At 67.9% G+C, this 55,990-nt stretch carries 53 protein-coding genes, 1 pseudogene and 1 riboswitch (1 of these 55 cut by a window edge); of the genes and pseudogenes, 32 read left to right on the top strand and 22 right to left on the bottom strand.

All coding sequences use genetic code 11. The features are described 5' to 3' along the window. Positions 1 to 951, bottom strand: partial view of a serine/threonine-protein kinase gene (locus ACFWFP_RS32935; protein ID WP_379301669.1) — the 5' portion only. Its footprint begins 183 nt before the window's first position; the window shows 951 of its 1,134 coding nt (coding positions 1–951); it begins with the start codon at positions 949 to 951; the stop codon falls past the left edge of the window. A gap of 199 nt (positions 952 to 1,150) precedes the next feature. On the opposite strand from ACFWFP_RS32935, the gene ACFWFP_RS32930 reads away from it, so the two are divergent. The 4 genes and pseudogenes from ACFWFP_RS32930 (at position 1,151) to ACFWFP_RS32915 (ending at position 5,043) form a co-directional block, all read left to right on the top strand. Then, complete coding sequence (locus ACFWFP_RS32930) at positions 1,151 to 1,891, top strand: hypothetical protein (protein ID WP_379301667.1); 741 nt, start codon at positions 1,151 to 1,153, stop codon at positions 1,889 to 1,891. A gap of 13 nt (positions 1,892 to 1,904) precedes the next feature. Beyond that, a complete protein-coding gene (locus tag ACFWFP_RS32925) occupies positions 1,905 to 3,476 on the top strand; it encodes a DNA polymerase Y family protein (RefSeq protein ID WP_379301665.1) in 1,572 nt (523 codons plus the stop codon). Between the two features lie 94 nt (positions 3,477 to 3,570). Then, positions 3,571 to 4,092: pseudogene (locus ACFWFP_RS32920) on the top strand (sucrase ferredoxin); the annotation flags it as partial. A 510-nt stretch (positions 4,093 to 4,602) separates the two neighbouring features. Then, complete coding sequence (locus ACFWFP_RS32915) at positions 4,603 to 5,043, top strand: GNAT family N-acetyltransferase (protein ID WP_379301663.1); 441 nt, start codon at positions 4,603 to 4,605, stop codon at positions 5,041 to 5,043. A 57-nt stretch (positions 5,044 to 5,100) separates the two neighbouring features. Here ACFWFP_RS32915 and ACFWFP_RS32910 read toward each other — a convergent pair whose 3' ends face one another. Further along, entirely contained in the window at positions 5,101 to 6,057 is a 957-nt protein-coding gene (locus ACFWFP_RS32910; protein ID WP_379301661.1) for an SDR family NAD(P)-dependent oxidoreductase, read from the bottom strand. 132 nt (positions 6,058 to 6,189) lie between these two features. Between ACFWFP_RS32910 and ACFWFP_RS32905 the strand changes: the two genes are divergently transcribed. The 4 genes from ACFWFP_RS32905 (at position 6,190) to ACFWFP_RS32890 (ending at position 11,854) form a co-directional block, all read left to right on the top strand. Beyond that, the gene (locus ACFWFP_RS32905; protein ID WP_379301659.1) at positions 6,190 to 6,645 is read left to right on the top strand and encodes a hypothetical protein; all 456 of its coding nucleotides are present in this window, start codon (positions 6,190 to 6,192) and stop codon (positions 6,643 to 6,645) included. A 58-nt stretch (positions 6,646 to 6,703) separates the two neighbouring features. Next, on the top strand, positions 6,704 to 10,351 hold the full coding sequence (locus tag ACFWFP_RS32900) for an error-prone DNA polymerase (protein ID WP_379301657.1): 3,648 nt from the start codon (positions 6,704 to 6,706) through the stop codon (positions 10,349 to 10,351). 221 nt (positions 10,352 to 10,572) lie between these two features. Beyond that, a complete protein-coding gene (locus tag ACFWFP_RS32895) occupies positions 10,573 to 11,670 on the top strand; it encodes a DUF4349 domain-containing protein (protein WP_379301655.1) in 1,098 nt (365 codons plus the stop codon). Further along, positions 11,630 to 11,854 carry a DUF167 domain-containing protein gene (locus ACFWFP_RS32890; protein WP_379301653.1) on the top strand — a complete coding sequence of 75 codons (225 nt, stop codon included), beginning with the start codon at positions 11,630 to 11,632 and terminating at the stop codon, positions 11,852 to 11,854. Before ACFWFP_RS32895 ends, ACFWFP_RS32890 begins: the two co-directional genes overlap by 41 nt. Before the next feature lies 1 nt (position 11,855). Here the strand turns inward: ACFWFP_RS32890 and ACFWFP_RS32885 are convergent, their stop codons facing one another. Further along, on the bottom strand, positions 11,856 to 12,338 hold the full coding sequence (locus ACFWFP_RS32885) for a tRNA (cytidine(34)-2'-O)-methyltransferase (RefSeq protein WP_379301651.1): 483 nt from the start codon (positions 12,336 to 12,338) through the stop codon (positions 11,856 to 11,858). Positions 12,339 to 12,384: 46 nt separating this feature from the next. On the opposite strand from ACFWFP_RS32885, the gene ACFWFP_RS32880 reads away from it, so the two are divergent. Next, a complete protein-coding gene (locus ACFWFP_RS32880; protein ID WP_379301649.1) occupies positions 12,385 to 12,711 on the top strand; it encodes a DUF3017 domain-containing protein in 327 nt (108 codons plus the stop codon). A gap of 8 nt (positions 12,712 to 12,719) precedes the next feature. On the opposite strand, the gene ACFWFP_RS32875 is transcribed toward ACFWFP_RS32880, so the two are convergent. Beyond that, positions 12,720 to 13,667, bottom strand: a complete 948-nt coding sequence (locus ACFWFP_RS32875) for an oxygenase MpaB family protein (RefSeq protein ID WP_379301647.1) — start codon at positions 13,665 to 13,667, stop codon at positions 12,720 to 12,722. A gap of 137 nt (positions 13,668 to 13,804) precedes the next feature. Here ACFWFP_RS32875 and ACFWFP_RS32870 point away from each other — a divergent pair, with 137 nt between their 5' ends. After that, positions 13,805 to 14,440 carry a TetR/AcrR family transcriptional regulator gene (locus tag ACFWFP_RS32870; RefSeq protein WP_379301645.1) on the top strand — a complete coding sequence of 212 codons (636 nt, stop codon included), beginning with the start codon at positions 13,805 to 13,807 and terminating at the stop codon, positions 14,438 to 14,440. Between the two features lie 4 nt (positions 14,441 to 14,444). Here the strand turns inward: ACFWFP_RS32870 and ACFWFP_RS32865 are convergent, their stop codons facing one another. From ACFWFP_RS32865 to ACFWFP_RS32855, 3 genes are all read right to left on the bottom strand, one after another. Then, positions 14,445 to 15,590, bottom strand: a complete 1,146-nt coding sequence (locus tag ACFWFP_RS32865) for a homoserine O-acetyltransferase (RefSeq protein WP_379301643.1) — start codon at positions 15,588 to 15,590, stop codon at positions 14,445 to 14,447. Further along, complete coding sequence (locus ACFWFP_RS32860) at positions 15,587 to 16,903, bottom strand: bifunctional o-acetylhomoserine/o-acetylserine sulfhydrylase (protein WP_379301641.1); 1,317 nt, start codon at positions 16,901 to 16,903, stop codon at positions 15,587 to 15,589. The genes ACFWFP_RS32865 and ACFWFP_RS32860 overlap by 4 nt, the downstream gene beginning before the upstream one ends. Positions 16,904 to 16,983: 80 nt before the next feature. Continuing rightward, positions 16,984 to 17,094, bottom strand: a riboswitch (SAM riboswitch). A 64-nt stretch (positions 17,095 to 17,158) separates the two neighbouring features. Next, positions 17,159 to 17,881: a TetR family transcriptional regulator gene (locus ACFWFP_RS32855; RefSeq protein WP_379301639.1), complete on the bottom strand. Its 723-nt coding sequence runs from the start codon at positions 17,879 to 17,881 to the stop codon at positions 17,159 to 17,161. A 135-nt stretch (positions 17,882 to 18,016) separates the two neighbouring features. Here ACFWFP_RS32855 and ACFWFP_RS32850 point away from each other — a divergent pair, with 135 nt between their 5' ends. From ACFWFP_RS32850 to ACFWFP_RS32835, 4 genes are all read left to right on the top strand, one after another. Continuing rightward, a complete protein-coding gene (locus ACFWFP_RS32850; protein ID WP_379301637.1) occupies positions 18,017 to 19,510 on the top strand; it encodes an MFS transporter in 1,494 nt (497 codons plus the stop codon). Positions 19,511 to 19,810: 300 nt separating this feature from the next. Beyond that, the gene (locus tag ACFWFP_RS32845; RefSeq protein WP_067447965.1) at positions 19,811 to 21,028 is read left to right on the top strand and encodes an NADP-dependent isocitrate dehydrogenase; all 1,218 of its coding nucleotides are present in this window, start codon (positions 19,811 to 19,813) and stop codon (positions 21,026 to 21,028) included. A 290-nt stretch (positions 21,029 to 21,318) separates the two neighbouring features. Beyond that, entirely contained in the window at positions 21,319 to 22,467 is a 1,149-nt protein-coding gene (locus ACFWFP_RS32840; protein ID WP_379301687.1) for an MFS transporter, read from the top strand. Positions 22,468 to 22,507: 40 nt separating this feature from the next. Next, positions 22,508 to 23,377, top strand: a complete 870-nt coding sequence (locus tag ACFWFP_RS32835; RefSeq protein WP_379301635.1) for a hypothetical protein — start codon at positions 22,508 to 22,510, stop codon at positions 23,375 to 23,377. 3 nt (positions 23,378 to 23,380) lie between these two features. On the opposite strand, the gene glpK (ACFWFP_RS32830) is transcribed toward ACFWFP_RS32835, so the two are convergent. Together glpK (ACFWFP_RS32830) and ACFWFP_RS32825 are read right to left on the bottom strand one after the other, a co-directional pair. Then, the gene (glpK, locus tag ACFWFP_RS32830) at positions 23,381 to 24,877 is read right to left on the bottom strand and encodes a glycerol kinase GlpK (RefSeq protein WP_379301633.1); all 1,497 of its coding nucleotides are present in this window, start codon (positions 24,875 to 24,877) and stop codon (positions 23,381 to 23,383) included. Between the two features lie 76 nt (positions 24,878 to 24,953). Then, complete coding sequence (locus tag ACFWFP_RS32825) at positions 24,954 to 25,706, bottom strand: IclR family transcriptional regulator (protein WP_379301631.1); 753 nt, start codon at positions 25,704 to 25,706, stop codon at positions 24,954 to 24,956. Positions 25,707 to 25,839: 133 nt separating this feature from the next. Between ACFWFP_RS32825 and glpK (ACFWFP_RS32820) the strand changes: the two genes are divergently transcribed. From glpK (ACFWFP_RS32820) to ACFWFP_RS32810, 3 genes are all read left to right on the top strand, one after another. Then, complete coding sequence (glpK, locus tag ACFWFP_RS32820) at positions 25,840 to 27,342, top strand: glycerol kinase GlpK (RefSeq protein WP_379301629.1); 1,503 nt, start codon at positions 25,840 to 25,842, stop codon at positions 27,340 to 27,342. Positions 27,343 to 27,374: 32 nt separating this feature from the next. Next, positions 27,375 to 29,054, top strand: coding sequence for a glycerol-3-phosphate dehydrogenase (gene glpD / locus ACFWFP_RS32815; RefSeq protein WP_379301627.1), 1,680 nt, complete (start codon positions 27,375 to 27,377; stop codon positions 29,052 to 29,054). A 138-nt stretch (positions 29,055 to 29,192) separates the two neighbouring features. After that, entirely contained in the window at positions 29,193 to 29,942 is a 750-nt protein-coding gene (locus ACFWFP_RS32810) for an SDR family oxidoreductase (protein ID WP_379301625.1), read from the top strand. A gap of 45 nt (positions 29,943 to 29,987) precedes the next feature. On the opposite strand, the gene ACFWFP_RS32805 is transcribed toward ACFWFP_RS32810, so the two are convergent. Beyond that, complete coding sequence (locus ACFWFP_RS32805; protein WP_379301623.1) at positions 29,988 to 31,613, bottom strand: purine-cytosine permease family protein; 1,626 nt, start codon at positions 31,611 to 31,613, stop codon at positions 29,988 to 29,990. A 194-nt stretch (positions 31,614 to 31,807) separates the two neighbouring features. On the opposite strand from ACFWFP_RS32805, the gene ACFWFP_RS32800 reads away from it, so the two are divergent. Beyond that, a complete protein-coding gene (locus ACFWFP_RS32800) occupies positions 31,808 to 33,040 on the top strand; it encodes an acyl-CoA dehydrogenase family protein (RefSeq protein WP_379301685.1) in 1,233 nt (410 codons plus the stop codon). A gap of 43 nt (positions 33,041 to 33,083) precedes the next feature. On the opposite strand, the gene ACFWFP_RS32795 is transcribed toward ACFWFP_RS32800, so the two are convergent. After that, positions 33,084 to 33,938, bottom strand: coding sequence for an alpha/beta fold hydrolase (locus ACFWFP_RS32795; protein WP_379301621.1), 855 nt, complete (start codon positions 33,936 to 33,938; stop codon positions 33,084 to 33,086). Positions 33,939 to 34,005: 67 nt separating this feature from the next. On the opposite strand from ACFWFP_RS32795, the gene ACFWFP_RS32790 reads away from it, so the two are divergent. The 4 genes from ACFWFP_RS32790 (at position 34,006) to ACFWFP_RS32775 (ending at position 36,291) form a co-directional block, all read left to right on the top strand. After that, positions 34,006 to 34,785, top strand: coding sequence for an exodeoxyribonuclease III (locus ACFWFP_RS32790; protein WP_379301619.1), 780 nt, complete (start codon positions 34,006 to 34,008; stop codon positions 34,783 to 34,785). Next, complete coding sequence (locus ACFWFP_RS32785) at positions 34,782 to 35,276, top strand: ribonuclease domain-containing protein (RefSeq protein WP_379301617.1); 495 nt, start codon at positions 34,782 to 34,784, stop codon at positions 35,274 to 35,276. Before ACFWFP_RS32790 ends, ACFWFP_RS32785 begins: the two co-directional genes overlap by 4 nt. Beyond that, the gene (locus ACFWFP_RS32780; protein ID WP_379301615.1) at positions 35,276 to 35,755 is read left to right on the top strand and encodes a barstar family protein; all 480 of its coding nucleotides are present in this window, start codon (positions 35,276 to 35,278) and stop codon (positions 35,753 to 35,755) included. The genes ACFWFP_RS32785 and ACFWFP_RS32780 overlap by 1 nt, the downstream gene beginning before the upstream one ends. Positions 35,756 to 35,910: 155 nt before the next feature. Further along, positions 35,911 to 36,291 carry a hypothetical protein gene (locus ACFWFP_RS32775; protein ID WP_379301613.1) on the top strand — a complete coding sequence of 127 codons (381 nt, stop codon included), beginning with the start codon at positions 35,911 to 35,913 and terminating at the stop codon, positions 36,289 to 36,291. Between the two features lie 8 nt (positions 36,292 to 36,299). Here ACFWFP_RS32775 and ACFWFP_RS32770 read toward each other — a convergent pair whose 3' ends face one another. Then, positions 36,300 to 36,932, bottom strand: coding sequence for a TetR/AcrR family transcriptional regulator (locus ACFWFP_RS32770; RefSeq protein WP_379301611.1), 633 nt, complete (start codon positions 36,930 to 36,932; stop codon positions 36,300 to 36,302). A 103-nt stretch (positions 36,933 to 37,035) separates the two neighbouring features. Between ACFWFP_RS32770 and ACFWFP_RS32765 the strand changes: the two genes are divergently transcribed. From ACFWFP_RS32765 to yhjD, 3 genes are read left to right on the top strand one after another with little or no spacing between them, the layout of a single operon-like run. Continuing rightward, positions 37,036 to 37,980 carry an oxygenase MpaB family protein gene (locus ACFWFP_RS32765; RefSeq protein WP_379301609.1) on the top strand — a complete coding sequence of 315 codons (945 nt, stop codon included), beginning with the start codon at positions 37,036 to 37,038 and terminating at the stop codon, positions 37,978 to 37,980. 21 nt (positions 37,981 to 38,001) lie between these two features. Continuing rightward, positions 38,002 to 39,033 (top strand): tryptophan--tRNA ligase, encoded by a 1,032-nt coding sequence (gene trpS, locus ACFWFP_RS32760; RefSeq protein ID WP_378635465.1) that lies wholly within the window; start codon positions 38,002 to 38,004, stop codon positions 39,031 to 39,033. 41 nt (positions 39,034 to 39,074) lie between these two features. Further along, positions 39,075 to 40,097: an inner membrane protein YhjD gene (yhjD, locus tag ACFWFP_RS32755; RefSeq protein WP_379301607.1), complete on the top strand. Its 1,023-nt coding sequence runs from the start codon at positions 39,075 to 39,077 to the stop codon at positions 40,095 to 40,097. A 16-nt stretch (positions 40,098 to 40,113) separates the two neighbouring features. Here yhjD and ACFWFP_RS32750 read toward each other — a convergent pair whose 3' ends face one another. Further along, a complete protein-coding gene (locus ACFWFP_RS32750; protein ID WP_379301605.1) occupies positions 40,114 to 41,421 on the bottom strand; it encodes a D-alanyl-D-alanine carboxypeptidase family protein in 1,308 nt (435 codons plus the stop codon). A gap of 140 nt (positions 41,422 to 41,561) precedes the next feature. Between ACFWFP_RS32750 and ACFWFP_RS32745 the strand changes: the two genes are divergently transcribed. Further along, on the top strand, positions 41,562 to 43,073 hold the full coding sequence (locus ACFWFP_RS32745; RefSeq protein WP_379301603.1) for an MFS transporter: 1,512 nt from the start codon (positions 41,562 to 41,564) through the stop codon (positions 43,071 to 43,073). After that, positions 43,063 to 43,647 carry a TetR family transcriptional regulator gene (locus ACFWFP_RS32740; protein WP_379301601.1) on the top strand — a complete coding sequence of 195 codons (585 nt, stop codon included), beginning with the start codon at positions 43,063 to 43,065 and terminating at the stop codon, positions 43,645 to 43,647. The genes ACFWFP_RS32745 and ACFWFP_RS32740 overlap by 11 nt, the downstream gene beginning before the upstream one ends. On the opposite strand, the gene ACFWFP_RS32735 is transcribed toward ACFWFP_RS32740, so the two are convergent. Together ACFWFP_RS32735 and ACFWFP_RS32730 are read right to left on the bottom strand one after the other, a co-directional pair. Beyond that, positions 43,648 to 44,331, bottom strand: coding sequence for an ester cyclase (locus ACFWFP_RS32735; RefSeq protein ID WP_379301599.1), 684 nt, complete (start codon positions 44,329 to 44,331; stop codon positions 43,648 to 43,650). 153 nt (positions 44,332 to 44,484) lie between these two features. Then, a complete protein-coding gene (locus tag ACFWFP_RS32730; protein ID WP_379301597.1) occupies positions 44,485 to 45,381 on the bottom strand; it encodes a phenylalanine 4-monooxygenase in 897 nt (298 codons plus the stop codon). A gap of 246 nt (positions 45,382 to 45,627) precedes the next feature. Here ACFWFP_RS32730 and ACFWFP_RS32725 point away from each other — a divergent pair, with 246 nt between their 5' ends. Together ACFWFP_RS32725 and ACFWFP_RS32720 are read left to right on the top strand one after the other, a co-directional pair. Beyond that, positions 45,628 to 45,810: a type II toxin-antitoxin system VapB family antitoxin gene (locus ACFWFP_RS32725; protein ID WP_379301595.1), complete on the top strand. Its 183-nt coding sequence runs from the start codon at positions 45,628 to 45,630 to the stop codon at positions 45,808 to 45,810. 114 nt (positions 45,811 to 45,924) lie between these two features. Then, the gene (locus ACFWFP_RS32720; protein ID WP_379301593.1) at positions 45,925 to 46,596 is read left to right on the top strand and encodes a RadC family protein; all 672 of its coding nucleotides are present in this window, start codon (positions 45,925 to 45,927) and stop codon (positions 46,594 to 46,596) included. Between the two features lie 15 nt (positions 46,597 to 46,611). Here ACFWFP_RS32720 and ACFWFP_RS32715 read toward each other — a convergent pair whose 3' ends face one another. Together ACFWFP_RS32715 and ACFWFP_RS32710 are read right to left on the bottom strand one after the other, a co-directional pair. Continuing rightward, positions 46,612 to 47,328, bottom strand: coding sequence for a TetR/AcrR family transcriptional regulator (locus ACFWFP_RS32715; protein WP_379301591.1), 717 nt, complete (start codon positions 47,326 to 47,328; stop codon positions 46,612 to 46,614). A 28-nt stretch (positions 47,329 to 47,356) separates the two neighbouring features. Next, positions 47,357 to 48,586 carry a cytochrome P450 gene (locus ACFWFP_RS32710; RefSeq protein ID WP_379301589.1) on the bottom strand — a complete coding sequence of 410 codons (1,230 nt, stop codon included), beginning with the start codon at positions 48,584 to 48,586 and terminating at the stop codon, positions 47,357 to 47,359. Between the two features lie 193 nt (positions 48,587 to 48,779). Between ACFWFP_RS32710 and ACFWFP_RS32705 the strand changes: the two genes are divergently transcribed. After that, complete coding sequence (locus ACFWFP_RS32705) at positions 48,780 to 49,670, top strand: fructosamine kinase family protein (RefSeq protein WP_379301587.1); 891 nt, start codon at positions 48,780 to 48,782, stop codon at positions 49,668 to 49,670. 68 nt (positions 49,671 to 49,738) lie between these two features. Here ACFWFP_RS32705 and ACFWFP_RS32700 read toward each other — a convergent pair whose 3' ends face one another. From ACFWFP_RS32700 to sdhC, 5 genes are all read right to left on the bottom strand, one after another. Further along, a complete protein-coding gene (locus ACFWFP_RS32700) occupies positions 49,739 to 50,248 on the bottom strand; it encodes a hypothetical protein (protein WP_379301585.1) in 510 nt (169 codons plus the stop codon). 139 nt (positions 50,249 to 50,387) lie between these two features. After that, positions 50,388 to 51,158, bottom strand: a complete 771-nt coding sequence (locus tag ACFWFP_RS32695; protein WP_379301583.1) for a succinate dehydrogenase iron-sulfur subunit — start codon at positions 51,156 to 51,158, stop codon at positions 50,388 to 50,390. Continuing rightward, a complete protein-coding gene (gene sdhA, locus ACFWFP_RS32690; RefSeq protein WP_378635801.1) occupies positions 51,158 to 52,909 on the bottom strand; it encodes a succinate dehydrogenase flavoprotein subunit in 1,752 nt (583 codons plus the stop codon). The genes ACFWFP_RS32695 and sdhA overlap by 1 nt, the downstream gene beginning before the upstream one ends. A 34-nt stretch (positions 52,910 to 52,943) precedes the next feature. Continuing rightward, complete coding sequence (locus tag ACFWFP_RS32685; RefSeq protein WP_379301581.1) at positions 52,944 to 53,378, bottom strand: succinate dehydrogenase hydrophobic membrane anchor subunit; 435 nt, start codon at positions 53,376 to 53,378, stop codon at positions 52,944 to 52,946. A gap of 1 nt (position 53,379) precedes the next feature. Beyond that, entirely contained in the window at positions 53,380 to 53,784 is a 405-nt protein-coding gene (gene sdhC / locus ACFWFP_RS32680; RefSeq protein ID WP_266296386.1) for a succinate dehydrogenase, cytochrome b556 subunit, read from the bottom strand. Between the two features lie 290 nt (positions 53,785 to 54,074). Here sdhC and ACFWFP_RS32675 point away from each other — a divergent pair, with 290 nt between their 5' ends. Together ACFWFP_RS32675 and ACFWFP_RS32670 are read left to right on the top strand one after the other, a co-directional pair. Beyond that, positions 54,075 to 54,476 (top strand): cytidine deaminase, encoded by a 402-nt coding sequence (locus ACFWFP_RS32675; protein WP_379301579.1) that lies wholly within the window; start codon positions 54,075 to 54,077, stop codon positions 54,474 to 54,476. A gap of 27 nt (positions 54,477 to 54,503) precedes the next feature. Continuing rightward, the gene (locus ACFWFP_RS32670; protein WP_379301577.1) at positions 54,504 to 55,790 is read left to right on the top strand and encodes a thymidine phosphorylase; all 1,287 of its coding nucleotides are present in this window, start codon (positions 54,504 to 54,506) and stop codon (positions 55,788 to 55,790) included. Positions 55,791 to 55,990 lie beyond the last annotated feature (200 nt).

The following is a 55,990-nucleotide window of genomic DNA, read 5'->3' as shown; positions in this document are numbered from 1 at the left end:
ACGCAGGCCGCTGGCGGAGTTACGGGTGGACCAGGCCGGGATGGTGCCGTCTTCGGTGCGCAGCGGCACACCGAGGATGTAGGCGCCGGTGCCGGGCCCGAAGGCGGCGGTGAGGATTTCGTCGCGGGCCTCGGCCATGGTGGGGCGGCGCTGCGGTGCGGGCTCCAGCATGTGCAGCAGCGGCTGGGTGAGGATGCCGCTGCGGGTGGGCGGGATGATCCGGCCCATCGCGGCCGCGGCGACGACATCGTGCTCGTCGGAGTCGAAACCGAACGGCGGCTGGCCTTCGAGTGCGGTGTAGAGGGTGGCGCCGAGGGAGAACACGTCGCTGGCCTCGGTGGGCCGGGCGCCGCGCGCGACCTCGGGCGGGAGGTAGGCGGGGGTGCCGGTGATCACACCGTCGGGTTCGTCACCCTGGGTGTCGCCCGCGCCGCGCGAGATGCCGAAGTCGCTGAGTTTGGCCAGGCCCACGCTGTTGCCGCGGTCGGCGACGAGGATGTTGCCCGGCTTGATATCGCGGTGCACGATGCCCGCGGCGTGGGCGGCGGCGAGCGCGTCGGCCACCTGCGCGCCGATCTGGGCGACCTCGACCGCGGGCAGCGTGTCGACCAGCGCGAGCGCCTTGGCCACGCTGCGCGAGGGTAAGTACTCCATGACGAGCCAGGGCTCGCCCGCCTCGATCACCACGTCGTGCACGGCGACGGCGTGGATGTGCGACAGCTTGGCGGCCACCCGGCCCTCGTGCACGATGCTGCTGCGGATTCGCTCGGCCTCGGCCGCGCTCAGTCCCGCGGTGGACAGCACCTGCTTGATCGCGACTTCCCGGTTCAGCAACCGATCGGTCGCGAGCCAGACCGCACCCATGCCACCCCCGCCCAGCTTGGACTGCAGGCGGTAGCGACCCGCGACCAGGTAGTCGGGGCCGATATGGGGACGAGCACGTTCGGTCACGGGTGCGAGGGTAGCCGAATATGGCGCTGACTGGCCGGGATCTCCGGGGCGCTGCGCGGTGGACACGGGGAGGGGGTGGGTGTCACGCTGGTCGCTATCGAACGTATATTCGAATACGATCGATAGCTGAAACGGTGCTGCTGTTTCGGCGCGGGGCGGTCCTCCGCTCGCGGGTCCATCGTGGAAGTAGGTGGTGTTGATGGGTTCGGAAGCGTTGCCGCCCGATGTGGGCATGCTCGACGAGCTGCGCAGGCGCATGGCCGCAGTACCGGGGCGTGGCGAGTCCGCGACCGGGCATATACCGCGTGAGCAGCAATTACGCCGCGATCTGTTGCCGGTTCCGCCGCCGCTGGCCGACCTGCTGCCCGACGGCGGACTGCCCAAGGGCGCGGTGGTCGCCTACACCGGCGCGCACTCCCTGCTGACCGGACTGCTCGCCGCGGTCACCGGAAACGGTGGTCACGCGGCGGTGGTCGGCCTGCCCCGGCTCGGTTTGCTGGCCGCCGCGGAGATGGGCGCCCAGCTGTCCCGCCTCGCGGTGATCGCCGACCCCGGCCCTGATCCCGCCGAGGTGGCCGCGGTCCTGCTCGACGGCCTCGATCTGGTGGTCCTGGGCCTGGGCGGCCTCGCCGTCCCACCCGCCCGCTGCCGCGTCCTCGCCGCCCGCGCCCGCAACCGTGGCGCCACCCTGGTGGTCGCGGGCGAATGGGCCAACCCCACCCTGCGTCTGGACTCCCGCGTCACCGGCTACCGCGGCCTCGGCCCCGGTCGCGGCCGCCTGCGCTCGGTCTGCCTCGACGTGCGGGTCAGCGCCAAGGCGGGCCAGACCCGTCACGGCCGCATGGACCTGTGCGCCCGGGTCGGTCGCACCGAATGGCTGACTCGCGAAAACGTCAGCGGCGCAACCGAAGTCACCCCGCTACGCGAGGCAGTCTCATGACCGCGGGCCCGTCGTGACGCGTGCTGACCGGGTGCTGGCGGTGTGGTGCCTGGACTGGCCCGCGGTGGCGGCGGCCGCGGTGGAGGGAGTGTCGGCGGAGCGGCCGATCGCGGTGCTGCGGGGGAATTCGGTGGTGGCGTGTTCGGCGATCGCGCGGGCCGAGGGGGTGCGGCGGGGGATGCGGCGGCGGGATGCGCAGGGGTGCTGTCCGGGACTTGTTGTCGTGCAGGATGATCCGGATCGGGACGCGCGATTGTTCGAGCCGGTGGTCGGCGCTGTCGATGAGACGGTGCCGGGCGTCGAGGTGTTGCGGCCCGGGCTCATCGTGCTCGGGGCACGCGGTGCCGCACGGTATTTCGGCTCCGAGGAGGCCGCGGTGGTGCGGTTGATCGACGCGGTCGCCGTGGCGGGAGCCGAGGCGCAGATCGGGATCGCCGATGCCGTGTCGACGGCGGTGATCGCGGCCCGGCGCGGGGCGATCGTGGCGCCGGGAGAGGGCGCGCGGTACCTCGCGCCGCTCCCGGTCTCGGAGCTCGCGGCGGAGCCGAGCCTGGCCGCACCGCAGCGCGCGGAGCTGGTCGACCTGCTGCGTCGCCTGGGATTACGCCGCATCGGTGACTTCGCGCGCCTGTCGCCCGCCGACGTGGCCTCCCGGTTCGGCGCCGACGCCGTGCTCGCCCATCGCACCGCCCGCGCCCTGCCGCAACGCCCACCGTCGGCGCGCCGCCCCGCTCCGGAGCTGACCGTCGAGCTGGCCTGTGACCCGCCCATCGACCGGGTCGACGCGGCCGCGTTCGCGGGCAGGCAGCTGTCCACCCGGCTGCACGCGGTGCTGTCGGCGGCAGGCGTGGCGTGCACCCGGCTCGCCGTGACCGCGCGCACCGAGACGGGCGAGGAGCTCACCCGGATCTGGCGCTGCGCCCGCCCACTCACCCCCGCCGACACCGCCGACCGCGTCCGCTGGCAACTCGACGGCTGGCTCACCCACCGGGCCCGCCCCACCGGCCCGATCGTCGCGCTCACGCTGGAACCGGTCGAGGTGGTCGCCGCCGGCGCCCTGCAACTCGGTCTGTGGGGTGGTGAGGGCGAGGAAACCGAGCGGGCCCGCCGCGCCCTGGTCCGTGTGCAGGGACTGCTCGGTGGCGAAGCGGTCCGCATCGGTGTGCTCAGCGGCGGGCGCGGGCCCGCCGAACGCATCACCATGATCGCCCTCGGCGACGAGCTGACCCCCGCCGCCGACCCCACCCAGCCCTGGCCCGGTCGTCTCCCCGAACCCGCCCCCACCCTGCTCCTGCTGCACCGCCCGGTCGTGCACCTGACCGCCGCCGACGGCGCCCCCGTCCTGGTCACCGACCGTGGCCTGTTCACCGCCGTGCCCACCCGCCTGCGCTGGGGCAGCAAGCAGTGGGCGCTGCTGGGCTGGGCGGGCCCTTGGCCGGTCACCGAACGCTGGTGGTCCACCGCCGAACCCACCGCCCTGGCCGTGCGCGTTCAAGTCCAGCTCGACGCCGACCCCACCGAGATCCGCGCCGTCCTGCTCGTCTACGACGCGACGCGATGGCACGCCGAGGGCGTCTACGAGTAGCCCACCGCCCCGGTTCTAGAGTGAAACGACGCTTGTCCGGGACAGCCCCGGAAGGCTCGGTCGCGGGAGGAGCGCTGTGAACCCGTTCGAGGGCATGTTGTGTACGGCGGCCGCTGTCGACCTTCCGCTGCTCGGTACCGCGGGGCACTTCACCGGGTGGCTGTGTATCGAGCATCCCGGTGCGTGGGGCGGTGATGTGATCGGTGATGAGGTGCTGGGTCCGGAGATCACCGCCGAACTGGCGGCGCGTACGTCAGCGGCGCGGGTCCGGCCGACGCTGATCCGCCGTCCCGGCCGCAACGAGTTCACCGGTACCCGCACTGTGCTGCTGGTCAGTTCGCGGCCGGAGGGCTCCTGGTGCGAGCGGCTCGAGATCACCGACTTGCGCCAGCTCTTCGACATCGACCTGCACCTCGTCGACGGACCGGCGCCGGGAATCGGTGTGCGCGTGGATGATCCGGTGGTCCTGGTCTGTGCCCACGGCAAACGCGACCAGTGCTGTGCCCTGCTGGGCCGCCCGATCGCCGCCGCCCTCGCCGCCGACTACCCGGGCCGGGTCTGGGAGGCCTCGCACACCGGTGGTCACCGCTTCGCCCCCGCGGTCGTGCTGCTTCCCTCCGGCCTCACCTACGGCCGCGTCGACGCCACGGCCGCCAAGGCGATGCTCGAAGCGGCCGACATCGGCGAGGTCTCCCTGACCGGCCTCCGCGGCCGCAGCTGCTACCCCCCGATTTCCCAGCTCGCCGAAGTGGCTGTGCGCGAGCGGGTCCCGGCCGATGCCACCGCCCTCACCGTTGCGCCCGACCCGGTCCCCACCCACGACCCGACCGTGGCGGGCGCCGCCATCGTCACCCACCGCGACGGCCGCCGCTGGCGCGTCACCGCCCGCACCGTCCCCGCCGCCCCGCGCCAAGCCAGCTGCGGCGCCGCCCCCAAACCGGCCACCTACTTGGAACCCGCTGCGATAGAACAACTTCCCGCGCTGTCCCGCACACAGCCCGAACGACCCACGGATCGCTGACGGTTCGTCGACTGCGAAAGTTGCGGGCGAGCACCACGGTGGACTGGCGGAACTACGGCGCAGTGGCCCTCCCGCACGTCACCCGACGGACCTAGCGTCGACTCCATGATCGACATCCGGGAAATCGGCAAGGACGAAACCGGGCTGGCGGGCCCGGCCCTACTGGAGCTTCGCCCCCAGTGGGAGACGTCCTCGCGCCTGACCGAGTTCATCGACACCGAACTCCGCCCCGCGGGCTACCGCCTCATCGGGGCCTTCGAATCGGGTTCTCCCGCAGCACTGTCGGTGGCGGGATTCCGCGAATCCCACTCCACCGCCTGGGGGCACCACCTCTACATCGACGATGTCTCCACCCTTCCCTCGGCACGCGGCCGAGGCCACGCCGACAGCCTGCTCGACTGGCTCACCGCCGAAGCTCGGCGTCTGCGCTGCACGGCGATCCACCTGGACTCCGGCGTCGGCCCCACCCGAGCCGCCGCCCACCGCCTCTACATGCGCCATCATCTGGCCATCACCGCCCACCACTTCACCCTCGGCCTGCAGTGAATCGCGGGAGCACCGAATCCCTGTGGTTACGAAGCGAACCGGGTGACTACGCGGTGCTCACCAGTGTGTGCCGGGTACCCAACGGGCCGCGCGGCGCAGGGCGGTGCCGGTGGCTTTTCGGGCGGCGGAAGGGGTTTTCGGATCTGCCCGGGGTGCCGGTGCGGGGGCCGGGGCGTCTTCGGCCGATTCGCCCTTGGCCGCAGGGGAATCGGGCAGCGCGCGGTAGTAGCGGTGCAGGATGCGGTCGCGGAGTTTGGGGGTGATGATGCCGCCGTATTCGGCGAGGGTGCCGAGGGGGACATCGATGCGTTTGGGGCGTTCGGTGAGCGCGCGCACGATCGTGCCCGCGGCCCACTCGGGGGATTCGGAAGGGCCCTGGTCGCCGCTGGGGGCGATCATCGGGGTGCGCACCAACGGCATGTGGATGGTGGTGAACGTGACTCCGTCGGCGAGGGTTTCGACCGAGGCGACCTCGGTGAACTTGTCCAGGGCCGCCTTGCTGGCGAGGTAGGCGGCGAAGCGAGGGGTGGCCACCTGCACGCCGGCGCTGGAGATGTTGACGATGTGGCCGAAGCCGCGTTCGCGCATTTGTGGCAGCAGCGCGAGGGTCATCCGCAGCGCGCCGAAGTAGTTCACCGCCATGGTGCGTTCGAAGTCGTGCAGGCGATCGGTGGAGCGGTGGATGGCGCGGCGGATGGAGCGACCCGCGTTGTTGACCAGCATGTCGACGTGGCCGTGCTGGTCGAGGATCGCCTTGACGGCCGAGTCCACCGATTCGGAGTCGGTGACATCGCAGGGGTAGCCGTAGGCCCGCCCGCCCGCGTCGACGATCTCGGCGACCACCGTGGCCAGTTCGTCGGCGCGGCGCGCGAGCAGGAACACGACACCGCCCTTGTCGGCGACCGAGAGGGCGGCGGCCCGGCCGATCCCGGACGACGCGCCGGTGATCACGACATGCCTGCCGGTGAGATCGCGCCGCTTGCGGCCCCGTTCACCTGGAGAAACCTGAGACATCACTGCTCCTTTGCAGCTCGTTGCCTCGAACTTACTCCAAAGTAAGTTCGAGGGCCAGGATCCTCCGGAAACTCGAAAATATGTTCGAGTCCCTCTCGCTAATATTCGAACGTATGTGCGATACTGATGCACATGGCGGACGATCGGATGGCGGACATCTATGCCGCGGTGCGGCTCGGCGGTGGCGACCCTGATGCGGCGCGCGCGGCGCTGACCAGGCTGTGGAGTGAGATAGGGGAGGGCGGCGACCCGTTGCATCGCTGCGTGGTGGCGCATCACCTGGCGGATGTGCAGGAGTTGGCGGAGGGTGCGTTGCTGTGGGACCAGCGGGCGCTGGCCGCGGTGTTCGGGCCGGGCATCCCGCTCGATGAGGGGCTGCGCGGGTTCCTGCCCTCGCTGTATCTGAACCTGGCCGACAGCCATCGCCGCGTCGGTGACTTCGAGATGGCGCGGATGCAGTTGGCCATCGCGCGCGGGCATCTGGACGTGCTCGCCAACGATGCCTACGGCGCGGTGATCCGCACCGGTCTGAGCCATGTGGAGGCGGCGCTGGAATCGCGGTCGATGGAGCGCTTGCCCGCGAATTGAGTTGTCCTCCACCGGGAAAGGGGTGCGGTGATGCGGGGGTCGTGAGAGGAGCGGGTGCATGGGCTGGAGCAACGGTCCGCCGACCTGGTCGGAGCTGGAACGGGTGCTCTCCGGCAAGCCGAGTGGCAGGCCGGCGCAAGACCTGCACCCGGGCGACGGCGGCGACAGCCCGGCCTGGTCACGCAAACGCGGCGAATACCACGCCGCCGAGCTCGACCGGCCGACCGGCCCGACGGTGCCCTACGCGGAGCTGCACACCCACTCCGCCTACAGCTTCCTCGACGGGGCGAGTCAGCCGGAGGAGCTGGTGGAGGAGGCGGTGCGGCTCGGTCTGGAAGCGCTCGCGCTCACCGACCACAACGGGTTCTACGGGACCGTCCGGTTCGCCGAGGCGGCCAGGGAATGGGGAATGCCAACGGTTTTCGGTGCCGAACTGTCACTGGGAACCGATGCGGAGGCGGCGCCGGGCCGAGGGGATGCGGTCCGGCGCCGTTCTGTACCTCGGGGCGGGGTGCGTTTCCTGCCGGGTCGAACGCAGGCCCGCGAAGCGGATACCGATGGGCCGAGGGGGGCCACGGCGGACGGCGGTCTGCGCGATGCCGGCGGATCGGCCGAGCCGCGAAACGGGCACGCGACGGCGCCGGACTCGGTGCCGCGCACTGGATCTCCCGACCCCGGCGGTCCGCATCTGCTGGTCCTCGCCAGGGGGCAGGAGGGCTATCGGCGGCTGTCGCGAGAGATGGCGGCGGCGCATATGGCCGCGGGGGAGAAGGGGGTGCTGCGATACGACCTGGACGCCCTCACGGCGGCGGCGGGCGGGCACTGGCACATCCTCACCGGCTGCCGCAAAGGCCACCTGCGCACCGCACTCGAACACGATCTGCGCGGTGGCGATACCCGGCTACCGAAAGCCGAAGCGGCCCTGCGGGATCTGATCGAACGATTCGGCGCCGATCGGGTGAGCGTGGAGCTCACCCATCACGGCATCGCCACCGATGACGAGCGCAACGCGCTGCTGATCGCGCTGGCCGATCGGCTCGATGTTCCCGTACTCGCCACCACCGGTGCCCATTTCGCGTCTCCGGCGCAGCGTCGCCGGGCGATGGCGCTGGCCGCGATCCGCGCCAGGAGCAGCCTCGACGAGATGGCGGGCTGGCTCGCGCCCACCGGCGGCGCGCACCTGCGTTCGGGTGCGGAGATGGCGCACCTGTTCGCCGACTACCCGCACGCGGTGGCGAACGCGGCGGTGCTGGCTCGCGAATGCGCGTTCGACCTGGGGCTGATCGCCCCGAAGCTCCCCCCGTTCGACGTGCCCGCCGACCATGACGAGAACTCGTGGCTGCGCGAGCTCGCCCTCCGCGGTGCCGCCGAGCGTTACGGCCCGCCGGAGCGGAACCCGCAGGCGTACCGGCAGCTCGAGCACGAGCTCGCGGTGATCGAGAAGATGGAGTTCCCCGGCTATTTCCTGGTGGTGCACGACATCGTCGAGTTCTGCAAGAACAGCGACATCCTGTGCCAGGGCCGAGGCTCGGCCGCCAACTCCGCGGTCTGCTACGCCATCGGCATCACCAATGTCGACCCTGTCGCCAACCAGCTGCTGTTCGAACGGTTCCTCTCGCCCGAGCGCGACGGGCCGCCCGATATCGATGTCGACATCGAATCCGACCGTCGCGAGGAGGCCATCCAGCACGTCTACGCCAAGTACGGCCGCGACTACGCCGCCCAGGTGGCGAATGTGATCACCTATCGCGGCAAGTCCTCGGTGCGCGATGCCGCACGCGCGCTGGGCTTTTCGCCGGGGCAGCAGGACGCGTGGAGCAAACAGGTGAGCCGCTGGTCCGGGGTGGCCGCCGAGACGGGCACCGATATCCCGGACGCGGTTCTCGAACTCGCGGGTGAACTCGACGGTCTGCCACGGCATTTGGGGATCCACTCCGGCGGCATGGTGATCTGCGATCGGCCGATCGCCGACGTGTGCCCGGTGGAGTGGGCGCGGATGGCCGGGCGCAGTGTGCTGCAGTGGGACAAAGACGATTGCGCCGCCGTCGGTCTGGTGAAGTTCGACCTGCTCGGCCTCGGCATGCTCTCGGCGCTGCACTACATGATCGATCTGGTGCGCGAGCACAAGGGCGAGAAGGTCGAATTGCACGCGCTCGATCTCACCGAAGCCGGTGTCTACGAGATGCTGTCGCGTGCCGACTCGATCGGGGTGTTCCAGGTGGAGTCGCGCGCGCAGATGGCGACCTTGCCCCGGCTGAAGCCGCGCACCTTCTACGACCTGGTGGTGGAGGTGGCGCTGATCAGACCGGGGCCCATCCAGGGTGGTTCGGTGCACCCCTACATCCGTAGGCGCAACGGCAAGGAAGCGCCCGTCTGCGACCATCCCGCGCTGGAGAACTCGCTCGCCCGCACCCTCGGTATTCCGTTGTTCCAGGAACAGCTGATGCAGATGGCCATCGACGTCGCCGGTTTCAGTCCCGCCGAAGCCGACCAGCTGCGCCGCGCCATGGGTTCCAAACGCTCGCCGCAGAAGATGGAACAGTTGAAGGACCGCCTCTATCAGGGCATGCGGGACCTGCACGGCATCACCGGCGATCTCGCCGACCGCATCTACGAGAAGCTCTACGCCTTCGCCAATTTCGGTTTCCCCGAAAGTCATTCGCAGAGTTTCGCCTCGATCGTGTTCTATTCGTCGTGGTTCAAGCTGCACCATCCGGCCGCGTTCTGCGCCGGGCTGTTGCGTGCGCAGCCGATGGGTTTCTACTCGCCGCAGTCGCTGGTGGCCGACGCCCGCAGGCACGGGGTGCGCGTGCACGGCCCCGACATCAATGCCAGCCGTGCCGAGCCCACCCTCGAGAACGCGGGCACCGAGATCCGGCTCGGCCTGTCGGGCGTGCGGCACATCGGCACCGATCTCGCCGAACGCATCGTCGCCACCCGTGCCGAACACGGCCCCTTCACCTCGATGCTCGACCTCGCCGGCCGCGTGGAACTCACTGTCGTCCAATCGGAATCGCTGGCCACCTCGGGGGCGCTGGATGTGCTGGTCGACACCGAACCCGCCGACGGCCGCGCCGCACCGCCGAACGGGCTCGGCACGGGCGACGGTCGCGGTGGGCTCACGGCTGGGCAGGGCTCAGATGCCGTGCCGGATCATCCGGCTGGGCAACGGGAATCGCGCGGCAGCAGCGTGCGCAGGGCGGCGCTGTGGGCAGCGGGTGCGGCGGCCGTGGAGCGTCCCGATCGCCTACCCGGCACGGGTCCCGCCACCGTAGCCCCGGCCCTGCCCGGCATGAGCGCGCTCGAACTCGCCGCCGCCGACGTCTGGGCCACCGGCATCTCGCCCGACTCCTATCCCACCGAATTCCTTCGCGCCCATCTGAATTCACTCGGTGTAGTCCCCGCGTGCGATCTCCTGCTCGTCGAGGACGGCGCCCGCATCCTGGTGGCGGGTGCGGTCACCCACCGTCAGCGCCCCGCCACTGCCGCGGGCGTCACCTTCCTCAACCTCGAAGACGAGACCGGCATGGTCAACGTCGTCTGCTCGGTCGGCCTGTGGACGCGCTATCGCCGCCTCGCCCAGAACGCCACCGCCCTGCTCGTCCGCGGCCGCATCCAAAACGCCGAGGGCGCCGCCAGTGTCGTCGCCGACCACCTCGAACACCTCGACCTGACCATCGTCGCCCGCTCCCGCGACTTCCGCTGAGTTTTTGGAGCGCTGGCGCGCTCGAGCGGGGCCCCTGAGGCCCCGATCTTCCCTCCCTCCGGGTGCTCCTTCGTCGCACCCTCCGGTCAGTCCAGATCGGGGCGGGCCCCTTTGGGTAGGGACATCCAGGGGTTACCCGGCCCAGGGTGTGCATGCAAGTGGCGATGTGTCCGCCGAGTTGAACGCCAGCCGGGGGTCCGCTGACGCACTACGCTGCGAACATGCGCAAGCTTGCCGTGGTGATGATCGCGTTGCTCGGGCTGTTGTTCCTGGCCGGGTGCGGCGATGACGACAGCGAGGACCAGGCCGGTCGGGCGTCGGAGCCCACTGTCATGGGCGGGCCGGCACCCGCGGTGACGCCCGGGTTCCGGGAGGGCGCCCCGCAGAAGGACAGTCCGGCGCCGACGGATCAGTCGAACCGGAAAGAGGTGATCACCGGGTCGGTGGATGTCACCTCGGGGGATCCGATCGCCGCCGCCGCGACCGTCACCGAGCAGGTCAGGGCCGTCGACGGCCGGATCGACAGCCGCACCGAACAGCCCGGCACCGACAAGCGCGCCGCTCGGGCCGTGCTCAGTGTGCGGGTGCCCGCCGACAAGACCGATGCCTTCATCACCGGGCTCGGCGGGGTCGGCACGGTGACCAGGGTGAGTACCAATCGCGACGACGTCACCATGCAGTGGCAGGACCTCGACGCTCGCATCCGCGCCCTGCAAGCCTCCGTCGATCGGCTCAAAGCGCTGATCACGGGCGCCACCAACACCGCCGACCTGATCGCCGCGGAGGAAGCGCTGTCGAGCAGGCAGGGCGAACTCGACAGTCTCACCGCGCAGAAGCGCAGCCTCGACGATCAGGTGGCGCTGTCGACGCTCACCATCACCCTCACCGCCGACGACAAGAACGCACCCGGCGACCCGGACAACTTCTGGGACGGCATCGTTTCGGGCTGGCACTCGCTGATCGACTGGTTGCAGGACGCGATCGTCTTCGTCGGCAAGGCCGTGCCGTGGCTGGGCTTCCTCGCGGTGATCGGCGGATTGCTGTACGCCGCACTGCGATTGCTGCGCAGGCGCCGTCGCACCGCAGCGCACATGTCCAACGCACCCGCACCCGCACCCGCAGCCACCGCTCCTGCGCCTACCGCGCCGGCAGCCACCGCTCCCGCGCCCACCGCGCCAGCAGCCACCGCTCCCGCGCCCACCGCATCCGGGGCCACCGCATCCGAGGTCGGCGCATCGGGCGCACCCGAATCGGCAGCATCCGGGAAGGAGACCCCCGGTGCCCACAGTGCGGGCGACGATCAAACCGAACAGCCGTAAAGGCCCACTCGTCGAAACCGCCGAAGACGGCACCCTGACCCTCTATGTCCACGCCCCGGCCGTCGAGGGCAAGGCCAACAAGGCCGCGATCGAACTACTCGCCGATCATTTCGGCGTTCCCAAGTCCGCGGTCCGGCTCACCGCGGGCGCCACCTCGCGGTTCAAGCGGTTCGACATCGACTGAGTCAGACCGCGCCCGGAAATCCCAGCTGTCGCCAGGCCTCGTACACCGACACCGCCGCCGCGTTCGACAGATTCATCGACCGCCGCCCCGGCAGCATCGGAATGCGCACCTGCTCGGTGATCTGGGGATCGGCCAGGACTTCCGCGGGCAGCCCGGTGGGCTCGGTGCCGAACAGCAGCGCGTCGTTGTCGCGATAGGCGATATCGGTGAAACGCGTGGTGGCCTGGGTGGTGAAGGCGAACACGCGGCCTGGCCGGATCGCCGCGAACGCCGTCGCCAGATCGGGATGCACGGTCACCACCGCGAGGTCGTGGTAGTCCAGTCCGGCCCGGCGCAGCTTGGACTCCGACAGGTCGAAGCCGAGCGGTTCGATCAGGTGTAGCGCGCAGCCGGTCCCCGCGGCCAACCGGATCGCATTGCCGGTATTGGGCGGAATCACGGGCTCGTGAAAGATCAGGTGCAGCACAGCCGACCACTCTGTCATGCGCCACCCCGTCCGCGCGCAGGCGGTATCTGGAACAATCGGGCTCGTGAACGAGGCGGAGACGACCGGCAAGCACCGGGTCGCGCGGTTGAGCGCGGGGGAGCAGTACCTGCGCAGTCATCTGCCGATGACCGTGGTGACCGCGCTGATCGTGATCGCGGTCGGCTTCGTCGCCTGGGATCGGTGGCGTCGCGGCGCGCTGATCTTCGGCAGCGCCGCCCTGGTGGCCGCCGCCTTCCGGCTGTGCCTGCCGACCGTCCAGGTGGGATTGCTCGCCGTGCGCAGCCGCCCGTTCGACGTGGCCGCGCTGACCACCCTCGGCAGCGCCATCGTTTTCCTGGCCGCCACGATCAACACCCTCGGCGTCAACTGAGACAGGGTTCAGGCGGAGGTCTTGTCCCACAGGCTGCGGGTGCCGTTGCTGCCGTAGAGCGCGCGAGCTTCGCCCGGGCTGATCGTCGACCGGGTTCGCGGCGGCGCGGTGCGCTCGTGGGCAGCCAAGATCTGTCCGGTCATCTTCGCGACGTACGGGGCGGCCATGATCAGGCCACGGTTGCCGCGACGTGCGGCCGCCCAGACGATCGCCTTCCCGGGGAGACGCACGGCGGCATCGACAACGCGAGGCAGGTCGAATCGGCCGAGTTCGCGCATCCAGGCGGGCAGCGTCGAGATCGTCGCCAGCGACAGCACCCGGCCACCGGCGGCGAACGTCATGCCTTTGCTCACCGACGGCCACAGCAGGAAGTGCATGGCCTCCACGGCCCGCTCGCTGACGCACAACTGCGGCCGGACGCGTTCGAAGTAGGCGCGCACCTCGGCCCGATCGCGCGGTACATTCGCGGGCTTGCAGGTCTGCAGTTCGGCGGCGATCACGCACTCGGCCCAGTACCGGTCCTCCTCGGCGGGACTCAGCGGGCCGGGGCCGAACATCTCGTAGGCCTTGAGGACCGAATGCCACCCGGTGACATGGATCCACAGCTGGGAGTCGGGGTTGTTGGCGCTGTAGCGCTTGCCGCTGATCGGTTCGATGCCCGTCATCGGCGCGTGCACCTGCATCAGGTGTTCGGATGCTTGGATGGCGGTGCGGCCGTCACCGAGCGCGACCAGCAGGAAGTAGGACAGCGTGTGGTCGAGGCGGGTGGCGGGATTGTCGTAGATCCCGTGTGAATCGGCGACCGCGGCGGTCAGGAACGGATCGAAGTGCTCGAGGGTGACCGCGCGCTGGAATCCGATCAGCGCGGTCGGCGCCGCCCACACCTTCCAGGTGGGGGAATCCGGCCCGAAGAAGCCGTAGTCGTCGCGACGCAGAGTCGACGCATCGAAAGCCATTGCACATGCCCCTTTGCAGTGCGAGTAACAGATGAATACAACACCACCGTAGCAATGGCTCGACGCGAATACAACGGCTGCGTAGGATTTGTGGCGGAAGGTTCCAGGTATCGTCCGGAGCGAAAGGCAGGTGAGCGGTGACCTCGACGCAGGAGCAACGACCTCGACGCCGCTACGCGCCGCGTCTGCCGCCGCAGCAGCGCCGCGCGCAGCTCCTCGACGCCGCGTTCACCGTCCTGGGCCGGATGGAGCTGCACGAGCTGAGCATGGAGGCCGTGGCGCAGGAGGCAGGCGTCGGAAAGCCTGTGCTGTACACGGTGTTCAAAACCCGTGCCGAACTGGTCGAAGCGCTGCTGGAACGCGAACGCGAACGCGGCCTGGATCAGATCGCCGACACGCTGCCCGAAGGCCTGCTCGGCGCCGACCCGCTGTCCGCCGCCTCGGCGACCGTCGAGGCGTTCGTCGGTGTGGCGCTGGCGAATCCGACCCGCTGGCGGCTGATCCTCGCTACCCCGGCGAGTGCGCCCGAGGAATATCGCGCGGCTCTTCGTGCTTCGCGCGCCGAAATCTTGGAGCGTGCGGAATCTCTTGTCCGCATGGGTATCTCAGTGCTGCCGAAGTGGTCGGGGATGGATGCCGGACTACTCGCGAACTCGACCCTCACCATCGCCGAAATGCTCGGTCGACTGGGGGTCAGCGAACCGGACGAGTATCCGCGCGAACGGCTTCAGGCCTACGTTCGCTCGATCGTCACCCTGCTGACCGGGCCCTGACGGCTCAGCGGTTCTCCCGCGCCAAGCGCATCGTCTCGGTGAGCAGCTTCGACACGGCGGCCGCCTCGGTGAGGAACCCGTCGTGCCCGTCGCGGGAGTGCACGATCTCGAGACCCGCGCAGCCCGGCAGCCCTTCGGCCAGCTCGGCCTGGGTGTGCAAGGGGTACAGGCGATCCGAGTCGACTCCGCCGACCACGCACGGCACCGCGGTGGAGGCCAGCGCGGCGGCGACGCCGCCGCGACCGCGCCCCACGTCGTGGCGGTTCATGGCCTCGCTGAGCAGCACGTAGGTGGCCGGATCGAAGCGCGAACACAGCTTGTCGGCCTGGTGTTCGAGGTAGCTCTGCACCGCGTACCGGCCACCGGCCCACGGATCCTCGTCGCCCTGGGCCTTGTTGGCGAACCGGTGGTCGAGCTCGCCCTCGGTGCGGTAGGTCAGGTGCGCGATCCGCCGGGCCAGCCCCATACCGGTCATGGGCGCGCGACCGGTGCCGTGATAGTTGCCGCCCTGCCAGTCGGGATCGGCCGCGATGATGGCCATCTGGGTGGTCTGGGTGCCGATCTGATCGGCGGTGGCGCGCGCGCCGACGGCCAGCACGAGCGCGGCCGAAACCCGCTCGGGCAGGCCGATGATCCACTCGAGCACCCGCATGCCGCCCATCGAGCCGCCGACCACCGCGCCGAGCCGCTCGATCCCGAGCACCTCGAACAACTGCGCCTCGGCGGTCACCTGATCGCGGATGGTCAGCTCGGGAAACCGTGCGCCCCACGGCTTTCCGTCGGGCGCGAGAGAGGCGGGCCCGGTACTGCCCTTGCAGCCGCCGAGCACATTGGTGGCGATCACGCACCACTCGTCGGTGTCGATCGGCGCACCGGGCCCGACCATGCCCTCCCACCAGCCGGGAGCCCCGTCGGGCCCACCGATGACATGGGAGTCACCGGTGAGCGCGTGTTCGACGAGCACCACATTGTCCAGGGTGGGCGAGAGCTCGCCCCAGCGTTGCACCGTCAGCCGCACATCGGGAACCACGGCGCCGTTCTCCAGCGCCACGTCCCCGATGGCGACCACGCCTGCACGCCCGTCCGGCGGTGGCAGCAGGGCCACCCCGGTTCCGGGTCGGGCGATCGGCGATTCGGTGCTCACAGTCACGTCGTCGCCGCCGCGAACCCGGCCCGTAGATCGGCCAGAATGTCGTCGATTCCCTCGATGCCCACCGCGAGCCTGACCAGGCCGGGAGTGACGCCGGCCGCTAGCTGCTCTTCGGGCGTCAACTGCGAATGCGTGGTCGACGCCGGGTGAATCACGAGTGAACGCACATCACCGATGTTAGCTACATGGCTGTGCAGGCTGAGCGCGTCCACGAACTTCTTGCCGGCATCGACACCGCCCGACAGCTCGAAGGCCACGATCGCGCCCGCGCCCTTGGGCGCCAGCTCCTTGGCTCGCGCGTGCCACGGCGAGGACTCGAGACCCGCGTAGAACACCGCGTCGACGCCCGGCTGCTCGGCGACGAACTTCGCGACCGTCTCGGCATTGCTGACATGCCGTTCGACCCGCAGGCTCAGCGTCTCGATGCCCTGGGCGATGAGGAACGCGTTGAACGGCGAGACCGCAGCGCCCAGGTCGCGCAGCAACTGCACGCGAGCCTTCAGCGCGAACGCGGGCGCACCCAGATCGGCGAACACCGCACCGTGGTAGCTGGGGTCGGGCTCGGTGAAGCCGGGGAAGCGCGCGTTGCCCTCGGCGTCGCGCACGGTCCAGTCGAAGGTGCCGCCGTCGACGATCACGCCCGCCACGGCCGCACCGTGCCCACCCAGGTACTTCGTCGCCGAATGCACGACGATGTCGGCGCCGTGGGCGAGCGGCTGGATCAGGTAGGGGGTGGCGACGGTGTTGTCGACGATCAGCGGAAGGCCGTTCGCGTGCGCGACCCCGGCGATGCCGGGAATGTCGAACACCGCGCTGCTCGGGTTGGCGATGGTCTCGCCGTAGAACGCCTTGGTGTTCGGCTGGATCGCGGCTTCCCACTGCGCGAGGTCATCGGGATCCTCGACGAACGAGACCGTGATCCCCAGCTTGGGCAGCGAGTAGTGGAAGAGGTTGTAGGTGCCGCCGTAGAGGTGCGGGCTGGACACGATGTGGTCGCCCGCGCTCGCCAGGTTCAGGATCGCGTAGGTCTCCGCGGCCTGGCCCGAGGCCAGCAGCAGCGCCGCGACGCCGCCTTCGAGGGCGGCTACGCGCTGTTCCACCGCGTCCTGGGTGGGGTTCATGATCCGGGTGTAGATGTTGCCCGGCTCGGCGAGACCGAACAGCGCGGCGGCGTGATCGGTGTCGCGGAAGGTGTAGGAGGTGGTCTGGTAGATGGGCAGCGCCCGCGCGTTGGTGCTCGCGTCGGGGGCTTGGCCCGCGTGGACCTGCTTGGTCTCGAAGGACCAGTTCTCGGGCAGGGAAGAGTCGGTCATGTCGTGCTCCAAAGGTGTCAGCCGGGGGATCTCGTCAACTGGGTCGGATCGACTGGCAACAACACATGGGGGCCTCCTGCAGCGCGCGCTTGCTCTCGACTTTCGAGAGCCCGGTCATCACCCGGAGCACCCCACCGCAGCTGGAGGGTTGCCGACCAGCGAGCCGGGGCTTGGCGCTGGTACTCATGACCTTGCCGTCATGTTAACCGGACATCTCCCGCGCGCGGAAACTTCCCCCGCATTTCACGCCGAAGATCACTCGTTCGACGGTGTGCCGAAGCCTGGCGTGTCGTCTACCGGTGCGCCGCAGACCTGCCGCAAGCCGTGGTAGGCGCGCAGCACGGCGTCGCGGGTCACCCGGACAGCGACCGCCGGCGACCCGCTCAGCAGTGCTTGTTCGGTATCGGCGACGGAGAGGTGGCACAGCATCTGCCAGGTCCCGGCCACCAGCCTCACCGTGAAGTCGTCCGGTGACGTGCCCATCCGCTGCGCGAGCTCGGTGCACACCGCGACGTTCTTCTTCTCCGCGTATTCCAGCGCGCGCGCGTTGACCGACTGGCTGGTGCGCATGATCCGCTGCATCTGCAGGAACTGGCGGATGAATCGGATACCGTCCGCGTCCGCCTCCGCCTGGACCACCGTCAGGTAGGCGCCACACAGTGCCTGGAGTTCGTTGCCGGTGTTCGGTTGGGAGCGCAGCGCGACGGCGACCGAGACCCCGAAGTCGTCGATCGGGGCCAGCACGATGTCTTCCTTGAGCGCGAAGTACCGGTTGACGGTACGCGGGGACACATCGGCACCCGCGGCGATCTGCTCGACCGTCGTCGCGTCGAACCCTTGGCTGTCGCACAGGTCCAGCCCGACCGCCACGATGGCGGCTTTGGTCTGGAGCTTCTTGCGCTCGCGCAAGCCCAGCGGCGCGTCGGGAGCAGGTTCGGTCGTCCGGTCGGCGCTGATCGGAGTGGTCGAGTCCAGCATGCCACCAGCCTACCGTGTCAGCCGCTTTATCTGTCCAACTAGGCCAATTGGCGCATTCAGACATTTTTCTCTTGACGCCAATTGTCTCGCAGTGCCAGGATTGGTTCCACGCTGATCGAGTGACGAGGAGCCCTGGTGACCAGCACCGAGCTAGAGACGAAACATGTTGATTCCCCACAGAGTTCGACGCGGTGGTGGGCGCTGGTCGTGCTCTCCGCCGCCCAGTTGATGGTGGTGCTCGACGCCACCGTGATCACGATCGCCCTGCCGTATGCCCAGCGTGACCTGGGGATCAGCGACGGCGACAAACAGTGGGCGCTCACCGCGTACACGCTCATCTTCGGCGGGCTGCTGCTGCTCGGCGGACGGATGGCCGACTACCTGGGCAGGCGCCGGATCTTCCTGGTCGGCCTGGTCGGCTTCGCCGCCGCGTCGGCGCTGGCCGGGCTCGCGCAGACCGGACCGCAGTTGTTCGTCGGTCGTGGCCTGCAGGGCGCGTTCGCCGCATTGCTCGCGCCGGCGGCGCTGTCGCTGCTCTCGGTGATCTTCACCGATGTGCAGGAGCGGGCCCGCGCGTTCGCGGTATTCGCCGGCATCACCGCGGGTGGCATCGCGTTCGGGTTGATCGTCGGCGGCGCGCTCACCGAATTCGCGTCGTGGCGGTGGACGCTGTTGATGAACACGCCGATCGCGCTCATCGCGGTGGCCGGTGCGGTGGCGGTGATCGCGCGCGATATCCCGGTGCCCAGAACCGGCGGCTACGACCTGCCCGGTGCCGTCACCGTGACATTCGGCTTGGTGTCGATCGTCTACGGATTCAGTCGCGCCGCCGAACACGGCTGGCTGGCGGGCAGCACGCTCGGCCTGCTCGGAGCGGGCTTCGCCTTGCTCATCGCGTTCGTCTTCATCGAAGCGCGTTCGGCGAATCCGCTGCTGCCACTGCGAATTCCGGGGGAGATCAATCGGGGCGGCGCTCTGCTGGCCGCGCTGCTGATCCCGATCGCCATGTTCGCCATGTTCTTGTTCCTGAGCTTCTACTACCAGAACACCCTGGGCTATTCGCCGCTGAAGGCGGGCATCGCGTTCCTGCCGTTCCCGGTGGGCATCGGGATCGCGGCGGGCATCACCAGTTCGCTGATGCCCAAGTTCGGGCCGCGTCCGCTGATGGTGGCCGGCGCGCTGCTCGGCGTGGTCGGGCTGCTGTGGCTGGCGCAACTGAGCTACGGCGACGGGTACGCGCTGAGCGTGCTGCCCGCGCAGCTGTTGATGGCGCTCGGGATGGGCCCGCTGTTCGTCGGCATGCAGGCCGTGGCCCTGCATCAGGTCGACGCCGAGGACTCCGGCGTCGCCAGCGCCCTGCTCAATGCCGCCCAACAGGTCGGCGGCGCCGTCGGCACCGCCTTGCTCACCACACTGTCGGTGCAGGCCGCGAAGAGCTACGCCACCGACAATCCGACCGTCGACCACCTGATCGAACGCGCCTCGATCTACAGCTATGACGTCGCGTTCTATATCGGCGCCGGCTTCTTCCTCGCCGCCGCCGTGGTGATCGCGGTGATGATCCGCGACAAGCCGGAGAACCTGATCGAAGGTGACGAGCACGCGGTCGCGGTACCGATCGCTGTCTGACCTTCTGGACGAGGGGCCCGTGCTCACCGCGCGGGCCCCTTGTTACTGCTCAGTAGCCGGTCAAGGCCCGATCGGGTGCTGACGGGCGGTCGGGGCGGGAAGGTTTCGAGCCGTCCCGCACAGTGGGGCCTCCCGTCGCGGTGAGGTAGGGGACAGCAGTACGCTCGTCTTGTTTGCACCACACGTCCCGCAGACAACGCGGGGCATATACGTTGTCTGTTGGAACTGCTGGGGTCCGCTCACAAGCGTGTTCGCCTAGCCGTGCAATAAGGGCACCCACCGAGGAGGACACGAAGATCCATGTCCAAGATCAAGGTTGAAGGCACCGTTGTAGAACTCGACGGCGACGAGATGACCCGGATCATCTGGCAGTTCATCAAGGACAAGCTGATCCATCCCTATCTCGACGTGAACCTCGAGTACTACGACCTCGGCATCGAGTACCGCGACAAGACAGACGACCAGGTCACCGTCGACGCGGCCAATGCCATCAAGAAGTACGGCGTCGGCGTGAAATGCGCCACCATCACCCCCGACGAAGCGCGGGTGAAAGAGTTCGGCCTCAAGAAGATGTGGCGCTCGCCCAACGGCACCATCCGAAACATTCTGGGTGGCACCATCTTCCGCGCGCCGATCATCATCTCCAATGTGCCCCGTCTGGTGCCCGGCTGGACCAAGCCGATCATCATCGGCCGTCACGCCTTCGGCGACCAGTACCGCGCCACCGACTTCAAGGTCTACGAGGCCGGCACCGTCACGCTCACCTTCACGCCGGAGGACGGCAGCGAGCCGATCATCCACGAGGTCGTGAAGATGCCCGAAGACGGCGGCGTCGTCATGGGTATGTACAACTTCAAGAAGTCCATCGAGGACTTCGCGCGGGCCTCGTTCAACTACGGCCTGCAGCAGAACTACCCGGTGTACCTCTCCACGAAGAACACCATCCTCAAGGCCTACGACGGCATGTTCAAGGACACCTTCCAGGAAGTCTTCGACGCCGAGTTCAAGGCCGAGTTCGATGCGGCGGGCCTCACCTACGAGCACCGCCTGATCGACGACATGGTCGCCTCCTCCATGAAATGGGAGGGCGGCTACGTCTGGGCCTGCAAGAACTACGACGGCGACGTGCAGTCCGACACCGTGGCCCAGGGCTTCGGCTCGCTCGGCCTGATGACCTCGGTGCTGCTCACCCCGGACGGCAAGACCTGTGAGGCCGAGGCCGCGCACGGCACCGTCACCCGGCACTACCGCCAGCACCAGCAGGGCAAGCCGACCTCGACCAACCCGATCGCGTCGATCTTCGCCTGGACCCGCGGCCTCGAACACCGCGGCAAGCTGGACAACACCCCCGAGGTGATCGGCTTCGCGCAGGCGCTCGAGGACGTGGTCATCAAGACCGTCGAGGGCGGTCAGATGACGAAGGACCTCGCCGCGCTCGTCGGCGGCGACCAGGGTTACCTGAGCACCGAGGAATTCCTCGGCGCGCTCGATGTGAACCTGGCTCGCGCGCTGAAGTGAGATAGGCTCCCCCGCCTCTCCGCGTATTCAGGCCGGACTCGAGTGACGTGAGACCTACGTCGGCGGCCGGCGGAACAGGCGGTGGTCAGGTTTGCTCGACCCGGTGAGTTACCCATGTTCTCGCGAGATCAGTGGGTGGCTTGCCGGGTCGTTTTTGTGCACGGTGGGGTAACTCACGCTGTTCTCGGGTAGCGAACGGGTATCCGTGCCCGTTGCATGGAAGCGTGACTTCTTCCATTGCAGCCCCCGATCGCCTCGACGTGCCACGCACCAGCTGGCATGTCCCGGCGATGCTCGCGTTGGCGCTGGGTGGATTCGGGATCGGCACCACCGAGTTCGTGACCATGGGGTTGCTGCCCGATATCGCGCGGGCTTTCGATATCTCCGAGCCGTCGGCCGGGCACGCGGTGTCGGCGTACGCGCTGGGTGTCGTGGTCGGTGCGCCGCTGATCGCCGCGTTGTGCGCACGGGTGGCGCGCAAGAAGTTGCTGATCGTGTTGATGGTCGCGTTCACCATCGGCAATATCGGCACCGTGCTCGCGCCGACCTTCGGCACGCTCGTGCTCGCCCGCTTCGTGTCCGGCCTGCCGCACGGCGCGTACTTCGGTGTCGCCTCGCTGGCCGCCGCCACGCTCGCACCCGTCGGGCAGCGAGCCAAGGCCGTGGCCGCGGTGATGCTCGGGCTCAGCGTGGCAAATGTGATCGGAGTGCCCGGCGCGACCTGGCTCGGTCAGCACCTGGGCTGGCGTGACGCGTATGTGGTCGTCGCCGTGATCGGCGTGGCGACCGTTGCCGCCCTGTGGCGCTATGTCCCCGCCCTGACCAGCATGAAGATCACCAACCCGATGACCGAACTCGGTGCGCTGCGACGTCCGCAGGTGCTGCTCACCCTGGCTGTCGGCGCGATCGGCTTCGGTGGCATGTTCGCCGTCTACACCTACATCGCCACCACCATGACCGATGTCGCGGGCATGCCGATCGGCGCGGTCCCGATCGTGCTGGCGCTGTTCGGTCTCGGCATGATCGTGGGCAATATCGGTGGCGGCATCCTCGCCGACCGTGGCGTCGACCGCTCGATCTTCGTCGCCATGATCGCGATGGTCGTGATCCTCGCCGGGTTCGTCCTGGCGGCCCACAACCCCGTCACCGCCGCGATCGGCGCCTTCCTCGTCGGCGCCTCCGGCGCGGCCCTGGCACCCGGCCTCCAAACCCGTCTCATGGATGTGGCTGCCGACGCCCAAACCCTCGCCGCCGCCCTCAACCACGCCGCCTTGAACATCGCCAACGCCGCGGGCGCCTGGCTCGGCGGCCTCGTCATCGCCGCGGGCCTCGGCTACACCGCACCCGCCGTGGTCGGCGCGCTGTTGGCCGTGGCCGGTGTCCTCCTGTTCACGCTCACGGTTTTCCTGCAACGCCGGTCGGCGCATAACACGCCGTAACCGATTGGTGCCCTTGCGTACTTCGTCATACGTTGCCCACATGCCGAGCCACCTGCACGAGGGTTTGCTTGACCTGTTCCGCACGGATCTCTTGCTGGCTCCGTCTCTGCTGGCTGAGGAGTTCAGGATCCCGCTGCCCGGCTTGTCGCAGATGCGGGCTGAGCCGTGCGACTTCACTGATGTCGGGCCCAAAGAGTTCCGCGGTGACTTGGCCCTCAGCACCCACGACGATCGGGACATCCCGGTACTCGGTGTGTGCGTCGAGGTGCAATTGTCCAAGGCGGACGTGCGTCGCTGGAAATGGCCGGTCTATCTGACCACCCTGCGATCGCGGTTGTGTTGCCCGGTAGTGCTGTTGGTGGTGACGCCCAGCAGAGCAGTCGCGAAGTGGGCCGAGCAGCCGATCGAGCTCGATACGGTCGGATCGGTCATCCAACCGCTGGTGCTGGGCCCGGACCGTTTCCCGGTCGTCACCGATCCGGTCGAGGCCGGAAAGTGCCCCGAGCGCGCGACGCTGTCGGCGATCGCCCACGGCGCAGGTCCGCATATGGAGGAAGTCCTTGCCGCGTTCCTGGCCGGGCTGATGAAAACCGACGATGAACATGCAAAAATGTATCTTGATCTGGTCGACGACGCGTTGACCGTCGCAGCAAGCCGACGCTTGGAGGAACTGATGGAGAGCACCCCGCAGTACCGCGGCCGCATCGCCACCAAGTACGTGGCGAAGGGACGTGAGGAAGGACGTGCGGAGAACGCCGCGCATGCGGTGCTCACGGTGTTGACCGCGCGCGGGCTGGAGTTGTCGGCCGCGCAGCGTGCTCGGCTTGCTGCATGCACCGACCTCGGTAAGCTCGACGCTTGGTTGACGCAGGCTGTGACCGCGACAACTACCGACGAACTCTTCGATTGATCCTCATCTAGCCGGGCGCGCCCAGCCGACGCTGAGTTGGACGGCTCGTTGCCAGCGTTCGTATTCTTCCTCGCGGATTCGACGGTCCGGCGACGGTATCCACTGGGCGGCGACCTTCCAATTGCGGCGCAGGCCTTGGAGATCGGGCCAGTAGGCGACGGCCAGGCCCGCCGCGTAGGCGGCGCCGAGGGAGACGGTTTCGGTGACCAGCGGGCGCATGACCGGTGTGTCGAGGACGTCGGCGATGATCTGCATGAGCAGGTTGTTGGAGGCCATACCGCCCGCTACTCGCAGGGACTTCGCGTGCAGGCCGGCGTCGGCGTTCATGGCTTCGACCACGTCTCGGGTCTGCCAGGCGGTGGCCTCCAGGACGGCGCGGGCCAGATGGCCTTTGGTGACATAGGAGGTCAGGCCGATGAGCAGGCCGCGGGCATCGCTGCGCCAGTGCGGGGCGTAGAGGCCGGAGAAGGCGGGGACCAGGTAGCAGCCGCCGTTGTCGTCGACTGTGCTTGCGAGAGTCTCGATCTCGGGTGCGGTGGCGATCAGGCCGACGATGTCGCGCAGCCATTGGACGAGCGACCCGGTGACCGCGATGGGCCCTTCGAGCGCGTAGACCGGTTCGGATCCGACCTGGTAGCCGATGGTGGTGAGCAGGCCGTGCCGGGAGCGGATCAGTTCGGTGCCGGTGTTCATCATGAGGAAGCCGCCGGTGCCGTAGGTGCATTCGGTCTCGCCCGGGGCGAAGCAGGTCTGGCCGAACAGCGCCGCGTGCTGGTCGCCGAGGGCCGCGCCGATCCGCACGCCGGGGACCACGGTGCTGGCGGTGCCGAAATCGCCGGTCGAGGGTTCGATGCGGGGGAGCATGGCCGGCGGAATGTCGAAGAATCGCAGCAGCTCCGCGTCCCACTGGCGGGTGGCGAGGTTCATCAGCAGGGTGCGCCCCGCGTTGGTCACGTCGGTGACGTGCTCGGCGCCGCCGGTCAGGTTCCAGATGAGCCAGGATTCCATGGTGCCGAAGAGAACATCGCCGCGTTCGGCTCTGTCGCGAAGTCCCTCGACATGGTCGAGTAGCCAGCGCAGGCGCGGGGCGGCGAAGTACGTGGCCAAGGGCAGCCCGCTCAACTCGGGAATGCGCTGTGCCCCGGGCAATTCCTTCATCTGATCGACCAGCTCTTCGGTGCGCACGTCCTGCCAGACGATGGCCAGCCGCACCGGCAGCCCGGTGCGCCGATCCCACACCACCGTGGTCTCGCGCTGATTGGCGATGCCGATCGCGGCCACCTGGTCGACGGTGATCCCGGCGTCGCGCAGCGCCGCGGGCACGATCCGCTCCACCGTCCGCCAGATCTCGAGCGCGTCCTGCTCCACCCATCCCGACTTGGGATAATGCTGGCGATGGGTGCGCTGCGCCATGCCTGCCAGCCGGGCGTGCTGATCGAAGACGATGCACCGGCTCGAAGTGGTGCCCTGATCGATGGCGAGCACGAAACGTGGGGTCATCGTCGTCTGCTCTCGTTGTCGGCCGCGGAGTATCGGTCGGTGGACGTGGCGCGCGCGAAAGGTGTACCGGCCCAGCTCATCGTGCTGCCGTCAGGTCGCGGTGTACGGCGAGAGCGGCGGCGCGAACCTGTTCGATCGCGGCCGGACGCACCTGTAATCGGTTGTCGCACAGCCTATCTGTCGGACCGGTGATGCCGATCGCCGCGACGACGAGCCCACCTCTGGCGCGAACGGGCGCAGCGATCCCCGCTTCGCCCGAGCGGTGCTCCTCGACTTCGTCCGCCCAGCCCCGTCGGCGAACCTCGGCGATCACCCGGTCGAGCCCGTCGCGTTCGGTGATCGTTCGGTGGGTGAAACCCTGGAGCGCACCGGCTTGCGCCGCGGCGTCGTAGGCGAGCAATACCTTGCCGAGCGCGGTCGCGTGGGCGGGAAGTACTTCGCCCACGGCGAGGGCCTGCTCGCTGTTGTCGGGCCGGAAGACGTGGTGGATCACCGTGATGCCGGTCTCCCGCGCCACGGCGATGCGCACCGATTCCCCGGAACGCGACGCGAGGGCGTCGGCGCGGTGGATCGCCCGCGAGCGCAACTCGTTCACGTCGAGCCGATCGGTCCCGAGTTCGCCGATCGCGGGGCCGAGCAGGTATTTGCCGGTGCGCGCGTCCTGGTCGACGAACCCGACCCCGAGCAGCGTCCGCAGAATGCCGTGCGCGGTGGGTTTGGCCAGGTCGAGCGCGCTCGCGATCTCGCCGACACCCAGTGGTCCCGGTCCACGCGCCAGCAGCCGCAGTACGGCGGCGGCGCGTTCGATCGACTGGATCGGGCCGGGCATGGCCCCGAACCTACCACCGTTCAGCATTGTCGAACGGGGCTTGTGGTGTCCGCGTCGGCGCGTTCCTAGCGTGGGTCTCGGGCCGAGGCGCCCGATCGACGGACTCGACGCTGAGCTCCGGGAAGGACGACACATGAACCGGTACGTGGGCGCGATCGACCAGGGCACGACTTCGACGCGATTCATGGTCTTCGACCACAGGGGCACCGTGGTGGCCCGCCATCAGCTCGAACACTCGCAGATCATGCCGCGCCCGGGCTGGGTCGAACACAATCCGGACGAGATCTGGGAACGCACCCGCACCGTCGTCAAGACCGCCCTCTCGCTCGCCGACCTCACGGCCGACGACCTCGCCGCCATCGGCGTCACCAACCAGCGCGAGACCACCGTGGTGTGGAACCGCCACACCGGCCGCCCCTACGGCAACGCCATCGTCTGGCAGGACACCCGCACCGACCGCATCATCGCCGACCTCGATGCCGCCGGGCACAGCGCGCTCATCCGCGAGAAGACCGGTCTGCCGCCCGCACCGTACTTCTCCGGCGGCAAGCTGAAGTGGATCCTGGACAACATCGCGGGCGTGCGCGCCGATGCCGAGCGCGGTGACGCACTGTTCGGCACCCTCGACAGCTGGTTGATCTGGAACCTCACCGGCGGCGTGCACGTCACCGACGCCACCAATGCCTCACGCACCATGCTGATGGATCTCGAAACCCTCGACTGGGACGACGACCTCCTCGCGATCTTCGGCATCCCGCGCGCCATGCTGCCCACCATCGCGCCGTCCGCGAACCCGCGATTGTTCGGGACGACGAAGCCCGACGGCCCGTTCAAAGGCTCGGTGCCCATCGCCGGGGTCCTCGGCGATCAGCAGGCCGCGGGCGTCGGGCAGGTGTGCTTCCAGCCCGGCGAGGCCAAGAACACCTATGGCACAGGCAATTTCCTGATGCTGAACACCGGCACGGAGATCGTCCGCTCGAACCACGGCCTGATCACCACGGTCGCGTACCGGTTCGGCGACGACAAGCCCGCCTACGCACTGGAGGGTTCGATCGCGGTCACCGGATCGGCGGTGCAGTGGTTGCGCGATCAGCTGGGCATCATCGCGGGCGCGGCGCAGATCGAGGACCTCGCCGGGCAGGTGGCCGATTCCGGCGGCGTGTACTTCGTGCCCGCCTTCTCCGGACTGTTCGCGCCGTACTGGCGACCCGATGCGCGTGGCGCGGTCGTCGGCCTGTCGCGTTACAGCAACAATGCCCACTTGGCCAGGGCCACACTGGAATCCATCGCCTATCAGACCCGGGACGTAGTCGAAGCCATGCAGCGCGACGCCGGTGTACGACTGGCCACGCTGCGGGTGGACGGCGGCGTCACCGTGAACCAGCTCGCCATGCAGATCCAAGCCGACCTGCTCGGCGTCCCGGTCTCGCGCCCGGTCGTCGCCGAGACCACCGCGCTGGGGGCCGCCTACGCCGCCGGACTGGCCGTCGGTTTCTGGAGCGGCACCGACGAACTGCTCGACAACTGGTCCGAAGACGTCCGCTGGTACCCCACCTGGTCCGAGGAGCAACGCGAACACGGCTACCGCCGCTGGCTCAAAGCCGTCGAACGCACCCTCGACTGGGCCGAAATCTGAATCACCACAACACTTTCGAGAAGGAGATCATCGTGTCTGTGCAACTGGACCCCACCTACCGTGAGCAGGCTGTCGGCACGCTCGACACCGCCGAGGTCGATGTCCTGGTCATCGGCGGCGGCGTGACCGGCGCCGGCGCCGCGCTCGACGCCGCCTCGCGCGGGCTGTCGGTAACCCTGGTCGAGGCACGCGATTTCGCCGCGGGCACCTCGAGCCGTTCGTCCAAGCTCATCCACGGCGGCCTGCGCTACCTGGAACAGCTGGACTTCGCGTTGGTCCGCGAGGCGCTCAAAGAACGGGGCCTGCTGCTGAACACGCTCGCCCCGCACCTGGTGCACCCGGTGCCGTTCCTGTTCCCGCTCCAGCACCGGGTGTGGGAGCGCGCCTACATCGGCGCCGGAATCGCCCTCTACGACACGCTCGGTGGCGCGCGCACGGTCCCGATGCACAAGCACCTGACCCGTTCGGGCGCACTGGAACTCGCGCCCGCGCTGCGTGAGGACGCGCTGACCGGCGCCATCCGCTACTACGACGCGCAGGTCGACGACGCCCGCCACACGATGATGATCGCCAGGACCGCCGCCGAGCACGGCGCCACGGTGCTGACCCGGACCAAGGTGATCGGGCTGGAACGCGACGGCGAGAAGGTGGTCGGCGCGCGCGTGGAGGACCTGGAAACCGGTCTGACGCACACCATTCGGGCCCGCACGGTGATCAGCGCGACCGGCGTCTGGACCGACGACATGATCAAGATGACCGGCGTGGACTTCCCGTTCCACGTCCAGATGTCGAAGGGCGTGCACATCCTCGTGCCGCGCGAGCGACTGAACCTGCACACCGGCATGATCATGCGCACCGAGAAGTCGGTCCTGTTCGTCATCCCGTGGGCCGAACACTGGATCATCGGCACCACCGACACCGAATGGGCGCTGGACAAGAACCACCCCACGGCCACCGCCGCCGACGTGCAATACATCCTCGACCACGTCAACTCGCTGCTGCGTGAGCCGCTGACCAGGGCCGATATCGTCGGCACCTACGCGGGCCTGCGGCCGCTGATGACCGGCGCCACGAAGGAGACCGCGAAGCTCTCGCGCGAACACGCCGTCGCCGAACCCGCGCCGGGGCTGTTCGTGATCGCGGGCGGCAAGTACACGACCTATCGGGTGATGGCCGCCGATGTCGTCGACGCCGCCGTCGCGCGCCTCGGCGGACAGATCCCCGCCTCGTCGACCGCGCGGTTGCCCATCGTCGGCGCGGCAGGCTACTTCGACATGCTCGCCGAGGTGACCGACCTGTCGGTGTCCCAGCGCCTGCCCGTCGACGTGGTCGAACACCTGCTGGGCCGCTACGGCTCCCTGAGCACCGACATCTTCGGCCTCATCGCCGCGGATCCCGCCCTGCGCCACCCGATTCCGGGCGCCTCGGACTACATCGCCGCCGAGATCGTCTACGCCGTCACCCACGAGGGCGCCCTGCACCTCGACGACATCCTCACCCGCCGCACCCGGATCTCCATCGAAGTCCCCGATCGCGGCCTCGCCGCCGCCCCGGAAATCGCCCGCCTGATCGCACCCCTGCTCGGCTGGAACGAGGAGACCACCAACACCGAGATCAACCGGTACTACGACCGCGTCCACGCGGAGCTGGCCGCCAACGAAGCGGGCGACGACGCCGCCGCAAACGCCGCCAGACTGGTCGCAGCCCGCTGACAGTGGTACCCGTGACACCCCGACCAGCGACAAGGAGGCGATCTGCCCACGATCGGTTCCCTGGCACGCGTCGGCTGGTTAGCGTGAGGGCATGAAATCGCTGATCGACCACCGGCTACCCGCCGCGGACGTGCTCTCGTGAGCCGGGGCACCATCCTGATCACCGGCGCCAGCTCCGGGCTCGGCGCCGAGATGGCGCGCCAGTTCGCCGCGCTCGGGTACGACCTGGGCTTGTGTGCTCGCCGGACCGAGCGTCTCGACGAACTGCGCACGCGGATCCTCGCCGACCACCCCGACCGCGTCGTCTCGGTGAAGCAGCTCGACGTCACCGATGACGCGGCCGTGTTCACCGTCTTCGACGAGTTCGCCCAGGAATTCGGCACCGTCGACCGCGTGATCGTCAACGCGGGTCTCGGTAAGGGCGCGCCGTTGGGCACCGGCCACCACAAGGCCAATCGTGAGACCGCGGTGGTGAATTTCCTTGCTGCCCTGGCACAGAGCGAGGCGGCGTTGAAGATCTTCCGCGCGCAGGGGCGCGGCCACCTGGTGATGATCTCCTCGATCTCGGGCCTGCGCGGCATGCCCAAGACGCTCACCACCTACGCGGCGACCAAGGCGGGCGTCGCGGCGCTGGCCGAAGGCGTACGCGCGGAGGCGATTGCGGGCGTAGATGTCTCGGTGATCTACCCCGGCTACATCCGCTCGGAGATGAACGACCGCGTCAAGCATGAGCCGAAGTTCATGGTGGACACCGAGACCGGCGTCCACGCCATGGTCGCCGCGATCGAGAAACGTCGCGCCAACGCCTACGTGCCCGGTTGGCCGTGGGTGCCGCTGGGTTTCGCACTGCGAATCCTGCCGCTACCGGTTGTCCGCAAACTGATCTGAACACCACGAAGGCCGTGCCATCGGGCACGGCCTTCGTCGGGAGAATCAGTGCTGACGGGGCAGTAAGTGCTTGCCGTCCTTGTCTGTGGAGAGCGCCAGTGAGCTGATGTACTGGATCTCGCCCTCGGGGCCGGGGACGGCCGAGGCGATCATGTCCGGGCGCTCGAAGTCCATGCCGGTGACGTGGCAGGTGAGCAGGTCGCCCGATGGGTTGCCGTGCTCGTCGAACATCGGCGCTTCGATGCCGTCGTCGGCGCGTCGCAGGTAGTACTTGCCCTTGGTGGCGATCGCGGTGAGCGGGGTCGCGATGAAGGCGACCAGTACCGCCACCAGCGGCGAGTACGGCTTCAGCAGCTCACCGAACAGGCCGAAGAAGGTCATGATCGACAGCACCGCCGACAGCCCGAAGCCGACCAGACCCACCGGGTTGAAGTCGTAGAGCATGCCGCGCCGGAACTCCGGCACCTTGGGTGAGATCTTCAGCAGGTACTTGTTCACCGCGATATCGGTGGCCACGGTGACGATCCAGGCGATGCCGCAGTTGGCGTAGAAGCCGAGGATGTTGTTGAGGAAGTCGAACATGTTCGCTTCCATCAGCACCAGCGCGACGCCGAGGTTGACCACCAGGAACACCAGGCGGCCCGGGTAGGTCTTGGTGACCCGGGTGTAGGAGTTGGTCCAGGCCAGCGAGCCCGAGTAGGCGTTGGTCACGTTGATCTTGACCTGGCTGATGACCACCAGCACCACGGCCAGGGTCATGGCCAGCCAGCCCGGCACCATGTCCTTGTAGATCTCCAGGAACTGGTGCACCGGCTGGTTGGCGATGCCCTGCGCGGCAGGCAGATTCGCGATCAGGTACACCGCGAGGAACAGGCCGACGACCTGCTTGGCCGCACCGAACAGCACCCAGCCGGGTCCGGCCAGCAGCATCCAGCCCCACCACTTGGCCCGGTTCTCGGGGGTGCGCGGCGGCATGAAGCGCAGGTAGTCGATCTGCTCGGCGATCTGGGCGATCAGCGACAGACACACACCGGCCGCCAGCAGCGCACCCGACACACTCACGCCTTCACCGTTCTCCCCACCGTAGGCGAAGAACGAGCCCACCGAATCGGGGTGGCGCACCAGCAGGAAGCCGAACGGCGCCACCATCAGCAGCAGCCACAGGGGAGTGGTCCACACCTGGAGTTTGGCCAGGGTGTTCATCCCGTAGATGACCAGCGGGAAGATGATGATCGTGGAGGCGAGATAGCCCAGCCACAACGGAATTCCAAGGCCCAGTAACAGGCCCTGCGCCATGATCGAACCTTCGAGCGCGAAGAAGATGAAAGTGAACGACGCGAATACGATATTGGTGATCACGGAGCCGTAGTAGCCGAATCCGCTTCCGCGCGTGATCAGGTCGAGATCGATGTTGTAGCGGGCCGCGTAATAGGCGAGCGGAAATCCGGTGAGCATCACGACCACGGCGAAGATACCGATGCCGATCAGGGCGTTTCCGGTGCCGTGGGCGATGCCGATATTCGCGCCGATCGCGAAATCGGCGAGGTAGGCGATGCCGCCGAGTGCGGAGATGCCGACAACAGCGGGGCTCCATTTACGGTAGCTCCGCGGGGCGAAACGCAGCGTGTAGTCCTCGAGTGTTTCTTTGGCGGCAGTATCTGCTCCGGCCATGTCCCTCTCTCCTTCATCCGCTGCCGCACGTAACCGGCGACTCACAGACGGTCCTGCATGGATGTAGACGCGAATTTTCCGATTCGTTACGCCGCTGTTACGCGACTCGATGGTGACCGGGGTCACCGAAACGCCCTCACAAAAACAAGCACGCGTGTATGTTTTTGGGCGGAGCGAGCGTGGAGGAGACGACAGTGTTCGAATGGTCCGAGACCGATCTGATGATCCGCGACGCCGTGCGGGCGTTCATCGACAAGGAGGTCCGGCCGAACCTCGACGCCCTCGACAGCGGTGAGATGCTGCCGTATCCGATCCTGCGCAAGCTGTTCAGTCAGTTCGGGATCGATGCGATGGGCGAGGACGCCGTGGCGAAGATGCTCGCCAAGGAAGCCGCCGGTCCGAGCGAGAGCGACGGCAAGAAGCCGGGCAGTCCGTTCGGCGATCAGCAGTCGATGATGGCGGTGTTGATCAGCGAATTATCCGGTGTCTGTATGGGTTTGGTGTCCGCCCTCGGGGTGAGCATCGGGCTGGGCGCCACCACCATCATGTCGCGGGGCACTCTCGCTCAGAAGCAGCGCTGGCTGGCCGACATCGTCACCCTGCGCAAGGTGGCGTCCTGGGCGATCACCGAGCCGGATTCGGGCTCGGACGCGTTCGGCGGCATGAAGACTCGCGTCGAACGCGACGGTGAGGACTACATCCTCAACGGTCAGAAGACCTTCATCACCAACGGCCCGTGCGCCGACGTGATGATCGTCTACGCCAAGCTCGACGAGGGTGACGGCGCCGGCAAACGCGACCGCAAGGTGCTCACCTTCGTGCTCGACAAGGGCATGGAAGGCCTCACCCAGGGCAAGCCGTTCAAGAAGATGGGTTTGCATTCCTCACCGACCGGCGAGTTGTTCTTCGACAATGTCCGGCTCGGCAAGGATCGGCTGCTCGGCGAAACCGAGGAGCACAAGGGTGGCGACGGCAGAGAAAGCGCCAGAGCCAGTTTCACCGCCGAGCGGATCGGCGTCGGATTCATGGCACTGGGCGTGATCGACGAATGTCACCGGCTCTGTGTCGACTACGCGCGCAACCGCACGCTGTGGGGTCAGGAGATCGGGCGCTTCCAGCTGATCCAGCTCAAGCTGGCCAAGATGGAAGTGGCGCGAATCAATGTGCAGAACATGGTGTTCAACGTGCTCGAGCGTGCTCGCGCGGGCAAGCCGCCGAGCCTGGCCGAGGCCTCGGCGATGAAGCTGTACTGCTCCGAGGCCGCCACCGAGGTGGCGATGGAGGCGGTGCAGTTGTTCGGCGGCAACGGCTATATGAGCGAGTACCGGGTCGAGCAGCTGGCCCGCGACGCGAAGTCGCTGATGATCTACGCGGGCAGCAACGAGATCCAGGTGACCCATATCGCCAAGGGTCTGCTCGGGAAGTGAACCGGTCCCGGCCGCGAACAGTGTTGTCGCGGCCGGGATCTCGTCAGACCGCGCGCAGGTGCCCGCGGCTGGCGTAGATGTGCTCGGCGATCAGCGTGGCGATCCGGTCCGGCGCCTCCAGCATCGGCACATGCCCCACCCCGTGCACCAGGATCCGATCCGCCGACTCGGGCAGCTCGCGCAGGTAGCGGGTGGCGTACACGCTGTTGGGGATGATCCGGTCGTATTCGGCGAGCAGCATCCGCACCGGGGTGCTCAGCTCGCCCAGATCGTCCATGCCCGGCGCGCGCAGGCTGCCGAGGATGAGCGGGATCATCGCGTCACAGTGCAGGACCGCGGTGAGCGTGGTCGCGAGGTCGCGGCGGGCGACGGCGCCGGTGTGCTTGGTGACCAGCAATGCGGCCACCTGCTGCACGATCGGATTGTTGATCGCCACGCCGCCGAGGCGCTTGCCGATTTCGATGAAGGGAATCATCGACGCGAACTTGATGCCGACCCTGACCTGGCTCAGCGACGGCGACGCCCAGCCACCCGCCGCGGCGATCGTGGTGAGCGTGCGTGCCCGGCCGCGTCGCGCCAGCTCGAGTCCCACCCAGCCGCCGAGCGAATTGCCCGCGATGTGGCAGGTGCGCCAGCCCAGCTCGTCGAGCTGGTCCTCGATCTGATCGGCCAGGGCGTACACATCCAGTGCCCACCCCTCGACCTTCGGACCACCCCAGTGCCCGGCGAACGCGGGCGCGTACACCTCGCAATGCGCCGACATCCGCAGCGCGACCTGCTCCCAGCAGTGTGGCGACAGCAGGAATCCGTGCAACAACAAGACCGGGTCGCCGGACCCGATGTGCAGCGCCGCGACGGGCGTGGGGCGGGCGGTGGACTTGGCGGTGCGTGACGTCATCGTCATCACCCCTTCCTGGACGACGGTGTCCGGGGGAGCTTCCCTGCCTGCATTGTACGGTCGTACGGTGCCGATAATCCTCTCGACTGTGAACGTGAACGGGGTCCGCGCCGCTTCGACCAAGGGCATGACGGCCTGGTTGGCGGCGACCGAAGCCGACATCGTGTGCCTGCAGGAGACCAGGGCGACCGACGCGCAGACCGCGGCGGCGCTGGCCCCCGCGCTCGACGCGGGTTGGGTGCTCTCCCACGCCGAGCCGGAATCCAAGGGCCGCGCGGGCGTGGGAATCCTGTCGCGACGCGCGCCCGATGCCGTGCGCATCGGGTTCGGCAGCACCGAGTTCGCGGCGTCGGGCCGCTATATCGAAGCCGACTTCGGCGACGTCACCGCCGCGAGCGTCTACGTGCACTCGGGGGAGGAGAACACCCCCAAGCAGGACGAGAAGTACCGGTTCATGGCCGAGCTCGGCGCGTACCTGAAGTCGCGCACCGGCGAGTTCGTGGTGAGCGGCGACTGGAACATCGCCCCCGCCGAGGTCGACCTGAAGAACTGGAAGGGTAACCAGAAATCGGCGGGCTTCCTGCCCGAGGAGCGCGCCTGGATCGCCGAACTGCTCGCCGCGGGCTACGTCGACGTGGTGCGCGCCCTGCATCCCGACGTCGCAGGCCCCTACAGCTGGTGGTCCTACCGCGGCCGCGCCTTCGACAACGACTCCGGCTGGCGCATCGATTACCAGCTGGCCCTCGGTGAGCTGACCGGGCGCGCCAAGCAGGCCGTCGTCGAACGGGCGCCCGCCTACGACCAGCGGTGGTCCGACCACGCGCCCGTTACTGTCCAGTATCGATGAAACTCTCACGCAAGACTCTGAGCCTGCTCGGTGGACTCGTCCTGGTCCTGGCGGCCATCGGCCTCACCGTGTTCGGCGGTCGCGGAACGGACAGCACCACCGTCACCTCCACCACGCGTGCCGTCGCCGGGATCACCACCACCGCGTCCGCGCCGAAGCCTGGTCCGCCCGCAGGGAATTCGTCGGCCTCGCCGGTCACCAAGGCCGCGGGTGTGCCCGACCGTGCCTATGTCACCCTCGTCGAGATCGACGCGGGGCGTTGGCCCGGTTCGGCCAACGCGCAGGGCACCAAGGGCGGCGAGCAGTTCATGAACCGGGGTACCAAACTGCCGCCCAAGGATTCGGCGGGCAATCCGGTGAAGTACCAGGAGTGGGATGTGAATCCCAAGCAGCGCAATCGCGGTCGCGACGCCGAACGCATCGTCACCGGCAGCGACGGTTCGGCCTGGTACACCGGCGACCACTACGAAACCTTCACGAGGATGCGCTGATGACTCCGCGAATGACGCTGTCGCAGTTCCTTGCTCGCCCCACCCCCGAAGCACCGGCCGCGACCACGCCGCCGGTGCTCGGTGCGCTGCCGGTGGACGCCAACCAGTTCAGCGGCGTCCGCTACGACGCCCCCGCCGACTACCGCGTGCGCGAACTGCGCGGCCCCAAGATGCGCACCACGGCGGAGCTGTTCGACGAGTTCGCCGCCGCCTTCCAGTTCCCGTACTACTTCGGCGCCAACAAGGACGCCTTCGACGAATGCCTGCGCGACCTCGACGATTTCGTGGGCGACGCCCCGGGCTATGTCGCGGTGATCCGCACCGCTGACGACATGCTCGTCGAGCAACCCGCCGAACGCGCCTGGTTCGACGCCACTATGCGCGACTGCGCCGCCTACTGGGCGCGCCGCGATGTCGTGTTCCGGGTGGTTCTGCAAGGCGACGCGGACACCTTCGGCGCGGTCGGACTCACCGACTGACGCGAATCCGCGTCCACGGTGGACGGCTGTCCGCTGGATCGGCACACCGGTGCCCGGGTTTCGATGCCACTGCTATTGGTGTCTGTCGCTGTCTGATCAGTCCGCTTACTGTCTTGGCCGTGCGGCCACCCGAGGCTGCCGGCTAGGAGAACCTGATGAAGCGAATGCTGTTGAGCGCGAGTATTTTCGGCGCGATCATCGCGGCGGCCACCGGTCCGGCAACGGCTGATGCCGCGGCGGGCGCCGACACCGCGCAGGCCGAGATTCAGCTGGTCGCGCAGGCGTCCCCGGGATCGAGCGACCTGGCCGGCAACCTGTTGCGCGCGCTGTCGACCGGTTCCGCCGCGGAATGCGACGGCGTCATGCTCGATGTGTGCGTGCCCCTTCCCTCCCAGCCTGCGAACGCTACGCAGATCGCGGACAGCGGTTCCGGCACCGGCTCGGCGCAAAACGTGGACATTCAGTTCTGGCGCCTGATCGGGTGGCTGAGCAACGGGTCGTCGGAGCCGTGCACCGGCGCGTGCTTCCCGCTGTAGCGGATCGTTCAGCGGTGGCGACCGGCGAGGTCGTCGCCGAGTAGGACGAAGACGTCGGTGATCTGGTCGATCAGTTCCTCGCGGGTGAGATCGAGATCGCCCGCGAGCCAGGTCGTGAGGGTTTGGGTCAGGCCGCCGACCAGGTAGATCGCCCGGAAGTCGACCAGCTTCTGCGGGATGTCGCCGCCGTAGAAGCCGGTGCCCTCGGCGGCGACCAGCCGGGCGAACGCGCGCACCGTCCTGGCCGTGCGGGCCCGGAGTTCGGGGGTGGCCATTCCGGCGATCAGCGCGGCCCTGGCCTTGCGCGGGTCGTCGGTGAGCACTGAGATGCCCGCGTCGATCGCGGCATGGGCCTGGACGCGGCTGTCGGCGGGCGCGGTGGCCAGTGCGGTCGCGATCGCCGCGGTGAGTTCGTGGGCGATGCGGTCGAGCAGGGCTTCCAGGACGTCGTCGCGCTTGTCGAAACTCTCGTAGTAGTACCGCTCGTTCAGGCCCGCGCGCGCACAGAGGCCGGCGACGGTGAGCTTGGCATCGGCGGCGACCAGGTCGAGCGCCGCGTCCAGCAGGGCGGTCCGCCGCTGGGATTGCCGCTCCTGCGCCGAAACGCCACCGTATGTCCGTTGTGCTGCCACAGCGTCCATTGTGCGTGCTGCCGTCCTCTCACGGTGTTTTGGTAGAGACTCTTGCCAGAATATCAATTCTGGAGGATTCTATTGCCAGATGCACTCGACGAGGAGGCGCAACATGGCCATACGGCAGGGCGAACCCGGATATTTCGCCGACGATTCGATGATCCGGCGGGTGATGAGCAAGCGCGCGGTGGGTCTGACCTACGGCGTGCGGGCGCTGGTGATCGGCGCGGTGCATCCGCTGCTGTTCGTCGGCACCAGCGAACACACCGCGCATCGGGAAACCCCCTACACCCGGCTGGCCATCACCGGAGCGCTGTTCGAAGCGGTGTTCCTCGGCAGCAAGGCCGAGGCCGATCGCGCGCTGGCCTTCACCCGGCGCAAGCACGACGCGGTGGTCGGCACCCTGCCCGAAGACGCGGGCGCCCACCATCCGGCCGGTACCGCCTACGCGGCCCACGATCCGCACCTGATGTTCATGACCATGGCCTTCACCTTCGATTCGGCCGAGGTGATGTACGACCGCCTGGTCCGCGAACTCACGGCCACCGAGCGCGAAGACCTCTACCAGGACTATGTCCGCTGGGGTGAACTGTTCGGCATGCCGCGCGACGCCGCACCCGCCGACTACCCGGCCTTCCGCCGCTACTTCGACAGCTACCTGAACTCGACCGAACTGTTCCTCACCGACGAGGCCGAACTGGTCGGCTCCTATCTCGCGGGCCACCGCAAGGCCTACCGGCTGCGCCCGCCCGCCGAACAGGTCGGCACCGCGCTGTATCTGCTGGTTCAGGGCAGTCTTCCGCCGCGGATCCGGCAGATGTACGGCATCGAGTGGGGGATCTCCGACGAACTGGCGCACCGGGCGCTGTGCCGCAGCATCCGCACCGCCCATCTCGCCCCGCCGCTGGCGCCCCGGGTACTGGCGGGCACGCTCGCCGGGCCGAGCGCCCCGTCCTATCAGCTACTCGCCCGTCGCGAACAGCGCATGGTCAAAACCGGCCACCCGAGCATGCCCGGTGTCGATCCACGCAACTGGGTGCAGCGAAATTCCGCTTGAGCGCCATGGAAAGATCGGGGTATGTCCAGTCCTGCCCCGGCCGAGACGGCCGAACGTAAGCAGCGGGTGCTGTCGGGCATCCAGCCCACCAGCGACTCCTTCCACCTCGGCAACTACCTGGGTGCGTTGCAGTACTGGGTGACGATGCAGGACGAGTACGACGCGCTGTACTTCATCCCGGATATGCACGCGATCACCGTCAGCCAGGATCCCAAGGCGCTGCGCGCGCGCACCAAGTCCGCCGCCGCCCAGCTGCTCGCGCTCGGCATCGACCCCGCCAAGTCCACGCTGTTCGTGCAGAGTCAGGTGCCCGAGCACGCCGAGCTGTCGTGGGTGCTCAGCTGTATCACCGGTTTCGGTGAAGCGGGCCGGATGACCCAGTTCAAGGACAAGTCGGTCAAGCAGGGCGCCGAGAACGCGACCGTGGGCCTGTTCACCTATCCGGTGCTGATGGCCGCCGACATCCTGCTCTACCGCCCGCACCAGGTGCCGGTCGGCGAGGACCAGCGTCAGCACCTCGAGCTGACCCGAAACCTGGCCCAGCGCTTCAACACCCGCTACAAGAAGACCTTCGTCGTGCCGGAGCCGCACATCGTCAAGGGCACCGCGAAGATCTTCGATCTGCAGGACCCGACCTCGAAGATGAGCAAGTCGGCCTCCAGTGACGCCGGGCTGATCAACCTGCTCGACGACCCGAAGGTCACCGCCAAGCGGGTGCGTTCGGCGGTCACCGACACCGGGCGCGAGATCCGCTACGACCCGGAGAACAAGGCGGGCGTGAGCAACCTGCTGGTGATTCTGAGCTCGCTGCGCGAAACCCCGATCGTCGACCTCGAGGTGAATTTCGAGGGTAAGGGCTACGGTGATCTCAAGGCCGAGGTGGCCGACGCGCTGGTCGAATTCGTGACGCCCGTGCAGAAGAAGGTGCAGGAATACCTGTCCGATCAGGCAGAACTGGACCGGATTCTGGCCGCGGGTGCCGAGCGGGCGCGGGAGATCGCAGGCAACACACTTGCTCAGGTGTACGACCGGGTTGGCTTCCTCGCTCGCTGACCCGTTGCGCACCTGAGGTTTTCGCTGAAGGGGCGCGTGTCATGCAGTTGATCGAGAACATCTCGACAGCCATCGAGAAGCAGATCGGGCGCAGGCCCTGGCTGGATCATCTGGTCAGGGCCGGCGGGCGGTTCCAGAGCCAGCGCGGTGACTTCTTCGCCGCGGGCATCACGTATTTCACTGTGCTGTCGCTGTTTCCGCTGCTGATGGTGGCGTTCTCGGTGGCCGGTTTCATTCTGGCCGGGCACCCGGACCTGCTGACCGAGTTGCAGGAGAAGGTCGTCGAGAAGATTCCCAGCTCCTTCGGCACCCAGATCAACGACCTCATCGAACAGGCGATCAATTCTCGCGGCACGGTCGGCGTCATCGGCCTGCTGGTCGGGCTCTACACCGGGCTCGGCTGGATCGCCAACCTGCGGGCAGCGCTCACCGAGCAGTGGGCCAGTCACAGCCCCGAAAAGCCGTGGTGGCTGGCCAAACTGTCGGATATCGGTGCGTTGATCGGTCTCGGCCTGGCCTTCGTGGTGTCGCTCGGTCTGTCGGCGGTCTCGGCGAGCGGGGTGGGCAAGGGGGTGCTCGAGCTGCTGGGGGCCGATCATCTGCCCGGGGCGGGGCTGGTGCTGCGACTGGTTTCGATCGCGCTCGGGTTGCTCGCGTCGTGGGCGGTGTTCGCGTGGATGATCGCGCGGCTGCCGCGCGAGCCGGTGTCGTTGCGCAGCGCGGCGCGGGCGGCGGTGCTGGCGGCGGTGGCCTTCGAGATCTTCAAGATCATCGCTGCGATCTATCTGCGGACGGTGCTGTCCAGCCCGGTGGGGGCCACGTTCGGGTCGATCATCGGTTTGATGGTCTTCAGCTATATGTCCTATCGGATTCTGTTGTTCGCGACGGCGTGGGCGGCGACGTCGTCGGACAACGAGCGTGCCGCGACGGTCGCGCCGCCGGACGCGGTGGTCATCCGGCCGCGGGTGGTCGAGCACGGGATGTCGACCGGGACCGGCGCCGCCTACTTCGGGGCGGGGGCGGTGGCGGCACTGGCCCTGATACTGGTCGGCAAGCGGCGGTAGCGCCCGGCTGCCGGTGTCAGCGCCTGTGCCGCAAGGCCCTGCGCGCCCAGAGCAGCAGAACGAGGACCAGCACGGGCCCGCCGATCAAGGTGGCGATGCGGGCGCCCTGATGTGCCGGTTGGACCGGATCGGCTCGGGTACCGTCGGCGCGCGGCGGGGGCGACGCCAGGGGAACGCTGGGTTGCACTGCCTCGCTGCCTGTTTCGGGTAGCTTGCCGATCCTGGCCTGGGTGTCGAGGGCGAAACCGTAGTCCAGCAGTCGCGCGGCCTGCTCCCAGGGCCGGATCGGGCGCACGTCGGCCTTGAGCAGGGTGACGACCAGGCGGTGGCCGTCGCGTTCGGCGGCGGCGACGAAGGTCTGACGGGCGTCGTCGGTGAACCCGGTCTTGCCGCCGATCGCGCCCGCGTAGTTGTAGAGCAGCTGGTTGTCGTTGCCGATCGGGAAGCCGGGGTGGTCCTTGTCGCCGGGGATCTTGGGGTCGGCGGGGAAGCCGGGGAAGTCGACCTGCTCGGTGTGGATCAGTTCGGCGAACAGGGGGATGTTCATCGCCTCGCGGAACAGCACCGACAGGTCGTAGGCCGAGGTGCTCATGCCGGGTCCGTCGAGGCCGGATGGCGTCGCCGCGCGAGTGTCCAACGCGCGCAACGACTTCGCCACCTCGTTCATCTTCGCCACGGCGGCCTTGTCGCCGCCGAGCTGGGCGGCGATGGCGTGGGCGGCGTCGTTGCCCGAGCACATGATCAGGGCCTGCATGAGCTGGCGGTTGGTGTAGCGGCCACCGGGTCCGATGCCGACCCGGGTGCCGTCGACATCGGCGTCGGCCTGGGTGCCGATGACGACCTTGTCCAGATCCAGGCTGCGCAGCGCGACGATGGCCAGGGCGACCTTGATGGTGCTGGCGGGACGATAGCGACCGTGCGGATCCTTGGCGGCGAGCACGCGGCCGGTGTCGAGGTCGGAGACCATCCACGCGGTCGCCGAGATCTCCTCGGGCACCGGGGGTGCGCCGTCGGGCACGATCACGCCGCAATCGCCCATCCGCTGACCGCCGATGGCGGGGGAGGGGACGGCGAGCTGGGTCGGTGTCGGTTCGCCGGGCGCGGGCACCTCTGAGGTGTCGATGGGCGCGGGCGGCTGCGTCTTCTGGGGGCAGGCATCGGTGTTCGGCGTGGTGAACGGGGGTGTGGTCGTCGTACTCGAGCCGGCGGCCGGTGGCCCGTCGGTGGCGGGGACGGCGAAGGCGGAAGCGCCTGCGAGTGCGGTGACGGTGACGGCAGCGCCGACAAAGCATGCGGCGCGCAGGCCGACTTCACGAATCCTCATCGCCTCGCAGCCTAGTAGTCGCCGCGGTGGCACGTTCGCCGGTCCATGAGCTGACCGGCCCGGACTCGGCCAAGGTATTGACATGAACTAGCAAATGAGAGTTACTATCAAAAAGTAGTAGCTCGCACTTTGGAGGAGATATGCGGACGGAAGATACCCGCCGCTGGCTCGCGCTCGGCGCGCTTGCCGTGGCGATGCTCACCATCGGACTCGACGTCACCGTGCTCACCGTCGCCATCCCGACGCTCGCGGTCGACCTGGACGCGAATACCGCGGCGCTGCAATGGTTCAGCAGCGCCTACACGCTGGCTCTGGCCGCGCTGATGCTGCCCGCGGGCGCGCTCGGCGACCGGTACGGGCGCAAGAAGATCCTGCTCGCCGCACTGGTGCTGTTCGGTGTGGCCTCGGTGGCCTGCGCGTTCGCCGCATCCGCCGGGCAGCTGATCGTGGCGCGGGTGGTGCTCGGCATCGCCGCCGCGGCGCTGGTGCCGCTGTCGATGTCGGTGCTGCCGGTGTTGTTCACCGACCCCACCGAGCGCCAACGCGCGCTGACGATCTGGGTCACCTCGACCGCCATCGGCCTGCCGCTCGGCCCGATCCTCGGCGGCTGGCTGCTGCAACACTTCTGGTGGGGTTCGGTGTTCCTGATCAATGTGCCGCTGGTCGTGATCGGCGCACTGGCCGTCGCCACCGTGGTGCCGGAATCGCGCAGTGACACCGTATTTCGCGTCGATCTCCCCGGCGCGCTGCTCTCGGCCGCGGGCATGCTCGGGCTGACCTACGGCTTCATCCGCATCGGTGAGCGCGGCTGGGACGACCCGGCCGGCTGGCTCGTCGTCGCGGCCGGGGCGGCGACGCTCGCCGTGTTCCTGTGGTGGCAGCGCCGCACCGAATATCCGCTGATCGACCTCGCGCTGTTCGCCGCGCCGGGATTCCGGTGGGGCACCGCGATCTCGATCCTGGTCAGCTTCGCCATGTTCGGCATGTTCTTCACCGTGCCGCAGTACTTCCAGGCCGTGCTCGGCGTCGACGCGCTGGGCAGCGGGCTGCGGCTGCTGCCGTTGATCGGTGGACTCGTGATCGGCAGCAGACTGGTCGACGTGCTGCTGCCCCGGCTGGGCGTGCGGGTGGTGATCACCGCCGGCCTGTTCGTGCTCGCGGCCGGCCTCGGCCTCGGCGCGTTCACCACGGTCGAGAGCGGCTACTGGCTCACCGCGCTGTGGACGACGGTGCTCGGCGCCGGGATGGGCATGGTGATGCCCGCCGGGGTCGGCCTGGCGATGGGCGAACTGACCGCCGAACGTTCGGGCTCGGGTTCGGCACTGCTGCAAGCACTTCGGCAGGCGGGCGGCACCATCGGCGTCGCGGTGCTCGGCACCGTGCTGGCCACCCGGTACCGGGCCGACCTCGGCGCGCTCGACCGTGCGCCGATCTCCGACGGTGTCAACGCCGGGGTCGCGGTGGCGCGGGAGACCGGTGATCCGGCGATGCTGGCGCAGGTGCAGCAGGCCTTCGTCGCGGGCATGGACACCATGCTCGGGCTGTGCGCGGCGCTGTGTCTGGTCGCCGGACTCGTGACAGCGTTGCGGCTGCGGCGGCCGACGGCACCGGTTACCGACGCGGATGCGGCAGAATCGATACATGTCGGTTGAGATGTCGCTACGCGAGCGGAAGAAGGAGCGGACCCGCCGAACCATCAGGGTCGAGGCGTTCCGGCTGTTCCGGGAACAGGGCTACACCGAGACGACGGTGGAGCAGATCGCGGCCGCGGCCGAGGTGTCCCCGAGTACCTTCTTCCGCTACTTCCCGACCAAGGAACAGCTGGTCGTCGCCGACGACCAGGACCCGGTGATGATCGCGGAGATGGCCTCGCTCCCGCGCGGCCTGAATCCGATCACCGCCATCCGCACCGCGACCGCGGCGGTGTTCGGCAGGATGTCGCCCGCCGACCTGGCCTTCGAGCAGGAACGGCAGGTGTTGCTCTTCCACGTGCCGGAACTACGCTCGGCGATCGGTTTGGAATTTCTGCGCAGTATCGAACTCGCCGCCCAGATGCTGGCCGACTACACGGGTCGATCCGCGGACGATTTCGATGTGCGGGTAGCCGCGGGCGCGATGATCGGCTCCATGCTCGCCATCGCGCCCGCCACTCCGATGAATGTCACCAACGTCAGTGCCGCCCTGACATTCCTGCAGGCCGGTCTGCCGTTCGGCGATCCGGCCTGATTACTCCGACTTGCCGTGCTGCACAGGGCAGCCGTGTGCCAGCGGGCCCAGCAGCTGGTTGTTGTCGTAGAAGTGCTCCAGCTCGAGGATGCGCAGATCCTCGCTGACGCGGGCGATGGTCACCCCGAACATCTCGATCCGCTCACCGGTGGGCTGGTGGCCCTTGTACTCGCCCTCGAACTTGCCCCAGTGCCGCCAGCGGAAGCTCACCGACGGCGGGCCCGACAGCACTTCCTGTACCTCCCAGAAGAACCCGCCGGGGAAGGCGGTGTGGAAGATGTGGTGCGAGGAATCGAAGGTCTCGTTCGAGGCGTCGTAGTACGGGTTGTCGCCGATCAGAATGTTGTAGCTGCCGATTCGGGCGAACTCCTCGGCGTCCTGCCACGTCCCGCCGTTGACCCGGCCGCGGTACTGGTCGGCCACCACCGACAGCCAGGTCGCGGGATCGGCCTTGTGCGAGACCTCCATCTCGAAGACCTTCACCAGGTCCTCGACGATCGCCTCGAGCGAACCGGGCGCGTGCTCGACGCTGCGCTCGCGCGGGATCACCTCGTGGCTCAGTTCATAGTCGGGAACGTTGCCGCGCCATTCCTCCGGCGCCGCGGCGGCGATCACGGCTTCCCGGCCCTGTAGCCACAGGGGCGCCTCCGGTTCCGGGTTCTGCTCGGCCTGCGTATCTGTCACGTCCACAGTCATTTTCGGTCTACCCGACCCTTTCAAAAAGCTCGAAGAACGGGTCGAAGGTAACAGTCGCGCATCGGTCGCGCGTGTCGGGTCCCAACAAGTGAGAAACACGAAAAGTTGAACTGCGTTCTGTAGCAAGGGTTTCGGAGTTAGCTATGAGACAGCCGGGGTGGGGTGACCGAGCCTGGCCGGCGTTTCGTCGTCCATGGTCGCGAAGAATTCGCCGAGCACGCCGACGATCTGATCCACCGAATCCGCACAGAACAGCACCGGCTGGTAATGGGTGATGTCGTAGGCGATGGTGCCCATCTCCGCGACGTCGAGTGGGCGAAGCAGCGCGTGCCGGAATTCGTCGATCTCGCCGTAGGACGACAGCAGTCCGGCGCCGTAGCACCGGATTTCGTCGTTCTCCCGGACCACGCCGAACTCGAGCGAGAACCAGAAGACATCGGCGAGGAACTTCAGCGCGCTGTCGGTCTCGAGCCGTGCCACCGCGGTGCCGACCGTCTCGTACAGCGCGGCGAAACCGGGGCTGGCGATCTGGTTGGCGTGGCCGATGATCTCGTGGATCGCGTCGGGTTCCGGGGTGTACAGCGGGGCCGAATGGTGGCGGATGTACTGGGTGGAGTGGAAGGTGCGTTCGGCGAAGGAGCCGAAGAACTCGCGCAGCGGAACGAGGCCGGCGGCCGGCGCGTACCGAAAGCCCGTGAGGGGGGTGAGCAGCCGTGATACCTCGTCGAGTTGCGGGATGTGATCGTGCGGGAGGGCGAGGTTGCCTGCTGCCTCCCTGACCTCACGGCAGGCGTAGACCTCGTGCTTGCGGGCCAGCTCGGCCGAGGCGATCCGCCATACCTGCTGCTCGTCGTCGGTGTAGTCGATGTGGGGTACGGGGGCGCCGGGGGAGTGGTCGAGTGCGAGCGCGGCGATGGCGTTGCGGCGCGCGCGGTAGTGCTCGTCGTGCACGCCGGGGTGGTCATCGCTGAGATGCACCGTCACATCGCCGTCACGCTCGCGCGTCACCGGCGAGTAGAGCTGGGCCTCGGTGAACATGACTCCAGGCAAGCACCGCATTCCCGTCGCGACAACAACCACGCCGGCAACTACGCAAACTGCGCAGTTGCCGGGGCGGTCGCCCCCGGATTCCGGCGGTGAACTGTGTTTTCTGTGTGCTTGCTGTCCGATGCCGACTGTCGCTGTGCGGACTTGCGAACGCGTGGTTTCGGTAACGACGCGGTGAATTAGCGGACGAGCCGGGCGACCATGACGCAAGATTGCGATCGTAGAAGAGGAGGATGCGTGCGCAACCTGCGAATAGATCTCGATCAGCGCCTGCTGGCCGCTGCCGCCGACATCATGGGTACCGCCGGCAGCAACGCCACCGTCAACGAGGCGCTGCGCCGCATCGTGGTGCACGAACGCCAGCTGCGCAATCTGGAACGGTTGATGGCCGATTCGGTTTTCAGCGCGGAGCCCACCTGACGGGTGGATCCGGGTTCGGGTTTCGTCACCGAGGTGGTGGCCGAGGGGTAGCCCGGACTTGTCGGACCCCCCTGCGATCATCGACAGTCAGTCACCGATCCGCAGGGGGAAACGATGTCGGTTCCGATCGCGAGTTTGCCTGTCGCCCAACGTCCGCGCGAGCGCTTGCTCATGCTCGGCCCGCACGCGCTCAGCGACGGCGAGCTACTGGCACTGCTGCTCGGTCAGGGTACTCGCGGGCGATCCGCATTGGAGGTCGCCGCCCAATTGATCGGCGACTACGGCGGATTGGCCGAACTCTCCGCCGCCCGCCCCGAGGAACTGGCTGCCCGCGCGGGCATCGGGCCGGCCAGGGCAGCCACCGTGGTCGCGGCTTTCCACCTCGGCACCCGCTCGCGAACGCCCACCGATTCGCTGCCTCAGCTCACCACCCCCGAAGACATCGCGGCAGTGGCGATCCCACTCTTCGCGGGCGCCCGCGTCGAGCGCCTGCTCGTCCTGGTCTGCGACACCCAGAACCGCCTGCGCCACCGCGCTTTCGTCGCCGAAGGCGCCATCGACCACGTCGCCGTCCCCGTCCGGGAAATCCTCAACACCGTCCTGCGCCACGACGGCCGGGCCTTCGCCGTGGTCCACAACCATCCCTCCGGCGACCCGGCCCCCAGCCCCGACGACCGCCGTGCCAGCACCCTGCTCCACCAAGCCGCCCGCACAGTCGGCCTTCGCTACCTCGACCACATCGTGGTCGCGGGCGAAACCTGGTCCACCGCACCACCTTTCCCGTGAGGACGGGGGTGCTACTCAGCCGGCGAAACCGGTGGTGCGAGCCAGATCCGCGAGCATGGCGTCGAACATGATCTCCGGATCGGCCAGGGGGATCGGATAATTGCCGAACACCTCGAGGGTGACGTGGCCGAACAGCCGCGCCCAGATCTGCACCATCAGGTAGGTCACGCCGAGGTCCAGCTTCTCGGCGGGGAACTTCTGTCCCGACTCCGAGAGCATGGCCAGCAGTTCGGTCTGGAACCCGATGAGGTCATCGCGCAGCGCGGACGGGATGGTCTCGCCCGGTGGGGTGGCGATCTCGAAGTTCGCCAGCAGCCCGCCCGCCGCGGCGAGGAAGATCCGGCCGAAGGGTTCGTCGAAGCGGCGCATCATCGACCGCCCGGGGGTGGGCGAGGCGAACACCAGGGTGAATTCCCTCGGGTTCGCCAGCGCCCAGTGCCGGAAGCCCCGGCAGATGGCCAGGAACTGCACCGCGCCGTCGTCGGGCAGCGGCGCGATCTCGGTCGAGAGGAACTCGGCCAGATCGGCGCAGAACTCCACCCGCATCCGCTCGATCAGCTCGTCGCGCGAGGAATAGTGCCGGTACAGCGCGGGCGCGGTGACGCCGAGTTCGCGCGCGATCGCCCGCAGGGTGACCGAATCGGGGCCTTGCTCGGCCAGCAGCGCCCGCGTGACCCGCCGGATATCGGCATCGGTCACGACAGGCGCACGGCCACGCGCCTTGCCCGTCAAGCGGCCACCCCTTCGATCATGTTTCGGTTCAAGCGTATTCGACTTCCCACCGCTTGATGCCGTTGAGCCAGCCGCTGCGCAGCCGCACCGGATCGGAGACCTGGCGCAGGTTCGGCATCGCGTCGGCAATGGCATTGAACATCAGGTCGATCTCCAGGCGGGCCAGATTCGCGCCGACACAGTAGTGCGTTCCGGTGCCGCCGAAGCCGACGTGCGGGTTGGGATCGCGCAGGACGTCGAACCGGAACGGGTCGGCGAAGGCATCCTCGTCGAAATTGGCCGAGCTGTAGAACAACCCGATTCGCTGGCCCTTCGTGATCTGCTGCCCGCCCAGTTCCAGGTCGCGCGTCGCGGTGCGCTGGAACGCGGTCACCGGCGTCGCCCAGCGCACGATCTCGTCCGGTGCGGTGCGCGGGCGCTGCTGCTTGTAGAGCTCCCACTGGTCGGGGTTGTCGACGAAAGCCTTCATACCGTGGGTGATCGAATTGCGGGTGGTCTCGTTGCCCGCCACCGCGAGCAGGATGACGAAGAACGCGAACTCGTCCGACCCGAGGTGCTCGCCGTCGACGTCGGCGTTGACCAGTTGGGTGACGATGTCGGAAGCCGGGCAGCCGCGACGCTGTTCGGCCATGTTCCAGGCGTAGCCCATCACCTCGGCGGTCGCGGTGTGGTGGTTGCCCTCGAACTCCGGATCGTCGTAGGAGATCATCTGGTTGGTCCAGTCGAACAGCTTCATGCGGTCCTCCTGCGGCACCCCGATCAGTTCGGCGATGGCCTGCAGCGGCAGCTCGCACGCGATCTGCTCGACGAAGTCGCCGCGACCGGACTTCTTGGCCTCCCACACGATCCGCTCGGCCCGCTCGGTGAGCGCGGCCCGCAGGTTCTCCACCGCGCGCGGGGTGAAACCCTTCGACACGATGCGCCGGATCTTGGTGTGCTGCGGCGGGTCCAGGTTCAGCATGAGCATGTTGCCCAGCATGTCGATCTGCTCGCGCGTGGTCTCCTCGTTGAACCGGATGATCGCCGTGTTCTCGTGCGAGGAGAAGTCCTCCGGATTCTTCGAGATCTCCTTGATGTCGGCCAGCTTGGACACCACCCAGTACCCGCCGTCGTCGAAACCGCTGGCGCGGTCGGGCTGCGCGCACCACCAGACCGGCGCGGTGCGCCGCAACTGCGCGAACTCCTCGATCGGCAATCGGCTGGCGAGGAGATCGGGATCGGTGAAATCGAATCCCGCGGGGATGTTTGTACTGGTCACGGCAGTCTCCTTCGCTCCGGTGCGCGGACTTCGCACCGTGATGTGGAACACGTTCACGTCGATGAAACCACGTTCGTGCCGTTTATGAACAGCGTTTAGTAATACCTGTTTACCGAATTGATCGCCGCGGGACGTGGGCCCGGGATCTCCCGATTCGCCGGCCTCGCCCGGTCATCCTGGGCAAGATGGCGGCGTGGACCTGCCGTTTCTGCGTGCGCACCCGCACCTGCTGCCGACGTTCCTCACGCACCAGCGACTGCGGACGACGCCCGTCGCCGGTGGGTCGATCAGTGTCGCCGAGCGGATCGCGCTCGACGATGGGACGCATCTGTTCCTGAAGACCTGGCCCGGCGGGGTGTCCGCCGCCCCGACCGCCGAGCAGGCGCCCGCTCCGGCCGGACTCTTCGCGGCGGAGGCGCGAGGGCTTCGCTGGCTGCGAGAGGCCGGTGGGGTCGCGGTGCCGGAGTTGTACGCGCAGACCGGCGAACTGCTGTTGATGCAGTGGGTCGACCATGCCGAGCCGACGGCCGTCGCCGCCGAACGATTCGGTGCGGGATTGGCGGTGACCCACAACGCGGGCGCCCCCGAATTCGGTGCGGCCACCGAGGGTTTCCTCGCGGGTCTGCCCCTCGACAACACCCCCGGCGACGACTGGCCCACCTGGTACCGCGAACGCCGAATCCTGCCGTACCTGAAACTCGCCGTCGACGCGGGCGCCCTCGACCCCGCCGACGCCACTGATATCGAATCCATCCACATCGAAGCCCCCGCCGAACTCCCCGCCCGAATCCACGGCGACCTCTGGCCCGGCAATATCGTCTGGGGGCCGTCCGATACCCCCTGGCTGATCGACCCCGCCGCCCACGGCGGCCACCGCGAAACCGACCTGGCCACCCTCTCCCTCTTCGGTGGCGCCCCGCACCTCGCCCGAATCATCGCCGCCTACACAGAGATTCACCCCCTGGCCCGCGACTGGCGGACTCGAATCCCCCTCCATCAACTCCACCTCTTCCTGGCCCACGCCGTCCTCTTCGGTCGCGCATATCGAACCGCCGTTCTGGACGCCGCAGCCCACTATCGCTAGTTCGTATCCGGAAACGGCAGAGGCCGTCACTGTCGTTCGACGGTGACGGCCTCGGATGGGTCGGATGTTCAGACTGTCGACGGTTCCCGTCGCCGCGCCACCGGCAGGACGCGAGGCGCTGAACGGGTAGCCCACACGGCGAATCCGATGTAGAGCGCCTGTTCCGGGATGCGCTGCCACAGGGGTGAAGCCGGCTCTCCCGCGAAGGGAATGTCGTTGAGGGCGGCGTAGATGTTGGCGGGCAGTAGCAGGAGGAACAGGGGGACCAGGGCCCAGCCCGCGGCCCACCGGGTGCGGGTGCGGACCAAGCCGATGGCGGCGAGCAGTTCCAGGACGCCACTGGCCAGGACCATGAAGCCGGGGAACGGCACGAACGGCGGGATCATGCCGACCATGTCGGCGTAGTTGGGCATCACAGTGACGCTCGCGGGCATGAAGTGCGCGGTTCCGGTCATCACCAGCATGACGGCCAGCGCGTGCGCGGCGCTGACGGACCACGAAGCGAATCGGGTCACGCCGAGTGCGCCGAGCGTGCGAAAGACGACGAGCGAGCCGACCAGGGCGACGAGGGTGATCATAAGTACTCCCAGAATGGATACTGACACTATCTACTATGGATAGTAACACTATCCACCCTGCCTACATTCCCCGCAAGTGCCGACGAACGACAAAGGCCGCCCACACCTTTCGGTGTGGACGGCCTGTGTAGCGAGAAGCTCAGCGGGTGAAGAGCAGGGCCCGCTTGACTTCCTGGATCGCCTTGGTGACCTCGATGCCGCGGGGGCACGCGTCGGTGCAGTTGAAGGTGGTGCGGCAGCGCCAGACACCTTCGACGTCGTTGAGGATGTCGAGGCGCTCGCGGGCGCCTTCGTCACGGCTGTCGAAGATGAAGCGGTGGGCGTTCACGATCGCGGCCGGGCCGAAGTAGCTGCCGTCGGTCCAGTAGACGGGGCACGAGGTGGTGCAGCAGGCGCACAGGATGCACTTGGTGGTGTCATCGAAGCGGGCCCGGTCGGCCTGGCTCTGGATCTGCTCGCGGGTGGGCTCGTTACCCGAGGTCATCAGGTAGGGCTTCACCGCGCGGAACGCGTCGAAGAACGGCTCCATGTCGACCACGAGGTCCTTCTCCACGGGCAGGCCGCGGATGGGCTCGACGGTCATGGTGAGGGTCTTGTCGCCCTTGGGCAGCAGGTCCTTCATCAGCACCTTGCAGGCCAGCCGGTTCACACCGTTGATCCGCATGGCGTCGGAGCCACACACACCGTGGGCGCAGGAGCGCCGGAAGGTGAGGGTGCCGTCCAGGTAGGACTTGATGTAGATGAGCACGTTGAGGAAGCGGTCGGTCGGCAGGACCGGCACCTGGAACGAATCCCAGTGCGCGCCCTTGTCGTCCTCGGTGCTGAACCGGGCGATCTTGACGGTGACCATGACCGAGCCCTCGGGGACCGGTGCCGGCTTCTGCTTGGTGGGTTCGATAACAGCAGTCATCAGTACTTACGCTCCATCGGCTCGTAGCGGGTCTGCACCACCGGCTTGAAGTCGAGGCGGATCTCGGAGATGAGCTCCGGGCCCTCCTTGTACGCCATCGTGTGCCGCATGAAGTTCACGTCGTCACGGTCCGGGTAGTCCTCGCGAGCGTGGCCGCCACGCGATTCCTTGCGGTTGAGCGCACCGACGACGGTGACCTCGGCCAGCTCGAGCAGGAAGCCCAGCTCGACGGCCTCGAGCAGGTCGCTGTTGTAGCGCTTGCCCTTGTCCTGCACCGTGATCCGGGTGTAGCGCTCCTTGAGCGTGTGGATGTCGGTGAGGACCTTCTTGAGGGTTTCCTCGGTGCGGAACACACCCGCGTTGGCATCCATCGTGGCCTGCAGTTCGGTGCGGATGTCGGCCACGCGCTCGTTGCCGTGATCGGACAGGATCAGCTCGAGCCAGTCCATCACCATCTGCGACGGGTTCTCGGGCATCTCGGTGAACTCGGTGCGGTTGGCGTACTCGGCGGCCGCGATGCCGGCGCGACGGCCGAACACGTTGATGTCGAGCAGCGAGTTGGTGCCGAGACGGTTCGCGCCGTGCACCGACACGCACGCGCACTCACCGGCGGCGTAGAGGCCGGGAACCACGTCGGTGTTGTTGCGCAGCACCTCGCCACGGATGCGGGTGGGGATACCGCCCATCACGTAGTGGCAGGTCGGCATCACGGGCACGAGCTCGGAGACCGGGTCGACGCCGAGGTAGGTGCGCGCGAACTCGGTGATGTCGGGCAGCTTCTCCTCGAGCACGTCGGCGCCGAGGTGGGTCACGTCGATGTAGACGTAGTCCTTGTTCGGGCCTGCGCCACGGCCTTCGGCCACCTCGAGCACCATCGAGCGGGCGACGATGTCACGCGGCGCGAGGTCCTTGATGGTGGGGGCGTAGCGCTCCATGAAGCGCTCGCCGGAGGCGTTGCGCAGGATGCCACCCTCGCCACGGACCGCCTCGGAGATGAGGATGCCAAGGCCGGCGAGGCCTGTCGGGTGGAACTGGTGGAACTCCATGTCCTCGAGCGGCAGGCCCTTGCGGAACACGATCGCCATGCCGTCACCGGTCAGCGTGTGCGCGTTCGAGGTGGTCTTGTACATGCGGCCGGAGCCGCCGGTGGCGAACACGATCGACTTCGCGTGGAAGATGTGGATGTCACCGGTCGACAGCTCGTAGGCGACGACGCCGGTGGCGACGGGGCCACGATCGGACTCGGTCATCACCAGGTCGAGCACGTAGAACTCGTTGTAGAACTCGACATCGTGCTTGACGCAGTTCTGGTAGAGCGTCTGCAGGATCATGTGACCGGTGCGGTCGGCGGCATAACACGCGCGACGCACGGGCGCCTTGCCGTGGTCACGGGTGTGGCCACCGAAACGACGCTGGTCGATCTTGCCCTCGGGCGTGCGGTTGAACGGCAGGCCCATCTTCTCCAGGTCCATGACCGCGTCGATGGCCTCTTTGGCCATGATCTCCGCGGCGTCCTGGTCGACCAGGTAGTCGCCACCCTTGACGGTGTCGAAGGTGTGCCATTCCCAGTTGTCTTCTTCGACGTTGGCCAGCGCGGCGCACATGCCGCCCTGGGCCGCGCCGGTGTGGCTGCGGGTCGGGTACAGCTTGGTCAGGACCGCGGTGCGCGCACGCGGGCCGGCCTCGATCGCCGCGCGCATGCCCGCGCCACCGGCGCCGACGATGACCACGTCGTAGCGATGCTCCTGAATCGGACGGGATTCACTCATGCGAGGTGGCCTGTTCCTAACCTGTGATGTTGGGGTCGAAGGTGAAGATGACGTACGTGCCGACAGCGACGACCAGGACCATCGAAACCGCGAGAATGGTCTTGAGCCAGAACCGGGTGGAGTCCTTGCGCGAGTAGTCGTCGATGATGACGCGCAGACCGTTGCCGCCGTGCAGCTGAGCCAGCCACAGCATGGACAGGTCCCAGAACTGCCAGAACGGGCTGGCCCAGCGACCGGCCACGAACGCGAAGTTCAGGCGGTTCACGCCACCGTCGATCATCAGCATGATGAACATGTGGCCGAGCACGAGGACGATCAGGAACAGGCCCGAGATGCGCATGAACAGCCATGCGTACTTCTCGAAGTTGCCGTTGGACTTGCCACGCGGGGAACGCGGGGAGTCGAGGCTGGCCGGGCGATCGTAGGACTTGCCGAGGACAGGTGCAGACATATCAGTGCTCCGTCAGCAGGTAGAAGAACTGGCGGCCGACGCCGGCGGCGGAGACCAGAACCCAGATGGCCAGCACAATCCACAGCATCTGCTTCTGGAATCGCGGACCCTGGGACCAGAAGTCGACCAGGATGACCCGGACGCCGTTGAGGGCGTGGAACAGGACGGCGACGACGAGACCCATCTCCATCAACGCCACGATCGGGTTCTTGTAGATCGCGATCGAGTGGTCGTAGGTGTCCGGGTTGACCCGGACCAGTGCAGTGTCGAGCACATGCACGAAGAGGAAGAAGAACAGCGTGACACCGGTGATCCGGTGCAGCGCCCACGACCACATGCCAGGGTCGCCGCGGTACAGCGTCTTCCGCTTCGGCTGGGCCGGAGCCGGAGCTTCTATCGTGGTCATAGAGTGCGGTGCCTCCAACGTCGTTGATGGACCCGGTCACAGATCCGACGCCGGCATGCGTGGAGAGGCAAATGCCCAGGTGGCTGCGCTGTATTCTCGAGCGCTGGCCCGCCGCCGGGAACCTGAACCGATCTTCGGTGAACTCTAATCCCCTCTGTTTCGCGGAACTAATTCGGCGTGCCGTGCGTTGCGTGTAAAACAGGCGAGTTAGGTTTACCTTTCTCGATGCCGGATACTGGTGTTCCGGCCCCTGTTTCCCGGTGTTCGGCGGGATCGGCTGGAGGTTCTCGGTGCCCGAAATCGACTGGAATACGTTGCATGACATGGCAATTCGGGCAATGGGGTCGGCGTACGCTCCGTACTCGGGTTTCCCTGTCGGCGCCGCTGCTCTCAGCGCGGATTGCCGAATTGTGAGCGGATGCAATGTGGAAAATGTCTCATATGGGCTAACCCTGTGTGCCGAATGTGTACTCGTCGGTAACTTATTTACCTCGGGTGGCGGCCGTCTCATCGCCGTCTCGGTGACCGATTCTCGCGGCGAAATCCTGATGCCGTGCGGGCGCTGTCGTCAGCTGCTGTTCGAACACGGCGGGGGCGAACTGATGGTGGATCACGCCGACGGCCCGAAGCCGCTGTCGGAGCTGCTGCCCTACGCCTTCGGACCGGATGATCTGGCGGCCGGGAAGCAGTAGCCGGGCAGCAGTGCCAGACTGGGCGCCATGACGGCACTGGATGCGGTTTCGGTCATTACTACCAAGCGTGACGGCGGCGAGCTGTCCGACGCACAGATCGACTGGGTGGTGGACGCGTTCACCCGGGGGATCGTGGCCGACGAGCAGATGTCGGCGCTGGCCATGGCGATCGTGTGGCGGGGAATGACCCGGCGCGAGACCGCGCGGTGGACGGCGGCGATGATCGGGTCGGGCAGCCGGATGGACTTCACCGACCTGCCGCGCCCGACCGTCGACAAGCATTCGACCGGTGGGGTCGGCGACAAGATCACCCTGCCGCTGGCGCCGCTGGTGGCCGCGTGCGGCGCTGCGGTGCCGCAGTTGTCCGGGCGCGGGCTCGGGCATACCGGCGGGACGCTGGACAAGCTCGAATCGATCCCCGGGTGGCAGGCCGATGTGACGGTGCCGCGGATGCGGGAGATCCTGGCCGACCCGGCGATCGGCGCGGTGATCTGCGCGGCGGGGGCCGACCTGGCGCCTGCCGACAAGCGGCTCTACGCGCTGCGGGACGTGACGGGGACGGTCGAGTCGATTCCGTTGATCGCGAGTTCGATCATGAGCAAGAAGATCGCCGAGGGGACGGCGGCGCTGGTTCTCGACGTGAAGGTGGGGTCGGGGGCATTTCTGAAGACTCTCGACGGCGCTCGCGAACTCGCCACGGCGATGGTCGAACTCGGACGCGACGCGGGTGTGAACACGGTCGCTTTGCTGACCGCGATGGACACTCCACTCGGGCGGACCGCGGGCAACGCGATGGAGGTCGCCGAGTCGGTGGAGGTTCTCGCCGGCGGGGGGCCGGCTGATGTGGTCGAGCTGACTTTGACGTTGGCTCGGGAGATGGTTGCTCAGGCCGGGCTGCACATCGACCCCGCCGACGTGCTCGCCAACGGCCGGGCCATGGACCACTGGCGCACGATGATTCAGGCGCAAGGTGGGGATCCGGATGCCGCGCTGCCTGTCGCTCGGCACAGCGAGATCGTGCGGGCGGAGTCGAGTGGGGTGCTGACCCGGCTCGATGCGATGGGGGTGGGGGTTGCCGCGTGGCGGTTGGGGGCTGGGCGTGCTCGGCAAGGGGAGAAGGTGCAGGCGGGGGCTGGGATCGAGATGCATGCCAAGCCGGGGGATTCGGTGGTGGTGGGGCAGGCGTTGTTGACGCTGCATACCGATACGCCGGATGCTTTTGCTGGGGCTGTGGCGGCGCTCGAGGGGGCTGTGAGTGTTGAGGCGGCGCCTGAGGGGAAGCCGGGGGAGTTGGTGCTCGGCCGGGTCGGGTGAGTGGGTTGGGTTGGCTCGGGGTCGTGGGGTGCAGATCTGTTCGGTCGGCCTGGGTGAGCGGGGTTGGGTAGTCCCGGGGGGAGGGACGACCTGGATGAGCGGGGTTGGATAGTCCCGGGGGGAGGGACGACCTGGATCGGTGGTCCCAGACGGTTTGACGCTGTGTTTTTGGCGCGCTGGCGCGCGCGTGTCCGCGGCCC

Source organism: Nocardia sp. NPDC060249 (assembly GCF_042728755.1).
Lineage (GTDB): Bacteria > Actinomycetota > Actinomycetes > Mycobacteriales > Mycobacteriaceae > Nocardia.
The sequence above is the reverse complement of the archived record's forward strand: the minus strand, read 5'-3'. Positions and strand labels throughout refer to the sequence as shown.

What these genes read in the sequence shown, in the direction of transcription:
- ACFWFP_RS32805 (WP_379301623.1), bottom strand. Translation starts at nt 31,613, where the DNA reads ATGGCCGGAGCAGATACTGCCGCCAAAGAAACACTCGAGGACTACACG.
- ACFWFP_RS32875 (WP_379301647.1), bottom strand. Translation starts at nt 13,667, where the DNA reads ATGGCTTTCGATGCGTCGACTCTGCGTCGCGACGACTACGGCTTCTTC.
- ACFWFP_RS32915 (WP_379301663.1), top strand. Translation starts at nt 4,603, where the DNA reads ATGATCGACATCCGGGAAATCGGCAAGGACGAAACCGGGCTGGCGGGC.
- ACFWFP_RS32695 (WP_379301583.1), bottom strand. Translation starts at nt 51,158, where the DNA reads ATGACTGCTGTTATCGAACCCACCAAGCAGAAGCCGGCACCGGTCCCC.
- glpK (WP_379301629.1), top strand. Translation starts at nt 25,840, where the DNA reads ATGAACCGGTACGTGGGCGCGATCGACCAGGGCACGACTTCGACGCGA.
- ACFWFP_RS32785 (WP_379301617.1), top strand. Translation starts at nt 34,782, where the DNA reads ATGAAACTCTCACGCAAGACTCTGAGCCTGCTCGGTGGACTCGTCCTG.
- sdhC (WP_266296386.1), bottom strand. Translation starts at nt 53,784, where the DNA reads ATGACCACGATAGAAGCTCCGGCTCCGGCCCAGCCGAAGCGGAAGACG.
- ACFWFP_RS32700 (WP_379301585.1), bottom strand. Translation starts at nt 50,248, where the DNA reads ATGATCACCCTCGTCGCCCTGGTCGGCTCGCTCGTCGTCTTTCGCACG.
- yhjD (WP_379301607.1), top strand. Translation starts at nt 39,075, where the DNA reads ATGCAGTTGATCGAGAACATCTCGACAGCCATCGAGAAGCAGATCGGG.
- ACFWFP_RS32750 (WP_379301605.1), bottom strand. Translation starts at nt 41,421, where the DNA reads ATGAGGATTCGTGAAGTCGGCCTGCGCGCCGCATGCTTTGTCGGCGCT.
- ACFWFP_RS32795 (WP_379301621.1), bottom strand. Translation starts at nt 33,938, where the DNA reads ATGACGTCACGCACCGCCAAGTCCACCGCCCGCCCCACGCCCGTCGCG.
- ACFWFP_RS32775 (WP_379301613.1), top strand. Translation starts at nt 35,911, where the DNA reads ATGAAGCGAATGCTGTTGAGCGCGAGTATTTTCGGCGCGATCATCGCG.
- trpS (WP_378635465.1), top strand. Translation starts at nt 38,002, where the DNA reads ATGTCCAGTCCTGCCCCGGCCGAGACGGCCGAACGTAAGCAGCGGGTG.
- ACFWFP_RS32855 (WP_379301639.1), bottom strand. Translation starts at nt 17,881, where the DNA reads ATGCTGGACTCGACCACTCCGATCAGCGCCGACCGGACGACCGAACCT.
- ACFWFP_RS32745 (WP_379301603.1), top strand. Translation starts at nt 41,562, where the DNA reads ATGCGGACGGAAGATACCCGCCGCTGGCTCGCGCTCGGCGCGCTTGCC.
- ACFWFP_RS32825 (WP_379301631.1), bottom strand. Translation starts at nt 25,706, where the DNA reads ATGCCCGGCCCGATCCAGTCGATCGAACGCGCCGCCGCCGTACTGCGG.
- ACFWFP_RS32840 (WP_379301687.1), top strand. Translation starts at nt 21,319, where the DNA reads ATGCTCGCGTTGGCGCTGGGTGGATTCGGGATCGGCACCACCGAGTTC.
- ACFWFP_RS32910 (WP_379301661.1), bottom strand. Translation starts at nt 6,057, where the DNA reads ATGTCTCAGGTTTCTCCAGGTGAACGGGGCCGCAAGCGGCGCGATCTC.
- ACFWFP_RS32835 (WP_379301635.1), top strand. Translation starts at nt 22,508, where the DNA reads ATGCCGAGCCACCTGCACGAGGGTTTGCTTGACCTGTTCCGCACGGAT.
- ACFWFP_RS32730 (WP_379301597.1), bottom strand. Translation starts at nt 45,381, where the DNA reads ATGTTCACCGAGGCCCAGCTCTACTCGCCGGTGACGCGCGAGCGTGAC.
- ACFWFP_RS32905 (WP_379301659.1), top strand. Translation starts at nt 6,190, where the DNA reads ATGGCGGACGATCGGATGGCGGACATCTATGCCGCGGTGCGGCTCGGC.
- ACFWFP_RS32895 (WP_379301655.1), top strand. Translation starts at nt 10,573, where the DNA reads ATGCGCAAGCTTGCCGTGGTGATGATCGCGTTGCTCGGGCTGTTGTTC.
- ACFWFP_RS32885 (WP_379301651.1), bottom strand. Translation starts at nt 12,338, where the DNA reads ATGACAGAGTGGTCGGCTGTGCTGCACCTGATCTTTCACGAGCCCGTG.
- ACFWFP_RS32740 (WP_379301601.1), top strand. Translation starts at nt 43,063, where the DNA reads ATGTCGGTTGAGATGTCGCTACGCGAGCGGAAGAAGGAGCGGACCCGC.
- ACFWFP_RS32685 (WP_379301581.1), bottom strand. Translation starts at nt 53,378, where the DNA reads ATGTCTGCACCTGTCCTCGGCAAGTCCTACGATCGCCCGGCCAGCCTC.
- ACFWFP_RS32845 (WP_067447965.1), top strand. Translation starts at nt 19,811, where the DNA reads ATGTCCAAGATCAAGGTTGAAGGCACCGTTGTAGAACTCGACGGCGAC.
- ACFWFP_RS32900 (WP_379301657.1), top strand. Translation starts at nt 6,704, where the DNA reads ATGGGCTGGAGCAACGGTCCGCCGACCTGGTCGGAGCTGGAACGGGTG.
- ACFWFP_RS32670 (WP_379301577.1), top strand. Translation starts at nt 54,504, where the DNA reads ATGACGGCACTGGATGCGGTTTCGGTCATTACTACCAAGCGTGACGGC.
- ACFWFP_RS32765 (WP_379301609.1), top strand. Translation starts at nt 37,036, where the DNA reads ATGGCCATACGGCAGGGCGAACCCGGATATTTCGCCGACGATTCGATG.
- ACFWFP_RS32770 (WP_379301611.1), bottom strand. Translation starts at nt 36,932, where the DNA reads ATGGACGCTGTGGCAGCACAACGGACATACGGTGGCGTTTCGGCGCAG.
- glpK (WP_379301633.1), bottom strand. Translation starts at nt 24,877, where the DNA reads ATGACCCCACGTTTCGTGCTCGCCATCGATCAGGGCACCACTTCGAGC.
- ACFWFP_RS32720 (WP_379301593.1), top strand. Translation starts at nt 45,925, where the DNA reads ATGTCGGTTCCGATCGCGAGTTTGCCTGTCGCCCAACGTCCGCGCGAG.
- ACFWFP_RS32860 (WP_379301641.1), bottom strand. Translation starts at nt 16,903, where the DNA reads ATGACCGACTCTTCCCTGCCCGAGAACTGGTCCTTCGAGACCAAGCAG.
- ACFWFP_RS32780 (WP_379301615.1), top strand. Translation starts at nt 35,276, where the DNA reads ATGACTCCGCGAATGACGCTGTCGCAGTTCCTTGCTCGCCCCACCCCC.
- ACFWFP_RS32930 (WP_379301667.1), top strand. Translation starts at nt 1,151, where the DNA reads ATGGGTTCGGAAGCGTTGCCGCCCGATGTGGGCATGCTCGACGAGCTG.